This is a genomic window from Streptomyces sp. CNQ329 (assembly GCF_000482585.1).
This window is the reverse complement of record NZ_AXVU01000023.1, coordinates 56,660-112,314: the sequence shown is the minus strand read 5'-3', so window position 1 is coordinate 112,314 and position 55,655 is coordinate 56,660. Positions and strand designations below refer to the sequence as shown.

The window sequence follows — 55,655 nt, the reverse complement described above, 5'->3', positions numbered from 1 at the left end:
ACGGGGCAGCCGGCGGTGCTGATGACCGGGACTTACTGTCAGAGCAGGCGCATACCCTTGGGCGGGCGTGAGGGGACGTGCGGTTCGAGGCGAACAACGGCGCCCACGACGCGGGCCCCGCTGCACACCGGCCCACCCCACGCACCAACGGCCACCCCGGCACGTACCCCCGTACACCGGCCTCGCGGGCCCCTCCCCCGGGCCGCACCCCCCTATCGGCCCGCTCCCCCTCACCTCACCGGCTTCTTCGCCATCACCACCACCCCCGGCCCCGCCTGGTCGTCGCCGGCCAGGCGCAGGTCCGCGACCACCCGCAGGCCCGCCCCCTCGATCACGCCCGCGAACTCCTCCGGCCGCCACCTGTGCGTCGTCCAGCGCACCCCCTCCCGTCCGTACGCCTCCGTCCGCACCAGGTCTCCCTCTCCCGCATGCGTCGCGGTGAGGAGGTGGCCGCCCGGCTTCAGTGCGCGCGCGAACGACGCCAGTACCTGGGGCAGTACCTCGCGCGGAAGGTTGAACAGCGACCACCACCCGAGCACGCCCCCCAGCGACTCGGCGTCGAGTTCCAGGTCGGTCGCCGACGCGACGCTGAAGCGGCACTGGGGGTGCAGGCGGCGGGCGTTCTCGATCATGCCGGGTGAGAGGTCCACGCCGGAGACGTCCAGGCCGCGTTCGGCGAGGTACGCGGTCACCTGGCCCGGGCCGCAGCCGACGTCGAGCACGGGCCCGAGACCCGCACCGGATCCGGACCCAACCGCAGCCCCCGACCCGGCCCCCGTCCCCGCACCGCGCCCGGAGGCGGTCACCGTGTCGGCGAAGGCGTCGACAGCCGCCTTCAGCCAGGGGTGGCGGCGGATGTCGCCCATCCCCGTCGTCTGCATCAAGTGGGCGTAGTCGTCGGCCACTCGGTCATATGACTCGCGGACGACGTCCAGGTCTGCCGGGCGGTCGATACGGGGTGCGTGTGTGTGCATTCCGCCAAGGTAGGACAAGGGTCCGACACACCCGGCGGCCCTGCCGTCAGTCCTTGCGGCCCACGCCCGCGTAGATGCCGATCTCGCGGTGGCTCGCCGGCGGCTGCATGTCCGGGCGCCAGAACGGGACCTGTACCAGACCGGGTTCGATCAGGCTGAGGCCGGCGAAGAAGGGCTCGATCTCCGCGTACGGGCGCAGGTTCAGGCCCGCGGTGGCCTTGTTGTAGACGGCCTGTGCGTCCTTGCGGTCGGCGAAGTCGCCGGTGGCGTGCGAGAGCACCAGGTAGCTGCCGGGCGGCATCGCGTCGCGCAGGGTGGCCACGATCTGCCGGGGCCGGTCCGCGTCGGTGAGGAAGTGGAGTACGGCCACCAGGAACACCGCGACCGGCTCGTCGAAGTCGATGACCCGGCGGACCTCGGGGTGGTCCAGGATGGCCGCTACGTCCCGGACGTCGGCGAGCACGATGCTGGTCTCGCCGGAGCTGCTGAGCAGTGCGTCGGCGTGGGCGCGGACGATGGGGTCGTTGTCGACGTAGACGACGCGCGTGTCCGGCGCGGTCTCGTGAGCCGTCTGGTGCACGTTCGGTGCGGTGGGCAGGCCCGTGCCGAGGTCGAGGATCTGGCGGATGCCGTTGCCGACGACGTGGCGGACGGCGCGCTGGAGGAAGGCGCGGTTGGCGCGCAGGCCGATCCGTGCTTCGGGGGCGGCGGCGACGAGTTCCTCGCCGGCCTTGCGGTCGACCTCGTAGTTGTCCTTGCCGCCCAGCAGATAGTCGTAGATGCGCGCGGGGTGCGGCCTGCTGACGTCTATCTCCTCGAAACGGAAGCCGTCCGGTGTCACACTGCGCTCCTCTCGGCATGCGTCACATTAGTACGGCCGTACGGACCTCTGCCCTGATGGCCGCCCGGCACACCACCGGCGCCCCCTCTCCCGGCGGTCCCGCTCCGGCGGTTCACGGTCACGCCCGCGCCCGGCCACGTCGTCACGCCCGCCGCCCGGCCATGTCGTCACACCCGGCCCCTCACCCCGCACGCCGAAAGGGCCCTGCCCCTGCGTTGCCGCAGGTCAGAGCCCTGAATAAAGGTGCCCCCAACGGGATTCGAACCCGTGCTACCGCCTTGAAAGGGCGGCGTCCTGGGCCACTAGACGATGAGGGCCGACGGCCCGCGGGTGCGCTGACTGAGCCGCGCTCGGGGGCTCCAGCAGGATATGGGATGGCAGGGGAGATCGCCAAAACGATTCCTTCTGGTGCCCCCCGCGCACCCGGCGGGCCGTGGGAGGGGTCGGAACAGGTTCGGAGGGCGGGAGCCGGAGTCAGGCTATGACGAAGAGGAGTGACGCGAGACCGAAGGCCGAGAGGCCGATCGTCGTCTCCATCACCGTCCACGTCTTCAGCGTCGTCTTCACGTCCATGTTGAAGAACCGCCCCACCAGCCAGAACCCCGAGTCGTTCACATGGCTGGCCGTGACCGATCCCGCCGCCGTGGCGAGGACGATCGCCGCGAGCTGCACCGCGTTGTAGTCCGCGTCCAGGACGACCGGCTGGATCAGCCCCGCGGCCGTCGTCAGGGCGACCGTGGCGGAGCCCTGGGCGATGCGCAGGGCCGTGGCGACGACGTACGCGACCACGATGACGGGCAGGCCCAGGTCGCTCATCGCGTCGGCGAGGGCGTCGCCGATGCCGCTGGCGCGCAGCACGCCGCCGAACATGCCGCCGGCGCCGGTGATGAGGATGATCGCGCAGACCGGGCCGAGCGCGGAGTCGACGAGCTTCTCGATCGTCTCCAGGCCCCTCCCGCGGCGCGTGCCCAGGACGTACGACGCGACGAAGGCCGTCAGCAGCAAGGCCACCGGCGTCGAGCCGAGGGCGCGCGCGACGTTGTACCAGGACCCCGTGTCCTCCACCCAGCCCGCCGCGCGGGCGGTGTCCAGGCCGGTGTTGGTGAAGATCAGCACCAGCGGGAGCAGGAGCAGCGCGATGACGGTGGACGCGGCCGGCGGGGCCTCCTGCTTCTCCTCCTGCGGGCCGCCGGTGAGGATGTCCGGCACCTGGAGGACGATCTTCTCGCCGATCCACAGGCCGTAGAGGTAGCTGGTGACGTACCAGATCGGGACGGCCATGACCACGCCGATCAGCACGACGAGTCCCACGTCCGCGCCCAGCAGTTCGGTCGCGGCGACCGGGCCGGGGTGCGGGGGTACGAAGACGTGCATGACGGAGAACGCGCCCGCGGCCGGCAGCCCGTAGCGCAGGACGCCGCCGCCGAGGCGGCGGGCGATGGTGAAGACGATCGGCAGCATCACGACGAGGCCGGCGTCGAAGAAGATCGGGAAGCCGAAGATCAGCGACGCGACGCCGAGCGCGAACGGGGCGCGGTCCTCGCCGAACTTCCGGATCATGGCGTCCGCGAGGCTCTGCGCGCCGCCGCTGACCTCCACCAGCCGGCCCAGCATCGCGCCGAGGCCGACGAGCAGCGCGACGCTGCCGAGCGTCGTGCCGAAGCCGGCTGTCGCCACCGGGACCACCTGGGCGGCCGGGATGCCGGCGGCGAAGGCGGTGAGGATGCTGATGGTGACCAGCGCGAGGAAGGCGTGGACGCGCAGGTAGATCACCAGGAACAGGAGCACGGCGACGGCCGCGCCGGCTATCGCGAGCAGCGGGCCCGCGGACATCGTCTGGGTCCAGTCTTCGACCTCTTGGGCCAGATGCACCGTCTTCATCGGAAAAGCTCCATCGCTTCTCGGGTACGGGGACGGGGTTGCGGTCGGGGGCAGGGACAGGAGCTGGGAGACATGGGGGTCGGGGGCGTTCGGTGGTCGTCACGGCCGGGACAGGGCCGTGGGGCGGGCACGGGGACCGCGGCGGGTTTCGTCACGGGGTCCGGGGCGGTCGGGCCGCCGGAAGTCCGGGCCGGAGCGGGTCGCAGCGGGTCCGGGGTGGTTCGGGGCAGGGGCCGGTGGTTCGAGCTGGAGCCGGGTGGTTCGGGGCAAGGGCCGGGTGGGCCGAGCGGGGTCTGGATGATTCGCGGAGCCGGTGCGGGACCGGCGTTCAGGGCCCCGGTGCCGCGCGGGTACGCGGTGGTCGTACGAGCCGTACGTCCCCGCGCCTCACCCCGACTGCGTGGCCTGCCCCAGGCGGCACAGTGCCTCGGCCGCCACTTCCTCCGGCGTCCCCCCGATGTCCACCACCACCCCGTCCTCGTCCGGCGCCAGCGGCTCCAGGTCCGCCAACTGCGAGTCGAGCAGCGCCGGCGGCATGAAGTGGCCGGACCTGGCCGCCAGTCGGCGGGCCAGGGTGTCGTGGTCACCGTTCAGGTGGACGAAGCGGACGCGGGGGCCGGCGTCGCGCAGGACGTCGCGGTAGGCCCGCTTGAGTGCGGAGCAGGTGACGATCGCGCTCTCGCCGGCGTCCGCCCACGAGGCCAGCCACGCGGCGATGGCCTGTAGCCAGGGCCGGCGGTCGGCGTCGGTGAGGGGGGTGCCGGCGCGCATCTTCTCGATGTTCTGACGGGGGTGGAAGTCGTCGGCCTCCGCGAGCGCCCAGCCGAGCCGGTCGGAGAGGAGCCGGCTGACGGTGCTCTTGCCGGCGCCGGAGACGCCCATGATCACGACCCCGGTGTGGGTACCCGGAGTGACCAACCCGTGTGAAGAAGGCGGGGACAAGAAGCCCTCCTAGAATGGTGTTACCAATCGCCGGGAAAGGTAGCACCAATGGCCGATACCGGGGAAGAGTTCCGCCCGGGATACTCTTCAGCGGTGGAGCTACAGGGCGTTGACCATGGGAAGCGGGCGGGCACGGCCTCCCCGCCGCCCCCGGCCACTGACGCCGCCGTCCTCCACAGCTCCGTCCTCGACACCATCGGCGAGGAGATCACCGGCGGCGCTCTGCCCGAGGGCCACGTGCTCACCCTGGAACGGATCCGCGAGCGCTTCGGCGTCTCCCGCACCGTCGCCCGCGAGACCATGCGGATCCTGGAGTCGATGGGCCTGGTCCGCTCCCGCCGGCGCGTCGGCATCACCGTCCAGCCCCGCGCCTCGTGGAACGTCTACGACCCCCGCGTCATCTGGTGGCGCCTCTCCGGCCCCGGCCGCAACGCCCAGCTCCGCTCGCTGACCGAACTCCGCATCGCCGTCGAGCCGCTCGCCGCCGCGACCGCCGCCCGCAGCGCCTCCGCCGCCGAGCGGGAACGGGCCACCGAGATCGCCGCCGGCCTCCGCGTCCTCGGCGAGGCGGGCGATCTCGACCGCTTCCTGGAGGCGGACATCGCCTTCCACACCCTGCTGCTCCAGGCCAGCGGCAACGAGATGTTCGGCGCGCTCGCCGACGTCGTCGCCGTCGTGCTCCAGGGCCGCACCCAGCTCGGCCTCATGCCCCACCACCCCGAACCCGCCGCCCTCGACCTGCACGAGGCCGTCGCGGACGCGGTGGCGGGCGGCCGGCCGCGGGACGCGGAGGCCGGGATGCGGGAGCTGCTGGCGGAGGTGCGGCACGCGATGCTGCCGCTGTGGGAGCCGCGCCCGCCCCAGGGGTGAGCGGGGGGCCCGCTCACCCGACGGACGAGCGGATCCCCGCGGTTCGCGCGCGGGCAGGATGCCTCCCGTACGACGACGTGCACAGCGACTTCCGTACGGCGACGTGCACGGCCGCTTCCGTACGGCGACGCGCAAGCCGGCTCCCGTACGGCCGCGTGCCCCGCCTCCCGTACGGCAAAGGGCCCCGCCGGCCGTCGCTCGACGACCGGCGGGGCCTGCCACCTGTCGGCTCCCCCGCGCCGCAGGCTTGCTCAGTGCTTCTCCAGCTCCACCTTCGGAAGGATCTTCGCCAGCGGTGCCGGCAGCCACCATGCGCGCCGGCCCATCAGCTCCATCGCCGCCGGCACGATCAGGCATCGGATGATCACCGCGTCGACGAAGATCGCCACCGCCATGCCGAAGCCCGCCTGCTGCAGCATCCGTTCCGAACTGAGCACGAAGGCCGCGAAGATGACGACCATGATCGAGCCCGCCGCCGTGATCACCGCGCCGGTGTGAGCGAGGCCCTCCCGGACGGCGCGCGAGGGATCGCGGTTCTCGTCGTTGACCCATTCCTCGTGCATCCGGGAGATCAGGAAGATCTCGTAGTCCATCGAGAGACCGAAGACGATCGCGAAGAGCATCACCGGCAGATACGCCTCGATGGGTCCGCCCTCGAAGCCGAGCGCGCCGTCCTGGAAGACCAGCTTCATCGCACCGAGCGCCGCGCCGATGCTGAGCAGGTTCAGGCAGGCCGCCTTCAGCGGGATGAGGACGGACCGGAACACCGCCATCAGCAGGACGATCGAGAGCCCGACCACGATGATCATGAACACCGGCATCCGGTCGCCGAGCTTGCCCGCGAAGTCCTCGGCCGCGGCCGTCGCGCCGCCGACGAGGTATTCCGCGTCGTTGTCCGCCGACAGCCCCGGCAGCACGTCGTCGCGCAGCGTGTCGACCAGCTCGGTGGTCTCCTCGTCCTGGGGCGAGGAGGTGGGGAAGACGAGGACCGTCGCGGCCTCGCCGTCCGGGGTGGGCATCGGGGGCGCGGTGGCGGCGACCCCCTCGGTCTCGCCCAGGGTCCGCGCCGCCGCGGCGGCGGCCTCCTCGGGACCGGCGTCGCCGCCGTCGGTCACGATCAGCAGCGGACCGTTGAACCCGGGGCCGAAGCCGTCGGAGAGCAGGTCGTACGCCTGCCGGCTGGTGGAGTCCTTCGCGTCGTTGCCCGCGTCGTTGAAGCCGAGCCGCATCCCCAGCGCCGGGAAGGCGAGGGCACCGAGAAGCAGCGCCGCGGCCACCAGGGCGGCCAGCGGGTGCTTCTGCACCCCGGTGGCGAGCTTCCGCCAGCCCGTCCCCTCCTCGGGCTTGCCCTGCGCCTTGCGCTTCTCGGTCCGCTTGGCGAACTGACGGGCGAAGCGGTTGCCGAAGATGCCGAGCAGGGCGGGCAGCAGCGTCAGCGAGGCGAGCATCGTCATCAGTACGGTCAGCGCCACCGCCAGCGCCATGCCCTGGATCGCCCCCACGCCGAGGGCGGTGAGACCGAGCAGCGCGAGGATGACGGTGCAGCCGGCGAAGAACACCGAGCGGCCCGCGGCGTCCATCGCCGTGACGGTCGCCCTCTCCGGTGCCTCGCCGCGTACCAGCTCCGCGCGGTAGCGGGAGAAGATCAGCAGGGCGTAGTCGATGCCCACGCCGAGGCCGACGAGCACCATGATCGATGCCGTCCAGTCGGCGATGGTGACGACGTGCGAGGCGATGACGACGAGGCCGACCGTCGTGCCGACCGCGAACAGGGCGATCATGATGGGCAGTCCGGCGGCGATGAACGTGCCGAACATCAGCACCAGGATCACCAGCGCGGCCAGGACGCCCACGCCCTCCGCGGCCCCGGTGCTGCCCTCGCTCAGCAGCCGGGCGGCGTCACCGCCCAGCTCGACCTGGAGGCCGTCGCCGTCGATCTTCTGCGCGGCGTCGAGGATGCGTTCCGTGTCCTCCTTCGGCATCTCCTCCGCCGGCACTTCGAGTTGCACCGTGGCGAAGCCGATGGTGCCGTCCTCGGAGACGGCGGCGGGATTCTCGTAAAGGCTCTGGACGTCGCCGACCTTGGGCAGCTCCGCGACCTCCCGGAGCATCGGGTCGACCCGGTCCCGTACGCCGGTCAGCCCGCCCTCGGCGCGCAGCACGATCTCCACGGTGTCCCCGGCACGCGCCGCACCGTGCTCCTCCAGCATGTCCGCGGCGGCCTGCGATTCGGTGCCGGGGATGGAGTTGTCGTTGCGATAGGCGTCCCCGGCGGCGGTGGATATCCCCAGTACTCCGATGAGGACCGCCACCCACAGGATCAGGGCGAGCCATTTCCGACGGTGGGCGAAGCCCCCGATGCGGACGAACACGCCCGTCTGAACGGGCGGCTCAGCGCTTTGTTCTCGATTCTCGGTAAGCGTCATGTTCTCTTCCCCGGAGGGTCGTCAAGCGTCCCGGGGGGTGGGCCCCGGGTTTCCGTAGCCTGTTGACGACGTAGCCCCCCGAGGTGTGACATTAATACTCGCCGGAACCGGCCCGTGTCACCACGTGACCGGCCATTCGTCTGAACGGGACGGGGTAATGACGAAACGGGACGCACGGGATGCTGCCGGGTCGGACGACGGGCCGGAGGGCGGATCGGACGCCGGGCGGGATGCCGCGCGGGTCACGGAAGAGCAGCTCGTGCGGTCCTTCGAGGCCAACCGGCCGCGGCTGCTGCGCGTGGCGTACACGATGACCGGCTCCCTGGTGGAGGCCGAGGACTGCGTGCAGGACGCGTGGCTGCGGCTGCGCCGGCTCGACGACCCCGGTTCCGTACGGAACTTGGGCGCCTGGCTGACGACGACGGTCAGCCGGCTGGCGCTGGACGCCCTGAGCAGCGCGCGGGCGCGGCGCGAGCACTACGTGGGCACGTGGCTGCCGGAGCCGCTGGTCGCCGACCGCTCGCACGACCCGGTCGACCGGGTGACGCTGGACGAGTCGGTGAGCATGGCACTGCTCGTGGTGCTGGAGCGGCTGTCGCCGGCCGAGCGCACCGCGTTCGTGCTGCACGACGTCTTCAGCATCCCGTTCCCCGAGATCGCCGAGGTCGTCGGGCGCTCGCCGGCCGCCGTACGGCAGTTGGCGTCGCGGGCGCGGCGGCAGGTGGAGGACGGCCGGCCGCGGACGCCGGCGACGCTGGCGGAGCAGCAGAAGGTGGTGGACGCGTTCACCGCGGCGTGCCAGGACGGCGATCTGCCGAAGCTGATCGCGCTGTTGGATCCGGACGTGGTGCTGCGCGGCGACGGCGGCGGCAAGGTCGTCACGCTGCAGCGTGCGGAGCGTGAAGCGGCCCGGGTGGCCCAGATGATCATCACGTACGCGGGCAAGGAGGGGCCGCTGGACCTCCGCCCGGTCGACGTCAACGGCGTGGCGGGGCTGGCCATCCGGGGCGGGGACGGGCAGCTCGCCGTGCTGTCGCTCACGGTGGACGCGGGGCGGATCACGGCGATCGACATCGTGCGCAACCCCGACAAGCTGGCGAGGGTCCCGGACCTGGACTGAGACCGGCACCGGCCGCCGGGGCGGCGGCCCGCCCCGGCGTTCGTCCCGGCGGCCGTCCCGTCCGCGGCTGTCCCCGGGGGTCGGCTCCGCGGGGCCGGGAAAGCCACCGGGCTGCGGTGTCCGGCCGGGTTCACCGAAGTCGCAGAACTCCGGCAGGTCGCCGTCCTGCTTGGCGTTCTCCACGCGCACGTCCTGGTGCTGGTGCGGGAAGTCCTCGGCGGGCCCGGTGAAGCGGGCGGCGGGGAAGCGGCGGCGCGCAGGCGGTGGCGCGGGCGCGAGGGGGGTACGGCGGTTCCGGAAGGCGTTCGAGCCGCGGGCACCGCGGCAGGGCGGGGGTGCGGGCGACGGCAGACCGTGCACCGCCGCGGGCCGGCCTTCGGCGGCGGCCGGTGCCGGTCGGCGCCCGTTCCGTACCGCCGCGGCCCGGCAGGCCGCGGGTGGGACGGCACCCAAGACGCCCCCACACCGGTGGTGCGCCGGGTGGGGGCGTCGGTCCCGGACACGGGGGTCCGGGGTGGGCGGGCGGGGGAGGGTCCGCCCGCCTGTCAGGGGGCGGTGCCCCAGGTGAGCGTGCCGGCGTCGTGGACGCCGGCACGCGGGTTGTCCGTGTACGCGGTGGTCGTGGCGCGGCCGGCGTCGTCCGGCCCGCCGAAGCCCGTACGGGGACGGGCGCCGGTGCCCCGTCCGGCGGCGGCGCTTCTTCGCACTGTCATCGCGGCTCTCGCGCTCCTCTCGGGACAGCGGGACCGGTGGCGGGATGCAGCGGGAAGGCGTCTCCCGCCACCGGGGCTTTGCGTGCGTGCGCGGCACGTGGGGGAGTGCCCTCGGATCGACGCGCGCGGGTTGTGCGCTGAGCTCGGGTCCCGCGACGTACGTGCAACGTGCGTAGTGCGTGCAAGGCTTGAAGCTATGGGAGCGCTCCCACAGTCCGGCAAGCCCGCGCCGCTGTCAACCCCCCGCGCGTGAATCTGTTCCCCGCCCCCCGTCCCACCGGCGCCGTTACCCCGTACGGAAGTCTGAAGAATCCGCGCGGGCGCAACCCTTCGCCCGCCGCCTCGTTTTCCGGGCCGGAAACACCTCTCGCACGGACCGGTGGACAATGCTGCGGCAACTGAACAGAGCACTCGGCCGGTTGACCGGCCTCCAGATCCGGCGCGCCCCCAGGCCGCACAAGAAGAAGACCAAGGCCGTAGCCCCCGCCGCACGCCCCGGACGCCGGCCGGAGTACCGCCCGCCCGCGAACCCGCAGATCGACAGGCTGATCCGGCAGCCCGTCTTCGTCATCACCCCGGTACGCTCCGGCGCCACCCTGCTGCGCGTGCTCCTCGGCGGCCACTCCCGGCTGCACGCACCGCACGAGCTGCACGTACGACGGCTGGAGGTCACCGCCGGCACCGAACTGGCCGTCGAGGCGATGAACGAGCTGGACCTGCACCGCACCGACCTGGAGCACCTGCTCTGGGACCGCGTGCTCCACCGGGAGCTGGTCCGCTCCGGCAAGGACATCCTCGTCGAGAAGACGCCGAACAACGCCTTCGCCTACCAGCGCATCGCCGCCTGCTGGCCCGACGCACGCTTCCTCTTCCTGCTGCGCCACCCCGCCTCCATCGCCCAGTCCTGGTACGAGGCCGACCCCGCCGGGCGCACCCCGGAGGAGGCCGCGCTGCAGGCCGTGCACTACACCCGCGCCACCGAGCGTGCCCGCCGCGAACTGCCCGGCCACGTCGTGCGCTACGAGGACCTGACCACCGACCCCGAGAGCGTGCTCCGCGGCATCTGCGGCTTCCTCGGCATCGAGTACGAGCCGGGGATGCTCGACTACGGCGCCCGGGAGGAGCGCGAGCTGCCGAAGGGGCTCGGTGACTGGACGGAGAAGATCCGCAGCGGGCAGGTCCAGCAGGGGCGCGTGCTGCCCGAGCCCGCGGAGGTGCCCGAGGTGCTGCGCGAGATCAGCACCGCGTGGGGCTATCTGGACGGCCCGGCCGACCCCGCCGGCACGTTCCACGCCGAAGTCACCGGTGTCTGGCCGCGTGACGGCCTCATCCGCATCGCCGGCCGCCTCCACGGCGCCCCGGCGGCCCAGCTCCCGGCCCAGGACCCGGCGTCGGATCCGGCCGGGGGCCCGGCCCCCGGCCCCGCCCTCCAGTGGCAGCTCGCCGTCTCGCTGACCGGCTCTCCCGACCACCGCCTCGACTACCCCGCGACGCTCCACGACGGGAGCTTCGAGGCCAGCGTGCCCGTCGCCGACCTGGCGCCCTCCGGCCTCGCGCTGCCCGCGAAGTGGGACCTCCACCTCACCGCCGACACGGACGCCCCGCGCGTACGGCTCCAGGCCGCCCGGAACATCCACGACATCGAGCAGAAGAAGAACATCGTGGTGTTCCCCGCGCAGTCCGTGTCGTGCGACGCCGACACGGTCCAGGTGAGGCCCTACTACACCGTCCGGAACAACCTTTCCATCGCGTGCCAGCTCCGCGACGAACTCTCCCGGACGACATCGTGAAGATCCGCTACCTGCTCCTCAACGCCTACGGCAAGGGCGGCACCATCCGCACGGTGTTCAACCAGGCCGGCTCCATGGCCGCGGCCGGGCACGACGTCGAGATCGTCAGTGTCGTACGCCGCCGCAAGTCGCCCTGGTTCCCGCTGGACCGCCGGGTGCGCGTGACCGCCGTCGTCGACTCCTACGGCGCACCGCCCGCCCCCGAGCCGTCCGCGTGGACCGCCCGGTTCAGCGGTCGCGGCCGGGCCTCCCGGTACGTACCCAACGGCGAGGTCGCGCGCGAGCACTTCACCCGGGACGTGGAGACGCGGGTGATCCGCTGGATGGCCCGGCTGCGCGGCGGCGTACTCGTCACCACCCGCCCCGCGCTCAACATCCTGGCCGCGCAGCACGCCAGCACCGACGTCATCCGGGTCGGCCAGGAGCACATGAACCTCGCCACCCACGCGCCGGACGTGAGCGCCGCCATCGTCCGCCTCTACCACCGCTTCGACGCGGTCGCCGTGCTCACCGAGCGCGACCGCCAGGAGTACGCGCGGCTGCTCCCCGGCACCCGTGTCGTGTGCATCCCCAACGCCGTCCACACCGGCCGCAAGCAGCAGTCGTCGTATGCAAACCCCATCGCCGTCGCCGCCGGCCGGCTGAAGAGCCAGAAGGGCTTCGACCTCCTCATCCCGGCGTTCGCCCGGGCGGTGGCCACGCGCCCCGACTGGCAGTTGCGGATCTTCGGCAACGGCGACAAGGAAGCGCAGCTCCGCAAGCTCATCGAGAAGCACCAGGTCTACAACCACGTGTTCCTCATGGGCTTCACCCCGCACCTCGACGACGAGCTGGCCAAGGCGTCGATGTTCGTGCTCAGTTCGCGCTTCGAGGGTCTGCCCATGGTGATGATCGAGTCGATGACGCACGGACTGCCCGTGGTCGGCTTCGACTGCCCCACCGGCCCCGCGGACGTCCTCACCGACGGCCGGGAAGGGCTGCTCGTGCCGCCGCGGGACGTCGGCGGGCTCGCGGTGGCCATGGGGCAGATGATGGACGACGAGGGTATGCGCGTGGACATGGGAAAGGCGGCGCTCGCCAAGTCGCGGATGTACGCGCCGGAGGCGGTGCACCCCCGGTGGGAGGAACTGTTCGCGGAGCTGGCGGCCGAGCGGGCGGCGCCGCGGCGCAAGCTCGTACGAACGGCGGCCTGACGGTTCGTACGAAGAACGGCCCCCGGTCCGTCGCCGGACCGGGGGCCGTCCCTCTCGTGCCGCCGTACGGGCCGCTCAGCGACCGGTCACGTACGGTGCGGGCCGGGTGCGGTCACCGCGCCCGGTAGGCGTCGAAGATCCGCTGCTGAACGCTGTTGCCCTGCTTGTCCACGGCCTTCGCCTTGAACGACACGGTCTTGCCCGCGGCCGGGTTGACCACGGTGACCCTGCCGTCCCGCACCGGCAGCTTCTCCCAGGTCCCGCCCCGGTCGGTGGAGACCCACACGGTCAGCGACTTGAGGTTGCTGCCCGCCGCCGAGCCCAGCACCTTGACCGGCACCTTCTTCGTCGCCCCCGCGTTGGAACTGCTCGCCGCCGACAGCGTCGGCGAGAAGCGCACCACGGAGATCGGCAGCTTCTTCACGCTGTCGGTCCTGGCGGAGGAGAAGGCCCAGGTGGCGGTCACCTTCGTGGACGTCCGCGCGACCGTGGCCGGGCGGGTGGAGGAGGTGGTGAGCTTGTAGTCGGCGCTGCCGGCCGGCACGGTGAACCGCGCGCCGATCGGGAGGTCGTTCACCGACGCCAGCTTCTCGCCGTTGCGGTACAGCGAGGTGTCGGCGTTCTCGTACAGCGAGTAGCCGTAGTGGGCGGGGTCGTCGAGATAGACGGGGATCAGGGCGTCGATCGTGTTGCCCTCGCGGTGGACGCCGAGGTCCTTGGTGAGGATCGGGCCGACCACGGCGGCGTTGAACGACTCCTTGTACGTGCCGCCGCCGGCGTAGGTGCGCGCCTCCGTGCTGTACGCGATGTCCTCCCACTCGTCACCGAGCTGCCAGTACTCCAGCTCCCAGCCGATGCGGTCGACACCGCGCACGTACAGCGTGCCCGTGTAGGGCACGTCCCGCGCGGTCGCCGTGGCGCCCGTGCCGCCGGCGATGAACGGAACCGCCCACAGGAAGCCCTGCCGGCCCTCCGCCGAGGAGCCGAGGGTGAGGTCGAGCTTCGCCAGCTCGCTCTGCGGGGTGGCCCGCTTGATACCGGTCCAGGCGGTGGTGCGGTTGGCGTTGCTGTAGACGGTCTGGTACTCGGTGCGCCCCTCGCCGGTGAAGTACGCCTGCACCTGCTGGTACAGCTCACCGGTGGGGGCCGCCGGGCCGAGGTGCGCGGTGCGGGTGTCGGCGTCGCCGTCGACGGAGGTGAACAGCCCGATGCCCACGTCGGCCGCGATGACCTCCAAGCCGAGGTCGAGGTTCGTCCGCACGGCGGCCTCGTCCGGCACGCTGATGTCGACCGGCTTCGCGGTCCCGGCGTCCAGGGTGACGGTCGTGTCCCCGGTGACGTCGAGGCGCGGCTGGTTGATCCAGTCGTACGCGGTCAGCTCGTCACCGTCGTACGCCGCGACGTCGCCGCTGACCAGGTAACGGCCCTTCGGCACGCGCACGGTGAAGGTCTCTTGGCCCTCGACCGCCTCCCAGATGTCCCAGTTGCTCTGCTCCATGCCGGTCAGGAAGCCTTCGCCGTCCGTGGTCGGCTGCCCGTCGCGGCCGAGGAACTTCAGGGTGACGTCGTACGCCTCGCCCTCGCGCTCCACGCCGCCCGGGGTGACGACACGCTGGCCGCCGCCGGTCGCCGTCACGTACACCGAGTACGCGCCGTCGAGGTCCCCGCCGAGGCGGGTGTCCACGGTCACCGGCACCTCGGCGGTGCCGCCGGCCGGGACCGTGACCTCCTCGGCGCCCAGGCTGTAGGTCCCCGCGGGGGCGGCGCCGCCGCCGGGCTGCACGGTGGACGCCGACAGCGACAGCGTCACGTCCTCGGTGCCCAGGTTCCGGTACGTGATCGCCTTCGTCACCGGCTCGTCGTCCTGGTGCGGCCACTCCTGCCTGCCGAAGCTCAGCGACGCCGGCTCGCTCACCACCGCCTGCCCGACGGCCTGGTCCGAGGCGATGAGCCCGGCGCCCTGGCCGAACGCGCCGCGCTTGGCGGCGGGCTTGGCGGACGCCGACAGCGCTGCCTTGAGCTGCTCGCCGGTCCAGTCGGGGTGCTGCTGCTTGAGGAGCGCGGCGGCGCCCGCGACGTGCGGTGTCGCCATGGACGTACCGTCGATCGTCAGATAGCCCTCGGGGTTCTGGCCGACCTCCTGGTCGATGACGCTGCCGGGCGCGGCGGCCGCGGTGATCGCCACGCCGGGGGCGGTGACGTCGGGCTTGACCGCGCTGTCGCCGATCCGCGGGCCGCGGGACGAGAAGCCCGCCAGCCCGCCGTTCGGGCCGACCGCGCCCACGGTGAGCGCGGCGTCGGCGGAGCCGGGCGAGGAGATGGTGTGGCTGCCCGAGCCCTCGTTGCCGGCGGCCACCGCGAAGAGCACGCCCTCCTCGGCGGAGATCCGGTTGACGGCCTCCTCCAGCGGGTCGACCTCGGGGGTGTCGCCGCCGCCGAGGCTGAGGTTGACGATGTCGGCGTCCTGCTCGACGGCCCACTCGAAGCCCGCCAGGATGCCGGAGTCGTCGCCGTAGCCGTCGTCGTCGAGCACCTTGCCCGCGAGCAGCTCGGCGTCCGGCGCGACGCCGGTGAATTTGCCGTCCGACTTCGCGCCCGTGCCGGCCGCGATGGAGGCGACGTGGGTGCCGTGGCCGTAGCGGTCCTCGGCGTCCGCGGCGGGGGTGAAGTTCTCGGTGGCGACGACCTGTCCGGCGAGGTCCGGGTGGGTCTCGTCGACGCCGGTGTCGAGGACGGCGATCTTCACGCCGTCGCCCTTGTAGCCGGCGTCCCAGGCGCCCGGGGCGCCGATCTGCGGCACGCTGACGTCCAGGCTGGCGCGGCGCACGCCGTCCAGCCAGACGCGCTTGACGCCGGACTCGGCGGCCAGCGGCTCGGCGGCGCTCTCGCCGCTCCCGGTGCGCGTCAGCGCCTTCCAGACGGCGGCGGCCTCACCCTTGGCGGTGGTGACGGCCTCGGCGTTGAGCCGCGGGAAGCGGTGCTCGACATCGGTGCCGTCGGCGGCGTGCAGCCGGTCCCGCGCCGCGGGGCTCTCGCCCCGGTAGTCGACGATGAGCTTCAGGCCGGCGCGCTGCTGGCGTACGTACTCGGGGCGGGCCTGGAGCGTGACGTCGAACAGGCGGCGGTCCAGCGTGCCGTCGGCGACGACCGCGGTGGCGTCGCGCGGTATGACGTACGTGTGGCCCTTCGACTCGAAGGTGCGTATGGGTATCTCCGCGCGGCCCTGCCCGCGGCGGATCGCCACGGCCTTGCCGTCGGCGTCGACCCGTACCCGGTCGCCGGTGATGAGCGTCACCCAGGTGCCGCTCTGCTTCGCGTACGCTGTCTGGCCGTTCCCCCCGGCTCCCCCGGCCGCTCCGGCCGCCGGTGTGGCGGACGCCGCCGGCGCGGCCGTGAGGCCCGCCGTGAGCGCCGTCGCCGCCGCGGCCGCTAAGGCGGCGGTTCCCGCCCTCTTGATGTGTCTGCGCACTGAACCCCTCCCTGTGCCTCAAGGGGTCAGGAGTCACTGGCGCCCCTCACCCCTCCGTCACCCAATAATCCGCCAACCGCCACGAAATGGTTCCCTCCGTTACGCGGGCGCGCGGGTGGCGCGGGCGAGAGCGCAGGTCAGAGGGGTGGCAGCGGAGTTGTTCAGGAAGGCTTTTTGTTCAGCGACGACAACTACTGCCGTGCATGCGGCTGTTACCCGCCGTACCGCTCACTGCTCCTCGTGCTCGCGGAACTCGGCCCAGATCGCCTTGCCGTCCCCGCGCGGCTCCACACCCCAGCCGTCGCACAGCGCCTGCAGCAGCAGCACCCCGCGGCCCGACGACGCCATCTCACCCGGGTGCCGGCGGTGCGGGAGGTTGCCGTCGGCGTCGGCGATCGTCATCCGCAGCACGCGCCGCCCCGGCGGCCCCGTCAGGTCCGCCAGAACGCTGGCGGTGCTGTCCGTGTGCATCATGACGTTCGCGATCATCTCCGAGAGCGCCAGCTCCGCCGCGTCGATCTGGTCGGCCGTCGCCCAGTCGTAGAGCAGGCCGCGCAGTTGGTGCCGGGCGTCGGAGATGCGCTCCTGCTCGGACTGCGGCACGGCCAGGTACATGTGCCGCTCCGACTCCGGGTGCGCCAGCCGCGTCGCGCCCGCGGTGCGCAGCAGGACGAACGCGATGTCGTCCTGGGTGCGCCCGGAGTGCGGCCCGCGGGTGGCGTACGAACCGGGTCCCGCGACCGTGTCCACGATCGCGTCCGCCACCGTCTCCAGCCCCGCGCCGAGCGTCGCCGCGAACGCGGCGCCGAGCCGGGCCTGCCCGCTGTACAGGTCGTGTCCACCGGACTCCACCAGGCCGTCGGTGCACAGGAGCATCGTCTCGTCCGGGTCGATCTTGTGCTCGGAGAGCGGGTACACCGGGTCGTCCTCGATGCCCAGCGGCACGCCGCCGTCGCTGGGGTGGATGACCATCGTGCCGTCGGGCAGCGCCACCGCCGGGTCCAGGTGGCCGGCGCGGGCCACGGTCATCGTGCCGGTCGCCGGGTCGGCCTGGAGGTACAGGCAGGTGGCGAAGCGGGCGTCGGCGGGGTCGTCGAACTGCCGCTCGTTGAGCCGGCTGAGGAAGGCGGAGGCGCGGGTGAGCACGGCGTCGGGGCGGTGGCCCTCCGAGGCGTACGCGCGGATGGCGATGCGCAACTGGCTCATCAGCCCCGCGGCCCGTACGTCGTGTCCCTGTACGTCGCCGATGACCACGGCCGTCTGCCCGGAGGAGAGCGCGAAGACGTCGTACCAGTCGCCGCCGATCTGCAGTCCGCCGCCGGAGGGGACGTACCGCGCCGCCACCTCGAAGCCGGGGACGCGCGCGACCGCCGGCAGCATGCTGCGCTGCAGCCCCTCCGCCAGCTCCCGCTCGGACTCGTGCACGTGCACGTCCGACAGCGCCTGCCCCAGCATCCGCGCCACCGTCGTCAGCACCGAGCGCTCGTCCGGCGTGAACGACACCGGGTCGCCGAACGCCGCCATCCACGCCCCGACCGCCCGGCCGTCCGCCATCAGCGGCAGGAACGCCCACGACCGGCGCATGGCGGACGGGGCGCGCCGCCACGCCTCGGGATACAGGCGCGCGTACTCCTCGGGGCTGGAGATGTACACGGCGCGGCCCTCGCGCACGGCCTCCGAGGCGGGCAGGGCGGCGTCCTTCGGGTTGCTGCGGAGGGGCTCGATGTCCTCCTCGCGGTATCCCTGGTGGCCGATGAGCACCAGGTCGTCGCCCTCCAGCGCGAAGACCGCCATGCCGTCGGGCGAGAATCCCGGCAACGACAGCGACGCCGTCACCCGCAGCACCTGGTCGGTGGAGCGCGCCTCGGCGAGCGCGCGGCCCGCGGAGAGCAGAAACGCCTCGCGCGACAGCCGCCAGTCGCTGTCCCCCGGCGGCCTGTCGCCGGGCCCCGCGGGCGCGTCGATGACCTCCTGGACGGTCCCGACGATGTCGGTCTGCTCCCCCGGCGTCGACCCCAGGGCGTGCATCCGGCAGCGCACCACCCGTACGACGTCGCCCTGGACGTCGGTGACGCGCAGCCGGCCCTCGGCGAGGGTGCCCTCGGCGAGGGCGAGGTCGAGGATGCCGTTGAGCTCGATGTAGTCGACGCCGTGCAGCCGGGCGCGTACCGCGGAGGCATGGACGGTGGCCTCCACGGGCGGCAGCCCGAGCAGCCGGGCGGCCTGCGCATCCAGCATCACCCGGTCGGTGTCCGTCGCCCAGCGCCAGACGCCCGTACCCAGCCCGGAAAGGACCTCATCCGCACGCATTGTCCACATTTTATGCTTCAGAGGGGAAAGTACGGCGCTTTGCGGCTTTCTTCCCTGCCCGGGCGAGGCGGGCGCAGAAGGCCGGCCGGCCCGGGTGAGGCGGGTTGAGTCGTTGATCTCTCCTCCCCGGTGCGCCTTACGGACGACCGCCCGCCTGGTGGACGATCGGCGGGAGGCACGTTGGCAGCCCCGGGAGCAGAACGGGAGACGACCCCTTTGACCAGCATAGATACCGAGCAGGACCGGGTGGCGGCGTTCCGCCGCACGCTCGGTCTCGCTCACCTGATCGACGTGCACACCCACTTCATGCCGCAGCGGGTGCTGGCGAAGGTCTGGGCGTACTTCGACGCCGCCGGCCCGCTGGTCGGGCGCCCGTGGCCGATCGTGTACCGGCAGGAGGAGGCCGAGCGGGTGGCGCTGCTGCGCGGCTTCGGAGTGCGCGCGTTCACGTCGATGCTCTACCCGCACAAGCCGGGCATGGCGCGGTGGCTCAACGACTGGTCCGCCGGCTTCGCCGCCCGTACGCCGGACTGCCTGCACACGGCGACGTTCTTCGCGGAACCGGGCGCGGCGGACGACGTACGGCGGGCGGTGGAGCAGGGGGCGCGGGTGTTCAAGTGCCACCTCCAGGTCGGCGCGTACGACCCGAACGACCCCGTCCTCGACGAGGTCTGGTCCCTCCTCGCCGACGCAGCCCTCCCCGTCGTCACCCACTGCGGCTCCGGCCCCGTCCCGGGCCCCTACACCGGCCCGGCACCGATCGCGGCGCTGCTGAAGCGGCACCCGCGGCTCCGGCTGGTCGTGGCGCACCTGGGGATGCCCGAGTACGAGGACTTCCTGACGCTGGCCGAGCGCCACGAACACGTCATGCTCGACACGACGATGGCGTTCACCGCCTTCGCCGAATCCGCCGCCCCCTTCCCGCCCCACGCCCGCCCCCGCCTGTCCGCCCTGCGGGACCGCATCCTCCTGGGCACGGACTTCCCGAACACCCCGTACACGTACGCGGACGCCCTTGACGCGCTGACGACCCAGGACCAGGACGAGGACTGGATCCGCGCGGTCTGCCACGACAACGCGGCCCGCCTCTTCGGGCTGTAGGACCCCGCCGCTGCGTTTAGGGGACCCGGCCGGGGTTCTGCTACGCTGATCCAGCGACGTCACGGCCCGTAGCCGACGACGGAGAATCCCGGTAGGGATCGCGCATCACTCTGTGCGAGACTAGAGCTCGCGCAAGCCTGGTCCTGTGGAGCAGTTTGGAGTGCTCGCCACCCTGTCAAGGTGGAGGCCGCGGGTTCAAATCCCGTCAGGACCGCCACCCTCGGGCACCGCCTGAGGGCCACCCGACTGGGGACCCCGGTCCCCGGCCGTCGGGCTGGGTAGCTCAGTTGGTACGAGCGTCCGCCTGAAAAGCGGAAGGTCGCCGGTTCGACCCCGGCCCCAGCCACGTGACGCCCCCTCTTCGGAGGGGGCTTTTTCATGCGCTTGTACGCCAGCGGGCCTTCGGGAGAGCTTGCGGCCGAGGGCCGGTGGGGCGGGCGCTCTCCTGCTGGGCTCGGAGCAACCTCAGGTGTGGGGGTGGTCCGGGTTGTGGTGAGGGTCGCGAGGCGTTGGGCGGGGTGAAGTGGGGGGTGAGGCGCGTTGTGGTCAGGGCGAAGGAGGTGTTCGTGGCGGTGTCGGCGTAGAGGTAGCTGCCGCCTCCGCCGGTCCGGGCGTCGGCGGCACCCGCGACGGCGTCGACGACGAGATCGCCGTGGTGGTGGACAGCCACCTGCAGGCCGGTTTCGGCCCCGGTGCCGACGAGTTCGTCGAGGACGCTTCGGACCTGTTGCTGCAGCGACGGCTGCCTCGTCACGCCCCGGCACGAGGCATGTCCAGCCGGCCCGGCGCCGGACAAGCCAGCTTCGGCAGGAGCCGTCATGCCTTCTGGTAGGCGTTGCGTGCAGCGCAGGTGATGCCCCAACCGCAGGGGGACTCACCCGTGGCATGCGCCCACGAGATCACGGCGGGAGGGTCCCGGCGGCGGGCAGGAGACGCCCTCCCGGGCCGCGGGACCCCGCAGCCTCGTCCCGCGCCGCCCCCTCGCCGGCTCGCCGCCTTCGTCACGGATCATCCGGATGAGTGGGATGTGATCCTTTCGCCCCACTCGAAACCCCCGCCGAAATAGTTCGCCGCCGCCCCCGCCCAGGTGAGACCCTTGACTCCGTATGTCCACTTCCGCCGCCCCCAGCTTCGCCGATCTCGGCGCCCGCCTCTCCGCCCTCACGCTCCGCGACGAGCAGCGGCTCGGCCGCCGCCTCGACGGCGCCCGTCGCGTCCGCAAGCCGGAGGCGCGGGCCGCCGTGCTCGCGGAGATCGCCGCCGCTGTCGACGCCGCGGAGCTGACCGCCGAGCGCCGGCGCGCCGCGGTGCCCCCCGTGTCGTATCCGCAAGAGCTGCCGGTCAGCCAGAAGAAGGACGACATCCTCGCGGCCATACGCGACCACCAGGTGGTGATCGTCGCGGGTGAGACCGGGTCCGGCAAGACGACCCAGATCCCCAAGATCTGCCTGGAGCTGGGGCGGGGTGTCCGGGGTCTCATCGGCCATACACAGCCCCGCCGTATCGCGGCCCGCACGGTGGCCGAGCGCGTCGCCGAGGAGCTGCACACCCCGCTCGGCGAGGCCGTGGGGTGGAAGGTCCGGTTCACCGACCAGGTCGGCGGCGACACGCTCGTCAAGCTCATGACCGACGGCATCCTGCTCGCCGAGATCCAGACGGACCGCGAGCTGCGCCAGTACGACACGATCATCATCGACGAGGCGCACGAGCGCAGTCTGAACATCGACTTCCTCCTCGGCTACCTGGCCCGCCTCCTCCCCCGCCGCCCCGACCTCAAGGTCGTCATCACCTCCGCGACCATCGACCCGGAGCGCTTCTCCCGGCACTTCGGCGACGCGCCGATCGTCGAGGTCAGCGGGCGTACGTACCCGGTGGAGGTGCGCTACCGCCCGCTCCTCGACGAGGGCGGCGAGGACGCGGACCGGGACCAGATCACCGCCATCTGCGACGCGGTCGACGAGCTGCAGGCCGAGGGCGACGGCTCCGGCGACATCCTCGTCTTCCTGTCCGGCGAGCGCGAGATCCGCGACACCGCGGACGCGCTGGCCAAGCAGAAGCTCCGCGACACCGAGGTCCTCCCGCTCTACGCCCGCCTCTCGCACGCCGAGCAGCACCGTGTTTTCCAGCGGCCCGGCCCGCGGGGACGACCGGCCAGACGGGTCGTGCTGGCCACGAACGTCGCCGAGACGTCGCTGACCGTTCCCGGTATCCGGTACGTCATCGACACCGGCTTCGCCCGCATCTCCCGCTACAGCCACCGCACCAAGGTCCAGCGCCTGCCCATCGAGCCCATCTCGCAGGCCAGCGCCAACCAGCGCAAGGGCCGCTGCGGCCGGCTCGCCGACGGCATCTGCATCCGGCTGTACTCGGAGGAGGACTTCTTCGCGCGGCCGGAGTTCACCGACGCCGAGATCCTCCGTACGAACCTGGCGTCCGTCATCCTCCAGATGACCGCGGCCGGCCTCGGCGACATCGAGAAGTTCCCCTTCATCGACCCGCCGGACAGCCGCAACATCAAGGCGGGCGTCCAGCTCCTGGAGGAGCTGCACGCGCTGGATACCGACCGGAAAGACCCGAAGAAGCGCCTCACCGAGACCGGTCGCAAGCTTGCCCAGTTGCCCGTCGACCCGCGGCTGGCCCGCATGGTGCTGGAGGCCGAGCGCAACGGCTGCGTACGCGAGGTCATGGTCATCGCCTCCGCCCTGTCCATCCAGGACCCGCGCGAGCGCCCCGCCGACAAGCAGCAGCAGGCGGACCAGCATCACGCCCGCTTCCGCGACGAGTCCAGCGACTTCGTGACGTTCCTCAACCTGTGGACGTACGTGCGCGAGCAGCAGAAGGCGCTGTCCTCGTCCGCGTTCCGCCGCATGTGCAAGCGTGAGTTCCTCAACTACCTGCGCATACGCGAGTGGCAGGACATCTACTCCCAACTGCGCACGATCGCCCGGAGCATGGGCATCCACGCGGCGGACCGGGACGCGGCTCGCGATCTCGTCCACCAGTCCCTTCTCGCCGGGCTCCTCAGCCACATCGGGCTGAAGAACGCCGAGGGGGAGGGCGGGAGAGAAGGGGCGGCGAAGAACGAGTATCTGGGTGCGCGCAGCGCGAAGTTCGCCGTCTTCCCCGGCTCCGCGCTCTTCAAGAAGCCGCCGCGCTGGATCATGTCCGCCGAGCTGGTCGAGACCTCCCGGCTGTGGGCGCGGGTCAACGCGAAGGTCGAGCCCGAATGGGTCGAGCCGCTGGCGCAGCACCTGGTCAAGCGCACGTACAGCGAGCCGCACTGGGAGAAGGACCGGGCCGCGGTGATGGCGTACGAGCGCGTCACCCTCTACGGGGTGCCGCTGGTGGCGCGGCGCCCGGTCAACTACGGCCGTATCGACCCGGAGACGTGCCGCGAGTTGTTCATCCGGCACGCGCTCGTCGAGGGCGACTGGCGTACGCACCACAAGTTCTTCGCCGCCAACCGGCGCCTCCTCACCGAGGTCGAGGAGCTGGAGCACCGGGCGCGCCGCCGCGACATCCTCGTGGACGACGAGACCCTTTTCGCCTTCTACGACCAGCGTGTGCCCGAAGACGTCGTGTCCGGGGCGCACTTCGACTCCTGGTGGAAGAAGAAGCAGCGCGAGGAACCGGAGCTGCTCAACTTCGAGAAGTCGATGCTCATCAACGAGCAGGCGGAGGGCGTCACCAAGGACGACTATCCCGATTCCTGGCGGCAGGGGAAGCTGAAGCTGCGGGTGACGTACCAGTTCGAGCCGGGCACGGACGCGGACGGCGTCACCGTCCACGTTCCGCTGCAGATCCTCAACCAGGTGGTCCCGGACGGCTTCGACTGGCAGATCGCGGGGCTGCGCGAGGACGTGGTGACCGAGCTGATCCGCTCGCTGCCGAAGCCGATCCGGCGCAACTACGTGCCGGCGCCGAACTACGCCAAGGCGTTCCTGGAGCGCGCCGTGCCGGTGCAGGAGCCGCTGACGACGGCGCTGGCGCGGGAGTTGCAGCGGATGGTGGGGGTGCCGGTCGCGGCGGAGGACTTCGACTGGGGCAAGGTGCCGGAGCATCTGAAGGTCACGTTCCGCGTGACCGACGAGCGGCGGCGGCAACTGGCCGAGTCGAAGGACCTGGAGGAGCTGCGGCTGAAGCTGAAGCCCCGGACGCAGGCGGCGATCACGCGTGCGTTCGACGAGGCGTCAGGCGCCGGGGAGGGCGGCAGGAAGGGCGCCCGCGGGGCCGGCGCGAAGAGCGACGGCGGCGGGCCCGCGCTCGACCGCCGCACCGGTCTCACCTCGTGGACCATCGGTTCCCTCCCCCGCACCTTCGAGACCGTTCCCCGAGGTCTCGGCTCCGCTCGTCGAGCAGGGGATACCCCGTTCGGCGGGAACACCGTCAAGGCGTACCCGGCCCTGGTGGACGAGGGCGAGACCGTCGCCGTGCGGCTGTACGACACGGAGGCGGAGCAGGCCGCCGCCATGTGGGCCGGTACCCGTCGCCTGATCCTGCTCCAACTGCCCTCCAACCCCGCCAAGTTCGCCAACAGCACGCTGTCCAACCAGGCGAAGCTGGCGCTCTCCCGCACCCCTCACGGGGGCGTCCAGGCCCTCTTCGAGGACTGCGTCACCGCCTCCGCGGACCGGCTCATCGCCGCCCGCGGCGGGCCCGCGTGGGACGAGGAGGGCTTCCGTAAGCTCTTCGACTCCGTACGGGCCGACATCGTGGACGCCACGATGCAGACCATCCGGCAGGTGCAGGAGGTGCTGGCGGCCTGGCACGCCTGCGAGGGGCGGCTGCGAACGGTCAAGAGCCCCGTCCTGGCCGAGTCCGCGGCGGACGTACGCGAGCAGTTGGCCTGGCTCATCAAGCCCGGCTTCGTCACCGAACACGGCGCGGGCAAGCTGCCGGACCTGCTGCGGTACCTGGTCGCGGCGGACCGCCGGCTGCAGCAGCTCCCGACCCACGCGGAGCGGGACCGGGCGCGGATGGCGAAGGTCAAGGAGATGCAGGACGAGTACGCGTGGCTGCTGGAGCAGCAGCCGCGCGGGCGGCCGGTGCCCCGGCCGGTGCTGGACGTGCGGTGGATGATCGAGGAGCTGCGGGTCAGCTACTTCGCGCACGCGCTGGGGACGGCGTATCCGATCTCCGACAAGCGGATCGTGAAGGCGGTCGACGCGCTGGTGCCACCGGGGCGGTGACCCCGCGCGCGGCGCGGGATCCGGTTCGACCGGGGGCCTGAGCTGCTGTAGAGTCGGGCACGCGCGTCGCGCACGCAAGGTCCTGTGGAGCAGTTTGGAGTGCTCGCCACCCTGTCAAGGTGGAGGCCGCGGGTTCAAATCCCGTCAGGACCGCACATTTTCCGCAGTATCGCGCTTCTTCTGGCCCCGGCCGCGTTTTCGGCCGGGGCCGCCTGTGTCTGCGGTCCCCTTCCGCCCCACGGATCTCGTTCCGTCACATCCGCCCTGGTACGCGGTCTAGACCGGCTGCTCGTTTCCTTGACGGGCGTCCGGGCACTGGGTACTCAAGGGCTATGACGACCACCGTGCGACACGAGACGAAGGCCCTTCTGCGCGCCCATCTGTCCGCCGCGTCGTCGTACGGGCACCTCACCCCCCACTGTGCTGTGTGCAGCCGGCTGCTGCGGCTGGCGATGGAGTCCGCGCCGCCCGACGGAGCGGAGGAGAACGACACGACGGAGCAGGACGGGGCAACGCTCCCGGGCTAGGACCGGAGTTGACGGGGGGTCATTATCGTAGCGGTCGCCAGGGCCGCAAGCCGACTTGGCTGTGACGGGGATCACTCATCCAGTTTCGAAAGAGGCGGATTTACGCCCCCCTTAGGTCAGGTCAATTTTGTATATGCCATTGCACCCATGCCCGGACGGGCACCGACACTTCCGGACGCCGGGTACGCGTACGGCCCCCGGTGGCCGCCCCGGGGAGGGGCGGCCGCCGGGGGCCGCGCGGCACATCGCGCTGGACCCGGCGGAGTCCAGCGCGATCGACGTTGCTGCGTCGCGTGTGGTTCGAAGGGCGTGAGCCGGGCTAGGGGGTCCCGGCCGGCCCCGGCGACGCGGGTGGTCAGGCCTCGCTGCGCTGCTGCGGAATGCCCGCCAGCAGTGCGCGGACCTCCGCCTCGCGGTAGCGGCGATGCCCGCCGAGCGTGCGGATCGACGTGAGCTTGCCGGCCTTCGCCCAGCGCGTGACCGTCTTCGGGTCAACGCGGAACATCGTGGCTACCTCGGCGGGGGTCAGCAGCGGCTCGGCGTCAGGGGTGCGAGCGGTCATGAGCGGCCTCCTCGGGAGAACCGAACCTTCTCGGTTCTTTCCTCTAAATTCTGCACCTTGACCCTCGTTGACCGATATGGCCGACGGGGGTCGAGTCGGTAATAGGACGAACGGCTTGTCCTCGGCACTACAACTACACCATCTGTCCAGCGGCGTCGGCCAAACCGATGGAATTGCCCTCTGAGGTGTTCAACCTCGACGGATCCCGCTGGACCGTGCCATAGCGGACAGTCACACCGTCGTGACGATCAGTCACAGCACCACCAGGGGCCACAAGGTCTCCACGAAAGGATCAATGCTCGGCATTCCACCCCAAGTTGGACGGAACATACCTCATCTGGACTCCTTGCCCTATATCGTCACCCAGGCTATGCGGTGACGGCAAGACCCGGGTACGTGCTTTCCATCACGCTTGACCAAATAGCCTGGTTCGGGACCTTCGTCCGGGACCAAAGGTCCCCGGTGACAGGGACCGAACGGCCCCTTCCGTGCCGGGGCATGGCGGGACACTAGTCCGGATTTGTTCGTCGCACTAGTGAGCGCTTGCTCAGCCGCCGCCAGGACCCCCGCCGCCTCACCCGTCCCACGGGCACCGGCCGCCCCGCGCGTAAGCGCTAGCTGGCGAACTGCCGCTCGCGCACGACGCCCCAGCGGTCCGTCAGCCGCTGATACGCGCGCCCGGCCCGCTCCTCGTCCCCCGCCGCCAGCGCCGCGAGGCCCTCCGCGACCTCCGCCGCGGACCGGTCCTCCGCCAGATGCTCCCGGGACAGGACGTGGACGAGCCCGCCGTAGTCCAGCTCCACCAGCGAGCGCGGATGGAACTCTTCCAGCCACTTTCCGACGTCCACCAGGCCCTCGACGAGCGGCGCCTGCCCCACCGTGTCGCGCAGCGCCTTCAGCCCGCGCGCGACCCGGCGCCGGGCCTGCACCATCGGCGTGCGGTAACGCAGCAGGGGCCGCGGGCCCGTCTCGTACTCCCTCTCCTCGTCGGAGAAGAGCACGAACCAGCGCATCGGGACCGTCCACACCGCGGACCTGATCCACGGCCGGGCGTCCGGATTGTCCAGCCGCCAGCGCTCGTGATCGGCGAGCGCCTGTTCCCGTACGACCTCCGGCAGCGCCGCCTCCAGCACCGGCTGCGGCAACTCCTCGACCAGCTCGTCCAGGGCCAGCCAGCTCCGCAGCCGGGTGCGCCACGGGCAGACGCACGTCACGCCGTCCACGTCGGCGACGAAGGCGTCACCGCTCTCGTGCGCGGGGGCCGCCGTCGGCGGGGTGCCGGCCAGTCCGGCCAGCGCCCGGAGCAGCTCGTCCTGGCTGGTGGGGGCCGCCTCGCGGGCGGCGTAGCGGTACCAGTGGGTGCGTTCGGGCTCGGGGAAGGCTGCCAGCGGCTCGTACACGCGCAAGTATGTCGCGTACGGGATCACCAGTGACGACACCACGGCCACGCCCTCTCCCCTCTCCCACGTACGTATCCGAGTCTCCCGCAGACTATGGTGCTGAGTCCTCCGGGGGGACGCCTCCTGGGGACCCGAGACCCCGCCGGGGGTCCGAGAGGCGGGCGCCGCTCTACGCTTGAGCCACTACCTGCCCTCCCCACCCCTGGAGGGCAGCAGCCCGCGACCAAACCGGAGTCACCACCGTGACCGACGTTCTCTCCACACTCTTCCGCTCCGACCAGGGCGGACATGAACAGGTTGTCCTCTGCCAGGACCGTGAGACCGGCCTCAAGGCGGTCATCGCGATCCACTCCACCGCCCTGGGCCCGGCCCTCGGCGGCACCCGCTTCCACTCCTACGCCTCCTCCGACGACCCGGAGCAGGCCGCGGTCCTGGACGCGCTGAACCTCTCTCGCGGCATGTCGTACAAGAACGCGATGGCCGGGCTCGACCACGGCGGCGGCAAGGCCGTGATCATCGGAGACCCCGAGAAGACGAAGACCGAGGAACTGCTGCTGGCCTACGGTCGCTTCGTCGCCTCGCTCGGCGGGCGCTACGTCACCGCGTGCGACGTCGGCACGTACGTCGAGGACATGGACGTCATCGCCCGTACGAACCGCTGGACCACGGGCCGCTCGCCTTCGCACGGCGGCTGCGGCGACTCCTCGGTGCTGACGTCGTTCGGCGTCTACCAGGGCATGCGTGCGGTGGCCGAGCATCTGTGGGGCACGCCGTCGCTGCGCGGGCGGCGGGTCGGCATCGCGGGAGTCGGCAAGGTGGGGCACATCCTCGTGGACCATCTGGCCGGGGAAGGCGCGGAGGTGGTGATCACCGACGTGCGGGCGGAGGCGGTCGAGCGGGTACGGGCCGCGCACCCCGGCGTGACGGTCGTCGCGGACACGGACGCACTGATCCGCGAGCCGCTGGACGTGTACGCGCCGTGTGCGCTGGGCGGGGCGCTCAGCGACGACACGGTGCCGGTGCTGGCCGCGAAGGCCGTCTGCGGCGCGGCGAACAACCAGCTCGCGCACCCGGGCGTCGAGAAGGACCTGGCCGACCGCGGCATCCTCTACGCGCCGGACTACGTGGTCAACGCCGGCGGCGTCATCCAGGTCGCCGACGAGCTGCACGGCTTCGACATGGACCGGGCGCGGGCGAAGGCCGCCCGGATCTTCGACACGACGGTGGAGATATTCCACCGGGCGGCGTCCGACGGCGTACCCCCGGCGGTGGCGGCGGACCGGATCGCGGAGCAGCGCATGGCGGAGGCCGGGCGCCGCGGCTGAGCGCCGCGCACACCCTCGCCCGCCTCTCGGCGCGCGCCGCGCACGCCGGGGCGGGCGAGCCAGGTGTGCACGTTTACGTTGGCAAAGCACCGGCGTCACGTAACGCATGTCACCACCGTGCGGCGGGTCGCCCCTCGTCAGACGATAGAATCAGGTCGTGACCAGCGGGGACGCGGGCCTCATCGGGATCGGCGGCGGGGCCCGTACTGCCAGCGACGTACCGTCAGGGTGCAGAAACAGGTACCGTTGAACCCCGATGGACGGTCCTTCTCATCGAGGGTCCGCATCCGATCATGAACGCGTATCAGACTCTGGGGCCATCGAGCCCCGTCGTTTGAGGGGGTCGACCCATGGGGCGCGGCCGGGCCAAGGCCAAGCAGACGAAGGTCGCCCGCCAGCTGAAGTACAGCAGCGGTGGGACTGACCTCTCACGCCTTGCCGAAGAGCTGGGCGCATCGACGGCGAAGCCGCCGTCGAACGGTCAACAGCAACAGCAGCAAGTCGAGGAAGAGTCGCCCGACGACGACCTGTACGCACGCTACGCGGAGCTGTACGAGGATGAGGACGACGAGGACGGCGAGGACTCCGCCGGCTCGTCGGAGCAGCGTCGCGGGGCCTGAGCCGCAGGCAGCAAATCGGAGCTCGGCTGGGGGACACCCCCGGACGGGCCCTTTTTGCTGCCGGAAATCCGCAACCGGCATCGGGGGGCCGGCGGCATACGGGCCGGTAGACGCTCCGGCGTACGCGTCCCTCGCCGCGCCGGCCGTACGCGCCCCCTGCGGCGGCCTCAGCGGGCATAGTCCCCCGTAAGCTCGACACCACCCGCCCCCGCCTCATCCCGGTCACGCACCTCGCCGGCGACCCAGGCGTCGACCCCGCGGTCCGCCAGCAGCGCCAGCGTGACGTCCACCGACGCCTGCGGCACCACGGCCACCATGCCGACGCCCATGTTCAGCGTCCGCTCCAGCTCCGCCCGCTCGACCCGGCCCGCCTCCCCGACCACGTCGAAGACCGCGCCCGGCGCCCAGGTCGACCGGTCGACGACCGCGTCCAGCCCGTCCGGCACGACCCGTGCCAGATTGCTGGCGAGGCCGCCGCCCGTGACGTGCGAGAAGGCGTGCACTTCCGTGGCGCGCAGCAGCGCGAGACAGTCCAGCGAGTAGATCTTCGTCGGCTCCAGCAGCTCCTCGCCGAGGGTGCGGCCGAACTCCGGCACCTCCCGGTCCAGCGCCCAGCCGGCGCGGTCCAGCAGCACGTGCCGCACCAGCGAGTACCCGTTGGAGTGAAGGCCGGACGAGGACATCGCGACGACCGCGTCACCCGTACGGATGCGATCGGCGCCCAGCACCGCGTCCGCCTCGACGACGCCGGTGCCGGCGCCGGCCACGTCGTACTCGTCGGGGCCCAGCAGCCCGGGGTGCTCCGCCGTCTCGCCGCCGACCAGCGCACACCCGGCCAGCACGCAGCCCTCGGCGATGCCCTTGACGATCGCCGCGACCCGTTCCGGGACGACCTTGCCGACGCAGATGTAGTCCGTCATGAACAGCGGCTCGGCGCCCGTGACGACCAGGTCGTCGACGACCATGGCGACCAGGTCGTGCCCGATGGTGTCGTGCACGTCCATGCGCTGCGCGACCGCGACCTTCGTCCCCACGCCATCGGTCGCGGAGGCGAGCAGGGGGCGCTCGTAGCGCTTGAGCACGGAGACGTCGAAGAGGCCGGCGAAGCCGCCGAGCGCACCGACCGACTCGGGCCGCCGGGTCTTCTTCACCCACTCCTTCATCAGCTCGACGGCGCGGTCACCGGCCTCGATGTCGACGCCCGCCGCCGCATAGGAGGCTGCGCCGGGGGCAGCGGCGTCGGGGGGCTGGCTGGCACCAGACATGGCGTTGGGGTCCTCCGGGGTCTTCAGTGCGTCATGCGTCGTGGGCGTCCGGCAGCGGGCGCTGCACGGGCCCTACGGACGGCGCAGCGGGTCGGCGGCGCCGTGCCCGCCGGAGACCTCGCTCTCCAGCAGGTGCTTGCCCAGCAGCTCGGGGTCGGGCAGCTCCATCGGGTACTCGCCGTCGAAGCAGGCGCGGCAGAGCTTGGTCTTGGCGATGCCGGTGGCCTCGATCATCCCGTCGATGGAGATGTACGCGAGCGAGTCCGCGCCCAGCGACTGCCCGATCTCCTCCACCGACAGGCCGTTGGCGATCAGCTCGGCGCGGGTGGGGAAGTCGATGCCGAAGAAGCACGGCCACTTGATCGGCGGCGCCGAGATGCGCACGTGCACCTCTGCGGCGCCGGCCTCGCGGAGCATCCGCACCAGCGCGCGCTGCGTGTTGCCGCGGACGATGGAGTCGTCCACGACCACCAGGCGCTTGCCGGCGATGACCTCCTTGAGAGGGTTGAGCTTCAACCGGATGCCGAGCTGGCGGATGGTCTGGGAGGGCTGGATGAAGGTCCGGCCCACGTAGCTGTTCTTGACGAGCCCGGCCCCGTACGGAATGCCGCTGGCCTCCGCGTACCCGATGGCGGCGGGGGTGCCGGACTCGGGCGTCGGTATCACGAGATCGGCGTCGGCGGGAGCCTCGGCAGCGAGCCGGCGGCCCATCTCGACGCGGGAGAGGTACACGTTCCGGCCGGCGATCTCGGTGTCGGGCCGGGCCAGGTACACGTACTCGAAGACACACCCCTTCGGCTTTGCTTCGGCAAAGCGACTGGAGCGTAGCCCGTTCTCGTCGATCGCGATCAGCTCGCCGGGCTCCACCTCGCGGATGAAGCTCGCCCCGACGATGTCCAGCCCGGCGGTCTCCGACGCCACCACCCAGCCCCGCTCCAGCCGCCCGAGCACCAGCGGCCGGACGCCCTGGGGATCGCGGGCGGCGTAGAGCGTCTGCTCGTCCATGAAGACGAGGCTGAACGCACCCCTGACCCGCGGCAGCACCAGCGGCGCCGCCTCCTCCACGGTCAGCGGCTTGCCGTCACCGTCGACCTGCCCCGCGAGCAGCGCGGTCACCAGGTCGGTGTCGTTGGTCGCCGCCGCCCTGCCGCTGCGCGACCCGCCGTCCGGGGGCAGCGCGGCGACCAGCTCGGACAGCTCGGCGGTGTTGACGAGATTGCCGTTGTGACCGAGCGCGAGCGACCCGTGGGGGGTGGCCCGGAAGGTGGGCTGCGCGTTCTCCCACACGGAGGCGCCGGTGGTCGAGTAGCGGGCGTGACCCACGGCGATGTGGCCCTGGAGGGAGCCGAGGGAGGTTTCGTCGAAGACCTGCGAGACCAGGCCCATGTCCTTGAAGACCAGGATCTGCGAACCGTTGCTCACCGCGATACCCGCGGACTCCTGTCCCCGGTGCTGCAGTGCGTACAGTCCGAAGTAGGTGAGCTTGGAGACCTCCTCGCCCGGGGCCCAGACGCCGAAGACGCCGCAGGCGTCCTGGGGGCCCTTCTCGCCGGGAAGCAGGTCGTGGCTGAGTCGTCCGTCACCACGTGGCACGTATGCGAGTCTAAGGCAGGTTGGCCCGGTCACCCGAACGGCGAGAACGTGGCCCGGATCACGTCCGGCCTCCGGCCGGGGCGGCGGTGAGCCCCGGGCCACAGCGGGCCGCGGCCCGGGGCTCACCGGTCGGTGTCCCGGGGGTGGCGGGGCCGCCGGGCGGGATATAACCCGGTGCGGTGGCGTGCGGCGCCCGTTACGGTCGGCCGTCGGGAGCGTACGAGGAGGGTGTGTGCCGTCGACGGGAGACGCCGAGCGTGCGGTGTACGAGATCCGGGTCCATACGGGCGCCGATGCGGGCGTCGAGGAGACGCTGGCCCTGCAGGGGCCGGTCGGGCGCCTGCTGTGCCCGGACCCCGGTCACCCGCCCCCGTGCGAGATTCCCTGGAGCCTCACGCTCGACGACGCCCCCGAGGCACTGGTCGCAGGGGTGTACGCGTCCCACGAGCAGGCCATGCGGGTGACGGAGCGGCTACGCGCCCTGGTCGGCGAGCGGTGGCCGGTGTCGCTGCGGGAAGGCGACGCCGAGCGGTTCGGGGAGCTCGTCGAGCAGTACCGGATCGAAAGCGGACAGCACCGGGCCTGAGCCGCCCCGTCTCCGTGAAGTACTGGCGCATCACCGTGTCGATGGCCGGGCCGTGACGGGCTCGGGTCGGATCGTCCACGCAGGCATGCGTGCCATGCTTCCGGACTCCCCCCGGGGCCGTCGACCGGACCACCGCCGTCAGCCCGCGCTCGCCGTACATCGACGACCCGTACCGGCGCGGCATGCTCACCGTCGCCCGCGCCACCAGCCGCGCGGAAAGGGCCTGGCTCCGGGAGATGCTGGCCTGACCCGGCGGGGGCCGGTGCCGCCCGGGGTCGGGCCGGACGGCAGGTCCGTGACGTCCGGCGCGAGCGCGCGGGCGTCGCCGCCGGCCAGGCGCAGGGACAGCGCACGCGGACGCGTCGGCTACGGGGCCTCCCCGGCCAAGGCCGTTTCGCTGCGGAGCGCCCGCAGGGTGTCGAGTTCGCGGTCGATATCGCGCCGCTTGCCCTCCAGGCGCGCGACCTCCTGGGCGAGCAGCTTCTCCATCACGCCCGTGCGCTCCTCGGGCGGCGCCTCCAGGCACGGGAGCAGTTCGTTGATGGTGGCGCTGGTCAGTCCGGCGGCGAACAGGTGCTGGATCATGAGGACCCGCTCGACCATCGAGTCGTCGAAGTCGCGCCACCCGCCCGGGGTGCGCTCGGAGCGGATGAGGCCGTTCTCCTCGTAGTACCGCAGGGAGCGCGTGCTGACGCCGGCCGCGGCTCCCAGCTCACCGATGCGCATGAGTCCTCCCTCGCGGCTGTCCGCCGACGTCTGTTCTTGCAGTTGACACCGGTGTGAAGTGTCACGATCCAGGCGTCCGGAACCGCCTCGCCGATCCGGCCCCACCACCCGTCCCGTCACTCCAGCATACGAAGGACAACCGACATGCACTGGCTCCATCTCGCCCTCGCCGTCGTCTTCGAGATCGCCGTCGCCCTGTCCGCCGGCAAGGCCCAGGGCTTCACCCGGCCGGCCTGGACGACCGCCACGCTGGTCAGCGGCGGCGTCGCCACCTACCTCCTCAGCCGGGCGCTGCTGACCTTCGACGTCGGCGTCGGCTACGCCCTGTGGACCTCCGTGGCAGGCGTCGGGATCGTCGTCCTCGGCGCCGTCCTCTTCGGCCAGCGCCTGGGGTGGCACAAGCTGCTCGGCATCGCCGCGGTCATCACCGGAGTCGTCGGCCTCCAGCTCAGCGGCGCGGCGTGAGCGCCCGGTCCGGCAGCCCCCGTACGACGCATCGGAAAGGAACCCGCATGTCCATCGACACCGCCACCGGCGCCACCGCCACCGCCGGCCAGGACGTCGCCGCCACGAGCGACCGCGCACGCGCCTGGCTCGTCCTCCTCCTCGCCGGCGCCTTCGAAGTCGGCTACGCCCTCGCCGTGGGCGGCAGCGAAGGATTCACCGTGCTCTCGTGGTCACTCGTCGCAGTCGTCTTCTTCCTTCTGACGCTCTACGCGCTGAGCGTCGCCCTGCGCACGATAGACGTGGGCATCGGGTACGCCGTGTGGGCGGGTATCGGGGCCGTCGGGGCCGCCCTGCTCAGCCCCGTCGTCTTCGACGAGAGCCTCGGCGCCGCCAAGGCCCTCTGGCTCGCCGTGATCATCGCGGGCGTCGTCTGGCTCAAGCTCGCCGACCGCCCGGGCCGCTCGGACCGCCCGGAGAACCCGGACACCCCGGAGAACCCGGAAAGCCAAGCCAGCCCCGACGGGGCAACGCGGCCCGCCCACCCGTGAGTCCGCGGCGGCAGGCAGCAGGCGAGGCGGGCGGCGGGCGGAATCAGGCCGGCCGGCCGCCGAAGTACCAGTCGTGCACCTCCACCGCCGCGTACGCGCCCGCCGTCAGCACCCCCCGCGCCGCGTCCGCGTCCGGAGCCCGTACCAGCGCCGCCGTGCCCAGCCAGGCCGTCCCGTCGTCCGACAGCAGCGGGCCGTACGCGACCAACTCGTCCCGGCCGGGCGGCAGATCGAGGTCGGCCCCTGGGCCCTCGCCGAGGCCCAGGACGAGGTAGCGGTTGCCGCCGGTGCGGCCGCCGGGGAAGTCCCACATCGTGCGCCCCAGCAGATTGCGCCAGCGGCGCAGCAGCACGTCGCGGTACGCGCCCGCCTGGTAGCCGGGCTCGTCGAAGGCGAACGCGCGGGCGGCGGCCGCGTCCGACAGGTCGAGGATGTGCACGCTGCCGGTGAGGATCTCGCCGTCGCCGGCCATCGTGGGGCCGCGGGCGATCATCTCCGCCGCGTACCCGTCCATGTAGGACCAGTGCTCTTCGCGCAGTTCATGGCGCAGCTTCAGGGATCCGGGCCGGTCACGGTGGTAACAGAAGAACTCCATGCCCCCATCCTTCATCACCGGACGCAACGCCCCCGGTGCCCACTTCCTGATCCGAGGACGCAGGCAGCCCGCCACGGGCGTTCGTCACGACGACGCCGTCGCCCCGCACCCTTGCTGCCCCGTTCCGCGGCGAACAGACTGTGAGGCGGGGGATACGCAACGTACGTGCCGGGGCCGGAATCCGATACTCTGAGAGGGCTGGAGTGCCGATCGAGATCAGCATCGCGGGGGCGCGGGCGGAGGAAGAACTGCGTTCGCTGCACGCGTGGCTGGCGAACGAGCCGGAAATCCGCCGTACCGCCCGGCTGGTCCTGCGATCCGCGCCGTCCGGGCCGGGCGAGATGGGCACGGCGATCGACGTACTCCAACTGATCACAGACAACGTCTGGAACGCCACGTCCCTGGCGATCGCGGTCGGCGCCTGGCAGAACACCCGCTCCGTGCCCACGCGGGTGACTGTCCGCCGGGGTTCCGTGGAAGTCACCCTCACCGGAGCCGACCCCGAAGAGATCGCGCACGTCGCACGCCGGTTACAGCAGCCAGAGGACGGCGGGCAGTGAGCGAGGGGGCCGCCTTCCCGGACCCGGCCCGCACCCGGGCCGTCCTCATCGGCACCGACCGCTACACCCACCTGGAAGACCTGCCAGCCGTCGGCCGCAACCTGACGGATCTCGCGGGAGAACTCACCGGGCCGTACTCGTGGGGACTTTCGCCGCGAAACTGCACCGTCGTCTCCTCCCCTGCGACGGCCGCCGCCGCTACGGACGCCCTCGTCGACGCAGCGACGGCGGCCACCGACAGTCTCTTCGTCTACTACGCGGGGCACGGCCTGGTCGACCGGCAGGGCGGGTTGTACCTCGGACTGGCCGGCACCCTCCCGGACCGGCCCGACACCGGCCTCGTGTACGAGTGGATCCGGCAGTACACCCTCGACAGCAGGGCCGGCCGCCGGGTCGTGATCCTCGACTGCTGCTTCGGCGGCCGGGCCCTCGGCGCCATGGACGCCGACCAGCAGATGGCGGTGTCTGCCGAGATCGAGGGGAGTTACGTCCTCGCCGCGGCCGGGGAGAACGCGACCGCGCTGGCCGAACCCGGGGAGGAACACACCGCGTTCACGGGCACGCTGCTCCGGCTGCTCCGCGAGGGCGTGCCCGGCGGGCCGCCCGTCCTGGACCTCGACTGCCTCTACCGGGAACTCCACACCGCGCTGCGGGCCGACTCACGTCCGCTGCCGCACAAGCGGGACCGGAATACCGCCGGGCGGCTCGCCCTCGCCCACAACCGCGCCGTCCACCCCGCGGCCACGCCGGGCCACAACCGCCCTCCCGACCGCGCCCCCTCTCCCGACCGGCCACGTCCGGCCCGTGGGCCGCACCCGGCCCGGCAGCCGGGGGGCGGGCCGTGGAGGAGACGCACAACGCGCAAGACCCTGGCCCTGGGGCTGGCCGCGACGACGTTCGCCGCGACCGCCGTCGTCCTCGCCCTCGTACGGGACGAGGGCTCGGCGGACGACCCCACGCAACTGCGGTGTGCCGACTGGCCTCATCGCGACGTCGACACGACCCAGGGCGGCTTCACCGGCTCCGGCCGCATGAAGGAGGGTCCGTACACCGCCTGCGACAGCGTCACCTGGGTGTCGCAGGGCATGGAGTTCGACTACGCGTGCCACGTCGTCAACGGCTACGGCAACCGCTGGACCTACGGCCGTATCGCGGGATCGGACGACTGGGGGTGGATCTCGGCGGACTTCCTCGACGACCGGGGTTCACGCATTCCGTGTGCCGACGCCGCCTCCACGGCATCGGGTCCCGGGCGACCACACCCCTGAGCGCCGGCCCGGCGTGCGGGATCAGGCCAGCACCGGCTGGACGGGAGGGGGGCCGGAGCACCCGGGCGGGGCCGGATCGGTGCCGTCGCGCATGTCACAGTCGCGAAGTAGAGTCGGGAAAACCGAGCGTTAGGGAGGGCTGGGGGCGTGCGGGGTCGAGGGCGGGGGCTGGCCGGGGTCACGGCCGGGCTGGTGCTGGTGCTCGGGCTGGGACTCGGGCTGGGACTCGGGCTGGGGCCCGGCGCCGGGCAGGCCGCCGCGGAGGACGGGAAGACACAGGCCGCGTATCTCGCCGAGCGGCTGCGCGAAGACCCCGTCTACATCTCCGATCAGGTCCCCCGTGAGGTGCCGCGCTCGGCGGCGGGCGAGTTCGCGAAGGCGGCGAAGCGCACCGGCGTGCCGACGTACGTGCTCGTGCTGCCGAACGAGCCCGTCTTCGCCGACCAGTTGCTCGGCGCCGTGCACGACCGCCTGGGCGAGGACGGGCTGTACGTGCTCGTCGACGCGGCCATGTCGTGGATCGACGCCGCGTCGTACGGGGTGGACGTCCCCTTGCGGGACGCCAAGGCCGTGACCACGTTCGAGCTGCCCTTCGACGCCTGGCCGATCGAGTCGTTCGAGCTCTTTGTCGAAGCGCTGACCTCCGACGACGTCGCCGAGCGGGCGCGGGCCGCGCGCGAGAAGTACGGCAGCGGGCCCGACGGGCAGTCGGCGACGGCCACGCCCGAGCCGCTCCACCACACCCGTGAGGAGCCGGAGAGCCCCGACGCCGACGACGTGTCGCTCACCGACCGGAAGAACCAGAGCTTCGTCACCGGGATCTCGCTGTCCGGGCTGCCGCTGCTCGTTCTCCTCATCGGTGTCCACGTCCGGCGGCTGCGGCGGCTTCCGTACGCGTCCGGAGAGGGGCGGCGCTGATGTGGGCGTGGCTGCGCAGGCGGCCGGAGATCCCCGTCGCCGTGGTGGTCGCCGCGGTGATCGCGGTCGTCGCCGGCCAGGTGTTCGGGGGCGGCTCGTCGCCCTCGGCCGACGCCGGGCCCGCCCCCGGTCCGTCCGCGGCACACACGCCGACCAAGGCGGATCTGCGGCTGCGGGTGGAGCGGGTCGGGACGGCGCTCGCCGCGGAGCCGCTCTACGACGATCCGGAGAGCGAGCGGGTCCTGGACGCCGCGGAACGCCGCGACCTGCTCGACCGCATCCGTGCATTCGACCACAAGGTCTACCTCGCGATCGTGCCCATGCAGCGGGAGGACGAGTCCGGCGGCGATTCACTGGAGCTGATGCGGCTGCTGCAGAAGCAGGTGGGCCAGGACGGGGTCTACATCGTCGCCGATCCCTACGTCGGTGACATCAGCGTCGCCAACTACGGCACGCTGCTGGACAGCGACTACCTCGAATTCGAGCTGCCCCGTCGCGTGCTGAGAGCCGACGTGAACGCCGACGTCGGCGACCTGCGGCTCCCCGAGCGGCTCGGCACGCTGCTGACCCTGCTGGAGGAGGCGCCGCGGAACAGCACGCCCGGAGAGCCCCCGTACCAGTTGCCGGCGGACGACGAGGACGAGGAGCACGAGCCGGAGCCGCTGCCGTCGGTGTTCGGCGCGGACTTCGGGCCCGGTCTGGCCATCGGGGCCATCCTGGCCCTGGCGCTGTTCGGCCTGGTGGTCGCGGCGTTCACCCCGTTGCGGGTGCGGCGGGACCGCCGCGCCGCGATGTGGGTACCGCTGCCCGCCCAGCGGTCGGCCAAGTCGCCGAGGTCCGCGCCGGTGGCCGTGCCCGGCCCGGCCGACTTCCGCGCGCCGGGCCGGGCGGAGCTGCACCGGGCCGCGCAGGAGGCCCTGCGGTCTCTCGCCCAGCGGTACGCGGCCATGACGGACCGCCCCGGGGGTCACGGCGCCGCGGGCGTCGTCCGGGCCGCCGACTGCCTCGATGCCGCGCTGCTCGCGGTGGACGGACGGCAGGACGGGCGCGTCGACCACGACGCCGCCCCCGCGGCCCTGGCCTGCGCCCTGGTGCTGGCCCGCGCGGGGCACGCGGCGCTCGACGGCGGCCCGCATGCCGTCAACGACTACCGCTGCTGCGGGACGAACCCGCTGCACGGGCCCGAGGCCGCCGGGCCGGGCCCCGGGCCTCTGTGCACCGCCTGCCGGCACTCCCTCGTACCGCTGCACGGACTGCGGCTCCAGGTGCCCACCGCCCAGGGGCCCGTCCCGTACGACTCCGTTCCCGGACCGCTGGCCGCCGCCGCGACCGGGATCACCGCACTCATCCGCCAGGTCCGGGAGTACGCCGGTGTGCCGCACTGACTCCGCCAGCCGTCCCCTCGCCGTCCTGCTCGCGCTGCTCGCCGGGTCCCTCGCCGTGCTGCTCGGCGCCGGGCCCGCCGGGGCGCAGCCCAGCGCCGCCGAGGAGATCGCCGACGCACTGCGGCGCTCGCCGGTCTACGTCGACGACGCGTACGAGACCGCTCTCCCGCCCGCCCGGCAGCGGGAGCTGGTCGCGCAGATCGAGGACACCGGGCTGCCGCTGTACGTGGTGGCGGTGCCGCTCACGACGGGCGACGCGTTCGGCGGCGATTCCCGGCAGCTCGCCGGCGCGGTGCACGACCGGCTGGACCGGGACGCCGTCATCCTCACCACCGGTGACTACGCCGACGCGCTGGACGGCTGGGAGTGGCCGCACGGCAAGCACCAGGCGGGACCGGCCGCGTCCGCCGTCCTCCACCTCGACGAGATGCGCGACGCCGGCCTCGGTACCCGGCTGGCCAAGGCGATCGAGATCGTCGCCGCCGGCAACGGGGACGAGGCCTACGAACGGGCCACGGAGGACTTGCGCACCCCGACGCCGACCCCCAGCCCGGCCGCCGAGACACCCCCCGCCGGTGAGGCCGCGGAGACCGCCGACGGCGACGACGGCACCGGCACCGGCACCGTCGTCCTGATAGCCGCCGCCGCGGTCGCGCTGGCCGTACTCGCCGGGCTGCTGCTGGTGCGCCGCCGCCGGGCGACCGGCGGCCCGGCTCCGTTCACCTTCCCCCGGGCGGTGTTCGCCGCGGCGGCAGCCGCCGACGAGGCGGACCTGCGCCGGCGTGCGGAATCCGAGGTCGTCGCCCTCGGCGAAGCGGCGCAGGCCCACCCGCACGACGCCGACCCGGACGGCCTCCGGCGCGCCCTCGACGCGTACGCCGCCGCGGGCACCGTGCTGGACGCCGCCCGCGGGCGCACGGATCTGGCGGGCGTCCTCGCCCTGGTCCTCGAAGGCCGCGACGCACTGCAGGGCTCACGGGCCGCCCTGCCGCTGTGCTTCTTCAACCCCCTGCACGGCCGCGGCGCCCGCCGCCTCAGATGGCGTCCTCTCGGCCGCCGCGACCAGCTCCGCGTCTCCGCCTGCGCCGCGTGCACCGCCGCCGTCCAGGCCAGGCGCGCCCCGGAGGTGCTGACCGAGCGGGTCGACGGCCGCGACCTGCCGTACTTCGAGGTCCCCGCGAAGCGCAGTCTGTGGGCCGCCACCGGCTACGGCTCGCTGGTGAGCGATCCGCTGGCGGCACGGGTGGCCCGCGGCGACTTCACCCGCGCCCTGGGGAACTGAGGCCCGTCACCCGCCGGAGCGCGGCGTCCCTTCCGTCGGTTCCGCGCGCCGGTACGTGCCTGGGAGCCGGCGCGTCAGGACAGCACCGGGAGGACCCCGGTCAGGTCCGCCCGCTCGCCGCTCGCCGTGACCGCGCCCGCCGCCCGCGCCGCCTCCCAGGCCGTACGGCCCGTCGCCAGGCGGATCCACGTCAGCGGGTCCGTTTCCACCACGTTCGGCGGCGTGCCCCGGGTGTGACGAGGCCCTTCCACGCACTGGACGGCCGCGTACGGCGGGATGCGCACCTCCACGGCCGCGCCCGGGGCCTTCGCCGCCAGGGCGTCGGCGAGGACGCGGACGACGGCCGCCACCGCGGCCCGGTCCAGAGGGACGTCGGTGCCGGTGGCGCGGGTCAGATCGTCGCTGTGGACGACGAGTTCGACAAGGCGGGTGACGGTCATGTCGAGGGCGGTCATCGGGCCGGAGCCGTGCGGCAGCAGGCGGTCCGTGCGCACCGCCTCCGGTCCGGCCGCCGCCAGGCGCTCCGCCGCCGCGTCCACCGCCGAGGCGTACGCCGCGGGGCCCGCGCCGTACTCCGCGGCGATGCGGCCGGCCTCCCGCCGGGTCCGCTCGTCCAGCCGGCCGGCGATGTCCGCCGTCGACACCGCCCACGACGGCAGGTCGACCGCCGCCCGCGCCGCCGGCGGGGCCGGCTCGGCGAGGAGCCGCGGCGTCGCCTCGATCTGGTCGACGATGTGCGCCAGCAGCAGCCGGACGTCCCAGCCCGGCAGCCCCGACGGCAGCGCAAGCCGGCGCTCGTCCAGCGCGTGTACCGCGGCGCTCACCGCGCGCACCTGCGCCGTGAGCGCCGTCCACGTCTTCTCCGGGTCGTACGTCCGCGCCCTGCGGGCGCCGCTGCGCTTGGCGGTCGGCATGACAGGAAGCGTACGGCCGATGTGTGACAACGCGATCCTGTGCCACCATGCGCGCATGCCTATCGCCGACCGCTACCTCGCAGAAGACGAGTCGCTGGTGTACGTGACGCGCCAGCACTGGACCACCCTGGTCAACGAGTTCCTCGCGCTGTGCGTGATCGCGTTGGCCGCCGGGGCGCTCATGTGGTGGCTGCCGACGGACGAGGACTGGGGGACGTACACGGGCTTCGGGGTGCTGGCGGTGGGGGCGATCTTCGCCTGCTACTTCTGGCTCATCCCGCTGCTGCAGTGGCGCAGCACGATGTACATCCTCACCACCAAGCGCCTGCACAAGCGCAGCGGCTTTCTGTCCAAGTCCGGCCGCAGCATCCCCCTGTCGCGCGTCAACGACGTGTCGTTCCGCGCCACCCTCTGGGAGCGGATCATGCGCTACGGGACCCTCAACGTGCAGTCCGCCTCCGAGCAGGGCGTGATGACGCTGCGGCACGTACCCGACCCGGAAGGGCTGAAGGCGCAGATCTACCGGGCCGTGGACGCCCTCGGGAGCGGGTCGGAGCCAGCGCGCTGACCCGCCCCCGCGGCGGAGGGCCCGGACTCAGGCGAACAGCGCCGGAATCGTGCGCTCGTACGTCTCCCGCAGCTCCGCCAGCGGCAGCGTGAACTGCCCCTGCACGTCCACCGCGTCCCCGTCGACCACGCCGATGCGCGTCGCCGGCAGCCCACGCGCGCCGCACATGTCGGTGAAGCGCATCTCCTCGCTCCGCGGCACCGCCACCACCGCGCGGCCCTGCGACTCCGAGAAGAGGAACACCGCCGGCTCCAGCCCTTCCGGCACCACCAGCCGCGCGCCGTGGCCGCCCTTCAGGCAGGACTCGACCACCGCCTGGACCAGCCCGCCGTCCGACAGGTCGTGCGCCGCGTCGATCATGCCGTCGCGCGAGGCGGAGATGAGGATCTCGGCGAGCAGCCGCTCCCGCTCCAGGTCGACGGCCGGCGGCAGCCCGCCCAGGTGCTCGTGGACCACCTGCGACCAGGCGGAACCGCCCAGCTCCTCCTTCGTCTCGCCGAGGAGGTAGAGCAGTTGGCCCTCGTGCCCGAACGCCATCGGCGTGCGCCGCGCCACGTCGTCGATCACGCCGAGCACGCCGACGACAGGGGTCGGGTGGATGGGCTGGTCGCCGGTCTGGTTGTAGAGGGAGACGTTGCCGCCGGTGACCGGGGTGCCCAGGGTGCGGCAGGCGTCGGCCAGGCCGCGGCAGGCCTCGGCGAACTGCCACATGCCCGCCGGGTCCTCCGGCGAGGGGAAGTTGAGGCAGTCGGTGACCGCGAGCGGGCGGGCGCCGGTGGCGGCGACGTTGCGGTACGACTCCGCCAGCGCGAGCTGCGCACCCGCGTACGGGTCGAGCTTGGCGTACCGGCCGTTGCCGTCGGTGGCCAGCGCGACGCCGAGGCCGGTCTCCTCGTCGATGCGGATCATGCCGGAGTCCTCGGGCTGCGCCAGGACGGTGTTGCCGAGGACGAATCGGTCGTACTGCGAGGTGATCCACGACTTGTCCGCCTGGTTCGGCGAGCCGACCAGCCGCAGCACCTGCGCGCGCAGCGCGTCGCCGTCGGCCGCGGCCGGCCGCGGAAGCCTGGCGGCGTCGTCGGCCTGGAGGGCGTCGAGCCAGCCGGGGCGGGCCATCGGCCGCTCGTAGACCGGGCCGTCGTGGGCGACGGTGCGCGGCGGCACGTCGACGATCTGCTCGCCGTGCCAGTAGATCTCCAGCCGGTCACCGTCGGTGACCTCGCCGATGACGGTGGCGGTGACGTCCCACTTCTCGCAGACGGCGAGGAAACGGTCGGCCTTCCCGGGCTCGACGACCGCGCACATCCGCTCCTGCGACTCGCTCATGAGGATCTCCTCGGGCGAAAGCGTCGCGTCGCGCAGCGGTACGACGTCGAGTTCGACGCGCATGCCGCCGGTGCCGTTGGAGGCCAGCTCGGAGGTGGCGCAGGAGAGCCCGGCGGCGCCGAGGTCCTGGATGCCTACGACGAGGTCCTCGCGGAACGCCTCCAGGGTGCACTCGATGAGCAGCTTCTCCTGGAACGGGTCGCCGACCTGGACGCTCGGGCGCTTGCTGGGCTTGGCCTCGTCGAAGGTCTCGGAGGCCAGGATGGAGGCGCCGCCGATGCCGTCGCCGCCGGTGCGGGCGCCGTAGAGGATCACCTTGTTGCCGACGCCCGCGGCCTTGGCGAGGTGGATGTCCTCGTGCCGCATGACGCCGACGCAGAGGGCGTTGACGAGCGGATTGCCCTGGTAGCAGGGGTCGAAGACGACCTCGCCGCCGATGTTGGGCAGGCCGAGGCAGTTGCCGTAGCCGCCGATGCCGGCGACCACGCCGGGCAGCACCCGCTTGGTGTCGGAATGGTCGGCGGCGCCGAAGCGCAGCGGGTCCATCACGGCGACGGGACGGGCGCCCATGGCGATGATGTCGCGGACGATGCCCCCGATGCCGGTGGCGGCGCCCTGGTAGGGCTCCACGTACGAGGGGTGGTTGTGCGACTCGACCTTGAACGTGACGGCGTAGCCCTGGCCGACGTCGACGACGCCCGCCTGCTCGCCGATACCGACGAGCAGGGCGTCGGAGGGCGGGGCCTTGTCGCCGAACTGCTTCAGGTGCACCTTGCTCGACTTGTACGAACAGTGCTCGGACCACATGACGGAGTACATGGCCAGCTCGGCGCCGGTCGGGCGGCGGCCGAGAATCTCGCGGATCTGCTCGTACTCGTTCTGCTTCAGGCCGAGTTCGGCCCAGGGCTGCTCGGCGTCGGGCGTGCCGGAAGCATGCTTGACGGTATCCAGGGTCACGCTCGCTCGCTCCTTCGCGCGCCGGGTTCGGGACGGTCGTGGCTCAGGGCGCGAACTCGCTCCCTCGCCGTTCCGGTATCCAAGGGGGTGCGCGTCATGCGTGGACCAGCCTCTTGAGGATCGAGGTGAAGAAGCCCAGGCCGTCCGTGCGGCCGGTGCCGACGAGGGTTTCGACGGCGTGCTCGGGGTGGGGCATGAGGCCGACGACGTTGCCCGCCTCGTTGGCGATGCCGGCGATGTCGCGCAGCGAGCCGTTGGGGTTTCCGTCCCTATAGCGGAAGACGACGCGGCCGGTGGCCTCCAGCTCGTCGAGCGTACGTTCGTCCGCCGTGTATCGGCCGTCGATGTTCTTCAGCGGGATGTGGATGTCCTGACCGGCGGCGTAGTCGGAGGTCCACGCCGTGGCGGCGTTCTCCACCCGTAGCTTCTGGTCCCGGCAGATGAAGTGGAGGTGGTTGTTGCGCAACATCGCGCCGGGCAGCAGATGAGTTTCCGTGAGCACCTGGAAGCCGTTGCAGATGCCGAGGACCGGCATACCGGACCTGGCCTGCTCGATGACCGTATCCATCACCGGCGCAAAGCGCGAAATGGCGCCCGCCCTCAGATAGTCGCCGTAACTGAAACCACCCGGGAGCACGACCGCGTCGACCTGGTGCAGATCCTTGTCCCGGTGCCAGAGCGAGACCGGCTCGGCGCCCGCCAGCCGAACCGCCCGCAGCGCGTCGCGGTCGTCGAGAGATCCCGGGAATGTGACGACGCCGATACGAGCGGTCACTTCGCCTCTCCCCGGCGCGCGACTTCCTCGACACGTACGGTGAAGTCCTCGATCACGGTGTTCGCAAGGAACGTCTCGGCCATTGTGTTGATCTGCGCGAGGGCGGCGTCGTCGACCGGTCCCTCCACTTCGAGCTCGAAGCGCTTGCCCTGGCGGACGTCGGCGATCCCGCCGAAGCCGAGGCGCGGCAGCGCACGCTGCACCGCCTGCCCCTGCGGGTCGAGGATCTCCGGCTTGAGCATGACGTCGACTACGACGCGGGCCACTGGCTACTCCCGGTAAGGGTTGTGAAGAAGCGGTGACGACAGCGTACCTTGCGGACAAATCTACCCGGGTAGATATGCGTCCCACCGGTTACGGTTCCGCATCGCCCGTGATATCCACTTGGGTAAAGGGGCCAATAAAAGTAGGGTCCGCATTGCGACGTGACACGCGGGCCATTTGCTCGGCTTCCGCATCTGATTCCGTCGCGATACAAAGGGTAAAGAACTGATCAAATGAGCCGGCGCTCCCGCAGTCCCGGTCCACCGCGCAGGTCACGCGGCGGACGGGAAAGCGGCAGGCGCGACCGACGGAAGGACCGGTTTCGTGGCGCAGCGCGTAGTGGTCAGCCTCTTCGACGACATCGACGGCGGAGAAGCGACCGAGACGGTCAACTTCGGACTCGACGGGAAGTCGTACGAGATCGATCTCAATGCCTCGAACGCCAAGAAACTCCGCAGCACGCTGGCACCCTTCCTGCGGGCCGGGCGGAAGCAGTCGGCGTCGGGACGTGCGTTCACCCGCACCGACGTCGCACCCAACCCCGCCACCGTGCGCGCCTGGGCCGGCTCGCAGGGCATGGACGTGCCCGCCAGGGGGCGCATCCCGAAGAAGGTCTACGAGGCGTTCGAAGCCGCCCACTGACGCCGTCCGCCTCCTGCGCGGCTTTGCCCCATCCGGCCGTCCGCCGGGCCGTCTTGGCGTCGTTCACCGGCCCGGCTTGCCATCTCCCCCGGGGGATCCGATAGAGTCGGGGCACGCGCCAAGGGGAGACCCCCCGAGGCCACGCGGGTGTAGCTCAGTAGTAGAGCGCCCTCTTTCCAAGAGGGAGGCGCAGTGTGCGATTCCTGTCACCCGCTCCGCCACAGAAGCCCCATGAGTCGTGGGGTAGAGTGGAGCACGCGCCGGACGATGAGAGTCGTTCGGATGCACGCGGACGTGGCTCAGTTGGTAGAGCATCACCTTGCCAAGGTGAGGGTCGCGAGTTCGAATCTCGTCGTCCGCTCAGTGGAGAGCCCCGGCTTCGGCCGGGGCTCTCTTTTGTGTGCCCGCTCCTCCGCCATGACATCTGTCATCGCGTCCGATGACAGCGTGCACTGCACCGGCGCCCGCGGCGGCGGAAGCCTGAAGACATGGTCAGTGCAGAGGAGAACGTGATCAGCGCCGCGGGGCTGCGGCGCGCCTACGGGGACTTCGAGGCGGTGCGGGGCGTCGACTTCGCCGTCCGCCGGGGCGAGTTGTTCGCCCTGCTGGGGACGAACGGCGCCGGCAAGACCTCCACCGTGGAACTGCTGGAGGGGCTGGCGGAGCCCAGCGGGGGCGAGGTGCGGGTGCTGGGGCGTGACCCGTACCGCGAGCGCGGGCGGGTGCGCCCGTACACCGGCGTGATGCTTCAGGAAGGCGGGATGCCCTCGCAGCTCACGGTCGCCGAAACGGTACGGATGTGGGCCGGCTGCACAGCGCGCCCGCGGCCCACCGCGGAGGCACTTGAGCTGGTCGGGCTCGCGGACCGCCGCGACGTACGGGTGGCGCAGTTGTCCGGCGGCGAGCGGCGGCGGCTCGACCTGGCGCTCGCGCTGCTCGGCCGGCCGGAGGTGCTGTTCCTCGACGAGCCGACCACCGGGCTCGACGCCGAGGGGAGGCACGCCACCTGGGAGCTGGTGCGCGAACTGCGCTCCGGCGGCACGACGGTGCTGCTCACCACGCACTATCTGGAGGAGGCCGAGGAGCTGGCGGACCGGCTGGCGATCATGGCCGGCGGGCGGATCGCCGCCGCCGGCACCGTCGAGGACATCGTCGGCGCCCACCCGGCGACCGTCTCGTTCCGGCTGCCCGTCGGCTGGCTCCCGGGAGACCTGCCGCCGCTGCCGCCGCTGGGCGTGACGGGGCACGAGCTGTCCGGGACGACCGTACGGCTGCGTACCGGCGCGCTGCAGCGGACGCTGACCGGGCTGCTGCTGTGGGCCCAGGACAACGGGGTGGAGCTGACCGGTCTGGACGCCCGGTCGGCGTCGCTGGAGGAGGCGTTCCTGAAGATCGCGGGCGCCGCGGAGGACGACCGCAGGGCCGAAACGGGCAAGCGGCGCGAGAAGGGCGCCGCCCCCGCGCCGTACGCCGCCGGCACGGCCCGTACCGACGAGAGGAACGCCCGATGACCGCCACCACCGCCGCCCCGCCGTCGCGCCTCGACGACCGGGCCGCCGACGTGCCCGGCCCGCTCGCCCGGCTCACCGCGATCGGCCGCGCCGAGCTGACGCTGCTGTGGCGCAGCAAGCTCGTGCTCTTCGGCGCGCTGGTCACCCCGGCGGGCTTCGCGTTCGCCACCCGGTCGGCGGTCGACGAGCTGGACCTGTCCGACACCGGCCTCACCGCGGCCACCGTGGTGCTGCCGAGCGCCGTCGTCTTCGCGCTGCTCTTCGTCGTCTACGCGAACCTCGTCATCGTCTACGTGGCCCGCCGCGAGGAACTCGTCCTCAAGCGGCTGCGCACCGGCCTGCTCACCGACCGCGAACTCCTCGCCGGCGCCGCGCTGCCGGCCCTGTGCGTGGCGCTGGGACAAGTCCTCGTACTGGCCGTCACCGTGAGCCTGGCGATGGACTCGCCTGCGCCGGAGGCGCCGCACCTGGCGGTGCTGGGGGTGCTGCTGGGGATGGCGATGCTCACCGTGCTGGCCGCGGCGACCGCGGCGGTGACGAAGTCGGCGGAGAGCGCGCAGTTGACGAGCATGCCGCTGCTGCTGGTGTCGATGTTCGGCTCGGGTCTGTTCGTGCCGTTCGAGGTGCTGCCGGACTCCGTCGCGGAGGTGGCGCAGCGGCTCCCGCTGTCGCCGGTGGTGGAGCTGGTGCGCGGCGGCTGGACCGGGGAGCTGGACGGCGGCGCGGTCGTCGGGGCGCTCGCGGTGGCGGTGGCGTGGACGGCCGCGGGGACGTGGGCGGTGCGGCGGTGGTTCCGGTGGGAGCCGCGCGGGTGAGCGGGGTGCGGGCGGCCCTGCGGCCGGCGGGGGGTGGTGGGCGCACGGTACGGCCGTATGCGGCGCTCACGCCGGCCGGGGCGAATGGGACAATAGGGCCGGTGGAGGCGTACGAGATGACCGAGCCGGACGCGGGCGGGGGGCCCCGCCCGCGGCCGGTCCCGGACCCGGGGGCGGGACCGGGGCCGGGAGGCGGCGTGCTCCGCTGGCTGCAGCGGGCCCGGCGCATGAGCGGGCCCGTCCGCTGGCGCCACTACACCCTCTCCACCATGTACTTCCTCGCGCTCTTCGAGGCCGTGCTGTTCGGCGTGTGGCTGAGCAGCGCCCGGGACGACATGGGCGCGGCGCCGTTCGCCCTCGTGACCGTCCTGCTCCTCGCGCACCTCGTCCTCCAGATCAGGCTCTCCCTCACCGCCCCGTACCTCGGCGCCGCCGGCCCCAGCCGCCGGCTGCTCGCCCTGCACCTCGTCGTCGTCTCGGCGCTGCCGGCCACGGGCCTCGCGCTGCTCGCCGCGGACCGGCTGGAGCCGGTGCAGGTCGGGCCGTTCCTGGTCTGGGTGCTGATGTTCGCGGCCGGACCGGTGGTGCTGGCGCTGCCGCTGCGCCGCGGCGGGGTGGTCGTCGCGGCGCTGTGCACCGCCACGCTGCTGGCCGCGCTGGTGATCGGGCCGCGCGGGCAGTGGCTGGCCGTCACCGCGCTCACCACGGCACTCGGCGCGCCCTTCATCGGGCTCACCTACCGCGCCTCCGCCTGGGGCGTGAAGCTCGTCGACGAGCTCGACGCCGCCCGCGCCGCGCAGGCCCGGCTGGCCGTCGCCGAGGAGCGGCTGCGCTTCGGCCGCGACCTGCACGACGTCCTGGGGCGCAACCTCGCCGTCATGGCGCTCAAGAGCGAGCTGGCCGTGCAACTGGCGCAGCGCGGCCGGCCCGAGGCCGCCGACCAGATGGCCGAGGTGCAGCGGGTGGCGCAGGAGTCGCAGCGCGAGATCCGCGCCGTCGTGCGCGGCTACCGCGCCGCCGACCTGCACGCCGAGCTGGCCGGCGCCCGCGCGGTGCTGCGCGCCGCGGGCGTCGACTGCGAGGTGGACGAGGCGGGCGCGACGGCTCCGGGCGCGACGGCCGGGGGCGGGACCGCTGCGGGCGGGCGGATACCGGTGCCGGAACACGCGCAGTCAGCCCTGGCGTGGGTGGTCCGGGAGGGTACGACGAACGTGCTGCGGCACGCGGACGCCCGTACGTGCACGATCTCCGTGCGGGCCGCGGACGGCGTGGCCGAACTCGTCATGGACAACGACGGCGCCCCCGACGCCGAACCCGGCACCCCCGCGGACGGCGCCGGACTCACCGGGCTGCGGGAGCGGCTGGCGGCCGTCGGCGGCACGCTGAGCGCACAGCGCCGGGCGGGCGGGCGGTTCCGGCTGGCGGCGCGTATCGGCACGGAGGCGTCGTGATCCGCGTGCTGCTCGCCGACGACGAGCATCTGATCCGCGGCGCGCTGGCCGCGCTGCTGGCGCTGGAGGACGACCTCACGGTCGTCGCCGAGGCGGCCGGTGGCGATGAGGCGCTGGCGATGGCGCGCGCCCACCGGCCGGACGTCGCCGTGCTCGACCTGCAGATGCCGGGGCTCGACGGCGTCGCCGTGGCGGCCTCGCTGCGCACCGCGGCACCCGGCTGCGCGGCCATGATCGTCACCAGCCACGGCCGCCCCGGGGCGCTGAAGCAGGCGCTGTCCGCGGGGGTGCGCGGCTTCGTGCCCAAGACCGTCTCGGCGCAGAAGCTGGCGGAGGTGATCCGCACGGTACACGGGGGCGGCCGGTACGTGGACCCGGAGCTGGCGGCGGACGCCATCGCGGCGGGCGACTCGCCGCTGACGCCGCGGGAGGCGGAGGTGCTGGAACTGGCGGCGGACGGCGCCCCGGTCTCGGACATCGCCCGCCGCGCGGCGCTGACGCCGGGGACGGTACGGAACTACCTGTCGTCGGCCATGACGAAGCTGAACGCGGAGAACCGGCACGCGGCGGCCCGGCTGGCGAGGGAACGCGGCTGGCTGTGAAGGGCCGCCCGGGTGGTCCGGGGCGGGTGATACCAGGCGGTCCGGTCGGTGGCCTCTGCCGTACGGGCCGCCCCGGCGCGGCCGGCCGCCGCCGTGTCCCGTACGCCCGGCCCCACTCCCCCGGACCCGTTCCGCCCCGGGTCCGTGACGCCCGCCCGCGGCCGGTCCCCGGCTCCCGCACACGGGTATACTGGGCAGCCGCCCCACGGGCGCGCGGACGTAGCTCAGTTGGTAGAGCACCACCTTGCCAAGGTGGGGGTCGCGAGTTCGAGTCTCGTCGTCCGCTCCACGCACGCGCGCACCGCCCTTCGCGCCCGTCTCGACGGCACAACACGCAAGACCCCTGGCGCTGCCCGGGGCACCGCCCCTTTCTGTGCCAGGATCAGCAGTGCCATGACTGCGACCACAGCAAGTACCGCATCCGCGCCCGCCTCCGCCGGCGCCGCGCCCGCGTCCCCGCCCGAGCCCGCGGCGCTGCACGGGCCCGTCCTCCAGTGGTTCCACGAGCACGCCCGCGACCTGCCGTGGCGCCGGCCGGAAGCCGGCCCGTGGGGCGTCATGGTCAGCGAGTTCATGCTGCAGCAGACGCCGGTGAGCCGCGTGCTCCCCGTCTACACGCAGTGGCTGAAGCGCTGGCCCCGCCCCGCCGACCTGGCCGCCGAGGCGCCCGGCGAGGCCGTCCGCGCCTGGGGCCGGCTCGGCTACCCGCGCCGTGCCCTGCGGCTGCACGCCGCCGCGACCGCGATAAAGGAGCGGCACAACGGCGACGTGCCCAAGCGGCACGCGCAGCTCCTCGCGCTGCCCGGTATCGGCGAGTACACCGCGGCTGCCGTGGCGTCCTTCGCGTACGGGCAGCGGCACGCCGTGCTCGACACCAACGTCCGCCGGGTCTACGCCCGGCTGGTCGGCGGCACCGAGTTCCCGCCCGGCGCGACGACCGCCGTGGAGCGCCGCGTCGCGCGCGAGCTGCTGCCCGAGGCGGACGCCGAGGCGGCCCGCTGGGGCGCCGCGACGATGGAGCTGGGCGCGCTCGTCTGCACGGCCCGCAAGCCCGACTGCGACAACTGCCCGGTGGCGACGCTGTGCGCCTGGCGGCTCGCCGGACACCCCGCCCACGCGGGCCCGCCGCGCCGCACCCAGACGTACGCCGGCACCGACCGGCAGGTACGCGGCCGGCTGCTGGCCGTACTGCGGGACGCGGACGGGCCGGTGCCGCAGCAGCGGCTGGACGCCGTCTGGCACGAGCCGGTGCAGCGGGCGAGGGCGCTGGACAGCCTGGTGTCGGACGGGCTCGTGGAGCCGCTGGCGGACGGTCTGTACCGGCTGCCGCAGAGCTGACGGCCGCTGCCTGCCGCCTACGGGCAGCGGACGGCGGCGTCCGCCGCGGCTGTCCCGGTGGCGCGGCGGCCGGCCGACTGCGCGGCCGGGCACCGGGCGGCGCGGGTGCGCGGATCCGTTCCGCCGGCCCGGGCCCCCGCCGCGCCGGAGGCGCCCCCGGGCCGCGTCAGGCCCAGGGCTTGCTGTGGTCCAGCCCGCCCTCCCGGCGCTGCGTCAGCGAGTACCAGTTGCCGCTGTCGTCGCGGAAGATCGCCTCGACCCCGTACGGCCGCTCCTGCGGCTCTTGTATGAAGTCCACGCCCCGCGTGCGCAGCTTTGCGTACGTCGCCCGGCAGTCGTCGGTGTGGAACGCACCGGCACCCAGCACGCCCTTGGTGACAAGCGTCGTCAGCGCCTCGGCCGACTCCGGATCGAGGCCGGGTCCCGTGGTCCGCATGAGGGCGAGCATGACGTCCGGCTGGCCGGGAACCCCGACCGTGATCCAGCGCATGCCCTCGCCCATCTCGATGTCGTCGCGGATCTCGAAGCCGAGCTTGTCGACGAAGAAGTCGCGGCTGCGTTCCTGGTCGGTGGTCCACACGGTGGTGATGGCCAGATTCGTGATCATGTCGTTCTCCCTGGTGGGGCGGTTCTTCGGTACGCCGGAAACGGTAGGCGGGCGGGGACTCAGCCCGCTTCCTCAGAGTTGCGCTCCCGCATCCGCGGGTCGAACCCGCCGGCCCACAGCAGCGCGAAGCAGCCCGGTATGAGCGCGGTGCCGCGGCCCACGTGCGCGTCGCGGTACGCGCTCGGGGACAGCCCCGTACGCCGCTTGAAGCTCGCGGAGAACGTGCCGAGGGCGGAGAAGCCGACCAGGTGGCAGATCTCGGTGACGGAGAGGTTGCACGTGCGCAGCAGGTGCTCGGCGCGCTCCAGGCGGCGGCGCGTCAGATACTGGCCGGGGGTCTCGCCGTAGGCCGCCTTGAAGGCGCGGATGAAGTGATACCGGGAGTAACCGGCGTGCGTCGCCACCGCGTCCAGGTCGACCGTCGGGTCGGCCCAGTCGCGGTCCATGGCGTCCTTGGCGCTGCGAAGTGCGCGCAGATCGGGGCGAAGCACTCGTCGAGCATGGCACGCACCACTGACAACGGCCGTCTCCGCCGGTGCGCCGGTAGCCGGGGGGCCGTACGCACGGACGGGCCGCGCGCCCCCCGCCCGCTACTACGGGAGGCGCACGGCCCGCCTTCGGGGCCCCGGCCCGCTCACACCTTCGCCGGGGACCCCGCCTCCGCTTGCGCGGAGCCCGGACCGGCGTCCCCGGCCGGTCCGGCGTCCTCCTTCGCCGGGCCGGCCCCGCGCAGCGGGACCTCCTTGACGAACCACGAGGAGACGAACGCGAGTGCGGCGATCACGGCCCCCCAGAGGAAGACCTGGTGGGTGCCGTTCGAGACGGCGTTCAGGTACGCCTCCTTGATCTGTGCCGGCAGTTGCTCGATCCGCTCCGGGGTCAACTGCCCGCCGCCGCCCGCCGCCGTCTCGCCCGCCGGCCCGGCCTCCTCGGCCATCGTGTCGGCGACCCGGCTGCTGAAGATCGCGCCCATCAGGGCGACGCCGAAGGAGCCGCCGATGGTGCGGGTCAGGGTGATCGTGGAGCTGCCGGCGCCCATGTCGCGCATCTCCAGGCTGTTCTGCCCGACGAGCATCGACATCTGGATCATGAAGCCCAGACCGGCGCCCATCACCGCCATGTAGAGCCCGGAGGTGAGGCGGGAGGTGCCGGTGTCCATCGTGGACAGCAGGTACATCCCGACGATCAGCGCGGCCCCGCCGATGATCGGGTAGATCTTGTAGCGCCCGGTCTTCGTCGTGGCCCGGCCGACGAAGAGCGAGACGACCATGACCGGCAGCATCATCGGCAGCAGCAGCAGGCCGGAGTTGGTGGCCGAGGCTCCCTGGACGCTCTGCTGGAACAGCGGCAGGAAGGTCACCCCGCCGAACATCACGAAGCCGACGATGAAGCCGATCAGGTTCATCAACGTGAAGTTCCGGCTGCGGAAGATGCGCAGCGGGATGATCGGTTCTGCGGCACGGGTCTCGGCCCGGGCGAAGGCCGCCAGCGACACGGCGCCGAGCACGGCCAGGCCGATGATCTGCACCGACCCCCAGTCGTACTCCGTACCGCCCCAGGAGGTCACCAGCACCAGCGCGGTCAGCGCGAGCGTGAGCAGGGCGGCGCCCGTGTAGTCCACGCGCGCCTTGACGCGCTTCTTCGGCAGGTGCAGGACCGTGGAGATGACGAAGAGCGAGACGGCGCCGAGCGGCAGGTTGATGTAGAAGGCCCAGCGCCAGCCGAGGTGGTCGGTGATCGTCCCGCCGACCAGCGGGCCGCCGATGGTGGCGATGCCCATGACGGCGGCCATCATGCCCTGGTACCGGCCGCGTTCCCGGGGCGGCACGAGGTCACCGATGATCGCCATCACGCCGACGATGAGACCGCCGCCGCCCAGGCCCTGGATCGCGCGGAAGCCGATGAGCTGGCCCATGTCCTGGGCCATGCCGGACAGGGCCGAGCCGATCAGGAAGAGGACGATGGAGGACATGAAGATGCCCTTACGCCCATAGAGGTCGCCGAACTTGCCCCACAGCGGCGTGGAGACGGCTATGGCCAGGGTGTACGCGGTGACCACCCAGGCGAGGTGGTTCAGGCCCCCCAGCTCGCCGACGATCGTGGGCATCGCGGTGCCGACGATCAGGTTGTCGAGCATCGCCAGCATCATGGTGATCATCAGGCCGAGCATGATCACCCTGATGTTGCGCGGCGATGCGGGGGCCGCCTCCTGCTCCGTGTCCGCCATGGACCTCTCCCTACTTACTTGCCGCCCGGCTAGTGGGTACGATGTGAACGTACGCCCCTACTTGCCGGGCGTCAAGTAAGTACCAGACGGAAGCGGGGATCATGGGGACGACCAGGGGCGACACCCGCCGGCGCATTCAGGATGTGGCGCTGGAGCTCTTCGCCGACAAGGGCTACGACAAGACGTCCCTGCGCGAAATCGCCGAACGGCTCGACGTCACGAAGGCCGCGCTCTATTACCACTTCAAGACCAAGGAGGACATCCTCGTCAGCCTGGTCGAGGACCACTTCGGTCGGGTCGACGCGCTGATCGCCTGGGGCCGTGACCAGCCGGCCACGCTGGAGACCAGGCTGGAGCTGCTGGCGCGGTACAGCGCGCTGCTCGCCGGCGGCAGCACCCTCTTCCGGTTCATGCAGGAGAACCAGGCGAGCATCCGCGAGCTGAGCCTCGGCGAGTCCTTCAAGGCGCGCATGGGCGACATCATCGGGATGCTGCGCGACAAGGACGCCGATCTGAAGGACCAGGCCCGCTGCATCTCGGCGATCTTCGCCATGCACGCCGGGATGTTCGCCCTGGCCGACGCCCCGGGCGACGCCGAGGAGAAGCGGCTCGCCTGCCTGGAGGTCGCGCAGGACCTGGTGACGGCGGCGCACAAGGGCTGACCACGCCCTCGGGGCGCCGCGCCGCAGGCCGTACGGGACGCCCCCGGTACGGGCCCGGGGGCGTACGGCACGTGCACGCAGAGCCGCCCCGGACCGTGTGGTCCGGGGCGGCTCTGTGTCGTACCGCGGAAGCCGAGCCGCTACGGGCTCACGCCTCCTTGCTCAGGTTCGGGCCCGCGCCGCCGGCGGCGGCGTCGACCGGCGGGGCGTCGGGCAGCGCCGACTTCTCCTCGCCGCGGAAGGTGAACGTCGCGTCGTCACCCTCGCCCTCGGTGTCGACCACCACGATGTGGCCCGGGCGCAGCTCGCCGAAGAGGATCTTCTCCGAGAGCACGTCCTCGATCTCCCGCTGGATCGCGCGGCGCAGCGGCCGGGCGCCCAGCACCGGGTCGAAGCCGCGCTTGGACAGCAGGTCCTTGGCCTCGGTGGACAGCTCGATGGCCATGTCGCGGTCCTTGAGCCGGTTGTCCAGCTCGGCCAGCCGCAGGTCGACGATCTCGATGATGTCGTCCCGGGTGAGCTGGTGGAAGACCACGATGTCATCCACACGGTTGAGGAACTCCGGCCGGA

At 72.4% G+C, this 55,655-nt stretch carries 48 protein-coding genes, 7 tRNA genes and 1 pseudogene (1 of these 56 cut by a window edge); 32 read left to right on the top strand and 24 right to left on the bottom strand.

Annotation, left to right across the window (positions count from 1 at the left end; translation table 11 throughout):
* Nucleotides 1-230 precede the first annotated feature (230 nt).
* The 5 genes from I003_RS0117520 to I003_RS0117500 all read right to left on the bottom strand — a co-directional run bounded on the left by I003_RS0117520 (nt 231) and on the right by I003_RS0117500 (nt 4,614).
* Nucleotides 231-974, bottom strand: a complete 744-nt coding sequence (locus I003_RS0117520; protein ID WP_027772692.1) for a class I SAM-dependent methyltransferase — start codon at nt 972-974, stop codon at nt 231-233.
* A 46-nt stretch (nt 975-1,020) separates the two neighbouring features.
* Nucleotides 1,021-1,815 (bottom strand): SAM-dependent methyltransferase, encoded by a 795-nt coding sequence (locus tag I003_RS0117515; RefSeq protein ID WP_027772691.1) that lies wholly within the window; start codon nt 1,813-1,815, stop codon nt 1,021-1,023.
* A 244-nt stretch (nt 1,816-2,059) separates the two neighbouring features.
* Nucleotides 2,060-2,132, bottom strand: a tRNA-Glu gene (locus tag I003_RS0117510).
* A 157-nt stretch (nt 2,133-2,289) separates the two neighbouring features.
* On the bottom strand, nt 2,290-3,696 hold the full coding sequence (locus tag I003_RS0117505; RefSeq protein WP_027772690.1) for a GntP family permease: 1,407 nt from the start codon (nt 3,694-3,696) through the stop codon (nt 2,290-2,292).
* 387 nt (nt 3,697-4,083) lie between these two features.
* Nucleotides 4,084-4,614 (bottom strand): gluconokinase, encoded by a 531-nt coding sequence (locus tag I003_RS0117500; RefSeq protein ID WP_027772689.1) that lies wholly within the window; start codon nt 4,612-4,614, stop codon nt 4,084-4,086.
* A gap of 117 nt (nt 4,615-4,731) precedes the next feature.
* Here I003_RS0117500 and I003_RS0117495 point away from each other — a divergent pair, with 117 nt between their 5' ends.
* The gene (locus I003_RS0117495; RefSeq protein ID WP_027772688.1) at nt 4,732-5,508 is read left to right on the top strand and encodes an FCD domain-containing protein; all 777 of its coding nucleotides are present in this window, start codon (nt 4,732-4,734) and stop codon (nt 5,506-5,508) included.
* A gap of 251 nt (nt 5,509-5,759) precedes the next feature.
* On the opposite strand, the gene I003_RS0117490 is transcribed toward I003_RS0117495, so the two are convergent.
* Nucleotides 5,760-7,934: an MMPL family transporter gene (locus tag I003_RS0117490; RefSeq protein WP_199784311.1), complete on the bottom strand. Its 2,175-nt coding sequence runs from the start codon at nt 7,932-7,934 to the stop codon at nt 5,760-5,762.
* A 157-nt stretch (nt 7,935-8,091) separates the two neighbouring features.
* Between I003_RS0117490 and sigJ the strand changes: the two genes are divergently transcribed.
* Nucleotides 8,092-9,054: an RNA polymerase sigma factor SigJ gene (sigJ, locus tag I003_RS0117485; protein ID WP_027772686.1), complete on the top strand. Its 963-nt coding sequence runs from the start codon at nt 8,092-8,094 to the stop codon at nt 9,052-9,054.
* 545 nt (nt 9,055-9,599) lie between these two features.
* Here sigJ and I003_RS36115 read toward each other — a convergent pair.
* Complete coding sequence (locus I003_RS36115) at nt 9,600-9,767, bottom strand: hypothetical protein (RefSeq protein ID WP_158689002.1); 168 nt, start codon at nt 9,765-9,767, stop codon at nt 9,600-9,602.
* A 386-nt stretch (nt 9,768-10,153) separates the two neighbouring features.
* Here I003_RS36115 and I003_RS0117475 point away from each other — a divergent pair, with 386 nt between their 5' ends.
* Together I003_RS0117475 and I003_RS0117470 are read left to right on the top strand one after the other, a co-directional pair.
* Entirely contained in the window at nt 10,154-11,557 is a 1,404-nt protein-coding gene (locus tag I003_RS0117475) for a sulfotransferase family protein (protein WP_027772685.1), read from the top strand.
* A complete protein-coding gene (locus I003_RS0117470; protein WP_027772684.1) occupies nt 11,554-12,750 on the top strand; it encodes a glycosyltransferase family 4 protein in 1,197 nt (398 codons plus the stop codon). Before I003_RS0117475 ends, I003_RS0117470 begins: the two co-directional genes overlap by 4 nt.
* A 112-nt stretch (nt 12,751-12,862) precedes the next feature.
* Here the strand turns inward: I003_RS0117470 and I003_RS0117465 are convergent, their stop codons facing one another.
* Both I003_RS0117465 and I003_RS0117460 read right to left on the bottom strand, forming a co-directional pair.
* Nucleotides 12,863-16,219, bottom strand: a complete 3,357-nt coding sequence (locus I003_RS0117465; protein ID WP_027772683.1) for a S8 family serine peptidase — start codon at nt 16,217-16,219, stop codon at nt 12,863-12,865.
* A gap of 228 nt (nt 16,220-16,447) precedes the next feature.
* On the bottom strand, nt 16,448-18,529 hold the full coding sequence (locus I003_RS0117460) for a SpoIIE family protein phosphatase (protein ID WP_027772682.1): 2,082 nt from the start codon (nt 18,527-18,529) through the stop codon (nt 16,448-16,450).
* A gap of 216 nt (nt 18,530-18,745) precedes the next feature.
* Here I003_RS0117460 and I003_RS0117455 point away from each other — a divergent pair, with 216 nt between their 5' ends.
* The 3 genes from I003_RS0117455 to I003_RS0117445 all read left to right on the top strand — a co-directional run bounded on the left by I003_RS0117455 (nt 18,746) and on the right by I003_RS0117445 (nt 19,976).
* A complete protein-coding gene (locus I003_RS0117455) occupies nt 18,746-19,630 on the top strand; it encodes an amidohydrolase family protein (protein WP_027772681.1) in 885 nt (294 codons plus the stop codon).
* A 139-nt stretch (nt 19,631-19,769) separates the two neighbouring features.
* A tRNA-Asp gene (locus tag I003_RS0117450) sits at nt 19,770-19,847 on the top strand.
* A 55-nt stretch (nt 19,848-19,902) separates the two neighbouring features.
* Nucleotides 19,903-19,976, top strand: a tRNA-Phe gene (locus I003_RS0117445).
* A 30-nt stretch (nt 19,977-20,006) separates the two neighbouring features.
* Here I003_RS0117445 and I003_RS36935 read toward each other — a convergent pair.
* Nucleotides 20,007-20,384 carry a hypothetical protein gene (locus tag I003_RS36935; RefSeq protein WP_078564121.1) on the bottom strand — a complete coding sequence of 126 codons (378 nt, stop codon included), beginning with the start codon at nt 20,382-20,384 and terminating at the stop codon, nt 20,007-20,009.
* Between the two features lie 352 nt (nt 20,385-20,736).
* On the opposite strand from I003_RS36935, the gene hrpA reads away from it, so the two are divergent.
* The 3 genes from hrpA (at nt 20,737) to I003_RS0117425 (ending at nt 25,346) form a co-directional block, all read left to right on the top strand.
* Entirely contained in the window at nt 20,737-24,819 is a 4,083-nt protein-coding gene (gene hrpA / locus I003_RS0117435; RefSeq protein WP_027772679.1) for an ATP-dependent RNA helicase HrpA, read from the top strand.
* Between the two features lie 78 nt (nt 24,820-24,897).
* A tRNA-Asp gene (locus tag I003_RS0117430) sits at nt 24,898-24,972 on the top strand.
* A 179-nt stretch (nt 24,973-25,151) separates the two neighbouring features.
* Nucleotides 25,152-25,346, top strand: coding sequence for a DUF6274 family protein (locus I003_RS0117425; protein WP_027772678.1), 195 nt, complete (start codon nt 25,152-25,154; stop codon nt 25,344-25,346).
* Between the two features lie 355 nt (nt 25,347-25,701).
* Here the strand turns inward: I003_RS0117425 and bldC are convergent, their stop codons facing one another.
* Both bldC and I003_RS0117415 read right to left on the bottom strand, forming a co-directional pair.
* Nucleotides 25,702-25,908 (bottom strand): developmental transcriptional regulator BldC, encoded by a 207-nt coding sequence (gene bldC, locus I003_RS0117420; protein ID WP_003949541.1) that lies wholly within the window; start codon nt 25,906-25,908, stop codon nt 25,702-25,704.
* Nucleotides 25,909-26,522: 614 nt separating this feature from the next.
* Nucleotides 26,523-27,356: a DUF8083 family protein gene (locus I003_RS0117415; protein ID WP_027772677.1), complete on the bottom strand. Its 834-nt coding sequence runs from the start codon at nt 27,354-27,356 to the stop codon at nt 26,523-26,525.
* A gap of 194 nt (nt 27,357-27,550) precedes the next feature.
* On the opposite strand from I003_RS0117415, the gene I003_RS0117410 reads away from it, so the two are divergent.
* Together I003_RS0117410 and I003_RS0117405 are read left to right on the top strand one after the other, a co-directional pair.
* Nucleotides 27,551-28,633 carry a Glu/Leu/Phe/Val dehydrogenase dimerization domain-containing protein gene (locus I003_RS0117410; protein ID WP_027772676.1) on the top strand — a complete coding sequence of 361 codons (1,083 nt, stop codon included), beginning with the start codon at nt 27,551-27,553 and terminating at the stop codon, nt 28,631-28,633.
* A 350-nt stretch (nt 28,634-28,983) separates the two neighbouring features.
* A complete protein-coding gene (locus I003_RS0117405; RefSeq protein WP_027772675.1) occupies nt 28,984-29,253 on the top strand; it encodes a DUF3073 domain-containing protein in 270 nt (89 codons plus the stop codon).
* Nucleotides 29,254-29,420: 167 nt separating this feature from the next.
* Here the strand turns inward: I003_RS0117405 and purM are convergent, their stop codons facing one another.
* Together purM and purF are read right to left on the bottom strand one after the other, a co-directional pair.
* Complete coding sequence (purM, locus tag I003_RS0117400; RefSeq protein WP_027772674.1) at nt 29,421-30,518, bottom strand: phosphoribosylformylglycinamidine cyclo-ligase; 1,098 nt, start codon at nt 30,516-30,518, stop codon at nt 29,421-29,423.
* A gap of 72 nt (nt 30,519-30,590) precedes the next feature.
* The gene (gene purF, locus I003_RS0117395; RefSeq protein ID WP_027772673.1) at nt 30,591-32,111 is read right to left on the bottom strand and encodes an amidophosphoribosyltransferase; all 1,521 of its coding nucleotides are present in this window, start codon (nt 32,109-32,111) and stop codon (nt 30,591-30,593) included.
* Nucleotides 32,112-32,343: 232 nt separating this feature from the next.
* Here purF and I003_RS0117390 point away from each other — a divergent pair, with 232 nt between their 5' ends.
* The gene (locus I003_RS0117390) at nt 32,344-32,697 is read left to right on the top strand and encodes a hypothetical protein (protein WP_027772672.1); all 354 of its coding nucleotides are present in this window, start codon (nt 32,344-32,346) and stop codon (nt 32,695-32,697) included.
* Nucleotides 32,698-32,858: 161 nt separating this feature from the next.
* Nucleotides 32,859-32,945, top strand: a pseudogene (locus I003_RS35630) (PadR family transcriptional regulator); the annotation flags it as partial.
* A 118-nt stretch (nt 32,946-33,063) separates the two neighbouring features.
* Here I003_RS35630 and I003_RS0117380 read toward each other — a convergent pair.
* On the bottom strand, nt 33,064-33,423 hold the full coding sequence (locus I003_RS0117380) for a MerR family transcriptional regulator (protein WP_027772671.1): 360 nt from the start codon (nt 33,421-33,423) through the stop codon (nt 33,064-33,066).
* Between the two features lie 144 nt (nt 33,424-33,567).
* Between I003_RS0117380 and I003_RS0117375 the strand changes: the two genes are divergently transcribed.
* Nucleotides 33,568-33,888 carry a DMT family transporter gene (locus I003_RS0117375; RefSeq protein WP_027772670.1) on the top strand — a complete coding sequence of 107 codons (321 nt, stop codon included), beginning with the start codon at nt 33,568-33,570 and terminating at the stop codon, nt 33,886-33,888.
* Between the two features lie 47 nt (nt 33,889-33,935).
* Complete coding sequence (locus I003_RS0117370) at nt 33,936-34,418, top strand: DMT family transporter (RefSeq protein ID WP_027772669.1); 483 nt, start codon at nt 33,936-33,938, stop codon at nt 34,416-34,418.
* Between the two features lie 43 nt (nt 34,419-34,461).
* Here I003_RS0117370 and I003_RS0117365 read toward each other — a convergent pair whose 3' ends face one another.
* The gene (locus I003_RS0117365; RefSeq protein ID WP_027772668.1) at nt 34,462-35,013 is read right to left on the bottom strand and encodes a YciI family protein; all 552 of its coding nucleotides are present in this window, start codon (nt 35,011-35,013) and stop codon (nt 34,462-34,464) included.
* Between the two features lie 203 nt (nt 35,014-35,216).
* Here I003_RS0117365 and I003_RS36110 point away from each other — a divergent pair, with 203 nt between their 5' ends.
* From I003_RS36110 to I003_RS0117340, 5 genes are all read left to right on the top strand, one after another.
* Complete coding sequence (locus I003_RS36110) at nt 35,217-35,573, top strand: effector-associated constant component EACC1 (protein WP_486584264.1); 357 nt, start codon at nt 35,217-35,219, stop codon at nt 35,571-35,573.
* Nucleotides 35,570-36,841 carry a caspase, EACC1-associated type gene (locus I003_RS32530; RefSeq protein ID WP_051368306.1) on the top strand — a complete coding sequence of 424 codons (1,272 nt, stop codon included), beginning with the start codon at nt 35,570-35,572 and terminating at the stop codon, nt 36,839-36,841. Before I003_RS36110 ends, I003_RS32530 begins: the two co-directional genes overlap by 4 nt.
* Nucleotides 36,842-36,988: 147 nt before the next feature.
* On the top strand, nt 36,989-37,759 hold the full coding sequence (locus I003_RS0117350) for a hypothetical protein (RefSeq protein ID WP_027772667.1): 771 nt from the start codon (nt 36,989-36,991) through the stop codon (nt 37,757-37,759).
* Entirely contained in the window at nt 37,759-39,144 is a 1,386-nt protein-coding gene (locus I003_RS0117345; protein ID WP_027772666.1) for a hypothetical protein, read from the top strand. Before I003_RS0117350 ends, I003_RS0117345 begins: the two co-directional genes overlap by 1 nt.
* On the top strand, nt 39,131-40,426 hold the full coding sequence (locus I003_RS0117340; protein WP_027772665.1) for a hypothetical protein: 1,296 nt from the start codon (nt 39,131-39,133) through the stop codon (nt 40,424-40,426). Before I003_RS0117345 ends, I003_RS0117340 begins: the two co-directional genes overlap by 14 nt.
* 74 nt (nt 40,427-40,500) lie before the next feature.
* On the opposite strand, the gene I003_RS0117335 is transcribed toward I003_RS0117340, so the two are convergent.
* Entirely contained in the window at nt 40,501-41,340 is an 840-nt protein-coding gene (locus tag I003_RS0117335) for a sterol carrier family protein (RefSeq protein ID WP_027772664.1), read from the bottom strand.
* A 19-nt stretch (nt 41,341-41,359) separates the two neighbouring features.
* On the opposite strand from I003_RS0117335, the gene I003_RS0117330 reads away from it, so the two are divergent.
* Complete coding sequence (locus tag I003_RS0117330) at nt 41,360-41,908, top strand: PH domain-containing protein (RefSeq protein WP_078564117.1); 549 nt, start codon at nt 41,360-41,362, stop codon at nt 41,906-41,908.
* A gap of 27 nt (nt 41,909-41,935) precedes the next feature.
* Here the strand turns inward: I003_RS0117330 and purL are convergent, their stop codons facing one another.
* From purL to purS, 3 genes are all read right to left on the bottom strand, one after another.
* Nucleotides 41,936-44,191 (bottom strand): phosphoribosylformylglycinamidine synthase subunit PurL, encoded by a 2,256-nt coding sequence (gene purL / locus I003_RS32525; protein WP_037721058.1) that lies wholly within the window; start codon nt 44,189-44,191, stop codon nt 41,936-41,938.
* 94 nt (nt 44,192-44,285) lie between these two features.
* Nucleotides 44,286-44,966: a phosphoribosylformylglycinamidine synthase subunit PurQ gene (gene purQ, locus I003_RS0117320; RefSeq protein WP_027772662.1), complete on the bottom strand. Its 681-nt coding sequence runs from the start codon at nt 44,964-44,966 to the stop codon at nt 44,286-44,288.
* Nucleotides 44,963-45,232 carry a phosphoribosylformylglycinamidine synthase subunit PurS gene (gene purS, locus I003_RS0117315; RefSeq protein ID WP_027772661.1) on the bottom strand — a complete coding sequence of 90 codons (270 nt, stop codon included), beginning with the start codon at nt 45,230-45,232 and terminating at the stop codon, nt 44,963-44,965. Before purS ends, purQ begins: the two co-directional genes overlap by 4 nt.
* Nucleotides 45,233-45,554: 322 nt before the next feature.
* On the opposite strand from purS, the gene I003_RS0117310 reads away from it, so the two are divergent.
* From I003_RS0117310 to I003_RS0117270, 9 genes are all read left to right on the top strand, one after another.
* A complete protein-coding gene (locus tag I003_RS0117310; protein ID WP_027772660.1) occupies nt 45,555-45,872 on the top strand; it encodes a histone-like nucleoid-structuring protein Lsr2 in 318 nt (105 codons plus the stop codon).
* Nucleotides 45,873-46,015: 143 nt separating this feature from the next.
* Nucleotides 46,016-46,087 (top strand) — tRNA-Gly (locus I003_RS0117305).
* A 73-nt stretch (nt 46,088-46,160) separates the two neighbouring features.
* A tRNA-Gly gene (locus I003_RS0117300) sits at nt 46,161-46,233 on the top strand.
* A gap of 127 nt (nt 46,234-46,360) precedes the next feature.
* On the top strand, nt 46,361-47,383 hold the full coding sequence (locus I003_RS0117295; RefSeq protein WP_027772659.1) for an ABC transporter ATP-binding protein: 1,023 nt from the start codon (nt 46,361-46,363) through the stop codon (nt 47,381-47,383).
* On the top strand, nt 47,380-48,198 hold the full coding sequence (locus I003_RS0117290; protein ID WP_027772658.1) for an ABC transporter permease: 819 nt from the start codon (nt 47,380-47,382) through the stop codon (nt 48,196-48,198). Before I003_RS0117295 ends, I003_RS0117290 begins: the two co-directional genes overlap by 4 nt.
* 101 nt (nt 48,199-48,299) lie before the next feature.
* Nucleotides 48,300-49,649 (top strand): sensor histidine kinase, encoded by a 1,350-nt coding sequence (locus I003_RS0117285; protein ID WP_486584263.1) that lies wholly within the window; start codon nt 48,300-48,302, stop codon nt 49,647-49,649.
* Entirely contained in the window at nt 49,646-50,251 is a 606-nt protein-coding gene (locus I003_RS0117280; RefSeq protein ID WP_027772656.1) for a response regulator transcription factor, read from the top strand. The genes I003_RS0117285 and I003_RS0117280 overlap by 4 nt, the downstream gene beginning before the upstream one ends.
* Nucleotides 50,252-50,464: 213 nt before the next feature.
* Nucleotides 50,465-50,540 (top strand) — tRNA-Gly (locus tag I003_RS0117275).
* 104 nt (nt 50,541-50,644) lie between these two features.
* The gene (locus I003_RS0117270; RefSeq protein WP_027772655.1) at nt 50,645-51,589 is read left to right on the top strand and encodes an A/G-specific adenine glycosylase; all 945 of its coding nucleotides are present in this window, start codon (nt 50,645-50,647) and stop codon (nt 51,587-51,589) included.
* Between the two features lie 166 nt (nt 51,590-51,755).
* On the opposite strand, the gene I003_RS0117265 is transcribed toward I003_RS0117270, so the two are convergent.
* The 3 genes from I003_RS0117265 to I003_RS0117255 form a co-directional block, all read right to left on the bottom strand.
* The gene (locus I003_RS0117265) at nt 51,756-52,196 is read right to left on the bottom strand and encodes a VOC family protein (protein WP_027772654.1); all 441 of its coding nucleotides are present in this window, start codon (nt 52,194-52,196) and stop codon (nt 51,756-51,758) included.
* A gap of 59 nt (nt 52,197-52,255) precedes the next feature.
* Complete coding sequence (locus I003_RS0117260; protein WP_037721056.1) at nt 52,256-52,642, bottom strand: helix-turn-helix transcriptional regulator; 387 nt, start codon at nt 52,640-52,642, stop codon at nt 52,256-52,258.
* Nucleotides 52,643-52,830: 188 nt separating this feature from the next.
* A complete protein-coding gene (locus tag I003_RS0117255) occupies nt 52,831-54,423 on the bottom strand; it encodes an MDR family MFS transporter (RefSeq protein ID WP_027772652.1) in 1,593 nt (530 codons plus the stop codon).
* 101 nt (nt 54,424-54,524) lie between these two features.
* Here I003_RS0117255 and I003_RS0117250 point away from each other — a divergent pair, with 101 nt between their 5' ends.
* The gene (locus tag I003_RS0117250; RefSeq protein WP_027772651.1) at nt 54,525-55,085 is read left to right on the top strand and encodes a TetR/AcrR family transcriptional regulator; all 561 of its coding nucleotides are present in this window, start codon (nt 54,525-54,527) and stop codon (nt 55,083-55,085) included.
* A 148-nt stretch (nt 55,086-55,233) separates the two neighbouring features.
* Here the strand turns inward: I003_RS0117250 and I003_RS0117245 are convergent, their stop codons facing one another.
* A protein-coding gene (locus I003_RS0117245) for an ATP-dependent Clp protease ATP-binding subunit (RefSeq protein WP_027772650.1) crosses the window boundary here: on the bottom strand, nt 55,234-55,655 show its 3' end. 2,107 nt of this gene lie beyond the right edge of the window; only the last 422 of its 2,529 coding nucleotides appear in the window; the start codon falls outside the window, past its right edge — the gene reads right to left on this strand; its stop codon occupies nt 55,234-55,236.

Excerpts from the sequence above, each read along its gene's own strand:
- I003_RS0117260 (WP_037721056.1), bottom strand. The coding sequence starts at position 52,642 with ATGGACCGCGACTGGGCCGACCCGACGGTCGACCTGGACGCGGTGGCG.
- bldC (WP_003949541.1), bottom strand. The coding sequence starts at position 25,908 with ATGACCGCTCGCACCCCTGACGCCGAGCCGCTGCTGACCCCCGCCGAG.
- I003_RS0117375 (WP_027772670.1), top strand. The coding sequence starts at position 33,568 with ATGCACTGGCTCCATCTCGCCCTCGCCGTCGTCTTCGAGATCGCCGTC.
- sigJ (WP_027772686.1), top strand. The coding sequence starts at position 8,092 with ATGACGAAACGGGACGCACGGGATGCTGCCGGGTCGGACGACGGGCCG.
- I003_RS0117490 (WP_199784311.1), bottom strand. The coding sequence starts at position 7,934 with ATGACGCTTACCGAGAATCGAGAACAAAGCGCTGAGCCGCCCGTTCAG.
- I003_RS0117345 (WP_027772666.1), top strand. The coding sequence starts at position 37,759 with ATGTGGGCGTGGCTGCGCAGGCGGCCGGAGATCCCCGTCGCCGTGGTG.
- I003_RS36115 (WP_158689002.1), bottom strand. The coding sequence starts at position 9,767 with ATGACAGTGCGAAGAAGCGCCGCCGCCGGACGGGGCACCGGCGCCCGT.
- I003_RS0117380 (WP_027772671.1), bottom strand. The coding sequence starts at position 33,423 with ATGCGCATCGGTGAGCTGGGAGCCGCGGCCGGCGTCAGCACGCGCTCC.
- I003_RS0117270 (WP_027772655.1), top strand. The coding sequence starts at position 50,645 with ATGACTGCGACCACAGCAAGTACCGCATCCGCGCCCGCCTCCGCCGGC.
- I003_RS0117265 (WP_027772654.1), bottom strand. The coding sequence starts at position 52,196 with ATGATCACGAATCTGGCCATCACCACCGTGTGGACCACCGACCAGGAA.
- I003_RS0117255 (WP_027772652.1), bottom strand. The coding sequence starts at position 54,423 with ATGGCGGACACGGAGCAGGAGGCGGCCCCCGCATCGCCGCGCAACATC.
- I003_RS0117370 (WP_027772669.1), top strand. The coding sequence starts at position 33,936 with ATGTCCATCGACACCGCCACCGGCGCCACCGCCACCGCCGGCCAGGAC.
- I003_RS0117365 (WP_027772668.1), bottom strand. The coding sequence starts at position 35,013 with ATGGAGTTCTTCTGTTACCACCGTGACCGGCCCGGATCCCTGAAGCTG.
- I003_RS0117520 (WP_027772692.1), bottom strand. The coding sequence starts at position 974 with ATGCACACACACGCACCCCGTATCGACCGCCCGGCAGACCTGGACGTC.
- I003_RS0117475 (WP_027772685.1), top strand. The coding sequence starts at position 10,154 with ATGCTGCGGCAACTGAACAGAGCACTCGGCCGGTTGACCGGCCTCCAG.
- I003_RS0117290 (WP_027772658.1), top strand. The coding sequence starts at position 47,380 with ATGACCGCCACCACCGCCGCCCCGCCGTCGCGCCTCGACGACCGGGCC.
- I003_RS0117295 (WP_027772659.1), top strand. The coding sequence starts at position 46,361 with ATGGTCAGTGCAGAGGAGAACGTGATCAGCGCCGCGGGGCTGCGGCGC.
- purM (WP_027772674.1), bottom strand. The coding sequence starts at position 30,518 with ATGTCTGGTGCCAGCCAGCCCCCCGACGCCGCTGCCCCCGGCGCAGCC.
- I003_RS0117335 (WP_027772664.1), bottom strand. The coding sequence starts at position 41,340 with ATGCCGACCGCCAAGCGCAGCGGCGCCCGCAGGGCGCGGACGTACGAC.
- I003_RS0117460 (WP_027772682.1), bottom strand. The coding sequence starts at position 18,529 with ATGCGTGCGGATGAGGTCCTTTCCGGGCTGGGTACGGGCGTCTGGCGC.
- hrpA (WP_027772679.1), top strand. The coding sequence starts at position 20,737 with ATGTCCACTTCCGCCGCCCCCAGCTTCGCCGATCTCGGCGCCCGCCTC.
- I003_RS0117405 (WP_027772675.1), top strand. The coding sequence starts at position 28,984 with ATGGGGCGCGGCCGGGCCAAGGCCAAGCAGACGAAGGTCGCCCGCCAG.
- I003_RS0117505 (WP_027772690.1), bottom strand. The coding sequence starts at position 3,696 with ATGAAGACGGTGCATCTGGCCCAAGAGGTCGAAGACTGGACCCAGACG.
- I003_RS0117250 (WP_027772651.1), top strand. The coding sequence starts at position 54,525 with ATGGGGACGACCAGGGGCGACACCCGCCGGCGCATTCAGGATGTGGCG.
- I003_RS0117330 (WP_078564117.1), top strand. The coding sequence starts at position 41,360 with ATGTGTGACAACGCGATCCTGTGCCACCATGCGCGCATGCCTATCGCC.
- I003_RS0117425 (WP_027772678.1), top strand. The coding sequence starts at position 25,152 with ATGACGACCACCGTGCGACACGAGACGAAGGCCCTTCTGCGCGCCCAT.